Annotated in this window: 53 protein-coding genes, 1 tRNA gene and 1 riboswitch (2 of these 55 cut by a window edge); of the genes, 29 read left to right on the top strand and 25 right to left on the bottom strand. The window is 65.6% G+C overall.

The genetic code is table 11. The annotated features are described in order from the left end of the window. A protein-coding gene (gene ctaD / locus JF515_RS13530) for a cytochrome c oxidase subunit I (RefSeq protein WP_203104958.1) crosses the window boundary here: on the bottom strand, positions 1 to 1,234 show its 5' portion. The gene continues 368 nt to the left of window position 1, outside the view; only the first 1,234 of its 1,602 coding nucleotides appear in the window; the start codon lies at positions 1,232 to 1,234; its stop codon lies off the left edge, out of view. Positions 1,235 to 1,248: 14 nt separating this feature from the next. Continuing rightward, entirely contained in the window at positions 1,249 to 2,457 is a 1,209-nt protein-coding gene (coxB, locus tag JF515_RS13525; RefSeq protein WP_203104957.1) for a cytochrome c oxidase subunit II, read from the bottom strand. 405 nt (positions 2,458 to 2,862) lie between these two features. Between coxB and JF515_RS13520 the strand changes: the two genes are divergently transcribed. After that, entirely contained in the window at positions 2,863 to 3,192 is a 330-nt protein-coding gene (locus JF515_RS13520; protein ID WP_203104956.1) for a DUF1820 family protein, read from the top strand. A 436-nt stretch (positions 3,193 to 3,628) separates the two neighbouring features. Here the strand turns inward: JF515_RS13520 and JF515_RS13515 are convergent, their stop codons facing one another. Further along, positions 3,629 to 3,820, bottom strand: a complete 192-nt coding sequence (locus tag JF515_RS13515) for a hypothetical protein (RefSeq protein WP_203104955.1) — start codon at positions 3,818 to 3,820, stop codon at positions 3,629 to 3,631. A 92-nt stretch (positions 3,821 to 3,912) separates the two neighbouring features. Further along, complete coding sequence (locus JF515_RS13510; RefSeq protein ID WP_238401056.1) at positions 3,913 to 4,353, bottom strand: hypothetical protein; 441 nt, start codon at positions 4,351 to 4,353, stop codon at positions 3,913 to 3,915. A 135-nt stretch (positions 4,354 to 4,488) separates the two neighbouring features. Between JF515_RS13510 and JF515_RS13505 the strand changes: the two genes are divergently transcribed. Then, entirely contained in the window at positions 4,489 to 5,262 is a 774-nt protein-coding gene (locus tag JF515_RS13505; protein WP_203104954.1) for a dienelactone hydrolase family protein, read from the top strand. Here the strand turns inward: JF515_RS13505 and JF515_RS13500 are convergent. Together JF515_RS13500 and rapA are read right to left on the bottom strand one after the other, a co-directional pair. Beyond that, positions 5,214 to 5,873, bottom strand: a complete 660-nt coding sequence (locus tag JF515_RS13500; RefSeq protein WP_203104953.1) for an alpha/beta hydrolase — start codon at positions 5,871 to 5,873, stop codon at positions 5,214 to 5,216. The two genes, JF515_RS13505 and JF515_RS13500, sit on opposite strands and share 49 nt — an antisense overlap. A 13-nt stretch (positions 5,874 to 5,886) precedes the next feature. Next, on the bottom strand, positions 5,887 to 8,766 hold the full coding sequence (gene rapA / locus JF515_RS13495) for an RNA polymerase-associated protein RapA (protein ID WP_203104952.1): 2,880 nt from the start codon (positions 8,764 to 8,766) through the stop codon (positions 5,887 to 5,889). A gap of 173 nt (positions 8,767 to 8,939) precedes the next feature. Here rapA and JF515_RS13490 point away from each other — a divergent pair, with 173 nt between their 5' ends. The 4 genes from JF515_RS13490 to JF515_RS13475 all read left to right on the top strand — a co-directional run bounded on the left by JF515_RS13490 (position 8,940) and on the right by JF515_RS13475 (position 11,096). Beyond that, on the top strand, positions 8,940 to 9,119 hold the full coding sequence (locus tag JF515_RS13490) for a hypothetical protein (protein ID WP_203104951.1): 180 nt from the start codon (positions 8,940 to 8,942) through the stop codon (positions 9,117 to 9,119). A 1-nt stretch (position 9,120) separates the two neighbouring features. Then, on the top strand, positions 9,121 to 9,312 hold the full coding sequence (locus JF515_RS13485; RefSeq protein ID WP_203104950.1) for a DUF1272 domain-containing protein: 192 nt from the start codon (positions 9,121 to 9,123) through the stop codon (positions 9,310 to 9,312). A gap of 82 nt (positions 9,313 to 9,394) precedes the next feature. After that, positions 9,395 to 10,180: a glutamate racemase gene (murI, locus tag JF515_RS13480; RefSeq protein ID WP_203104949.1), complete on the top strand. Its 786-nt coding sequence runs from the start codon at positions 9,395 to 9,397 to the stop codon at positions 10,178 to 10,180. Between the two features lie 46 nt (positions 10,181 to 10,226). After that, on the top strand, positions 10,227 to 11,096 hold the full coding sequence (locus JF515_RS13475; RefSeq protein ID WP_203104948.1) for a glycine betaine ABC transporter substrate-binding protein: 870 nt from the start codon (positions 10,227 to 10,229) through the stop codon (positions 11,094 to 11,096). Here the strand turns inward: JF515_RS13475 and uca are convergent. From uca to JF515_RS13425, 10 genes are all read right to left on the bottom strand, one after another. After that, positions 11,074 to 14,685, bottom strand: coding sequence for an urea carboxylase (gene uca, locus JF515_RS13470; protein ID WP_203104947.1), 3,612 nt, complete (start codon positions 14,683 to 14,685; stop codon positions 11,074 to 11,076). The two genes, JF515_RS13475 and uca, sit on opposite strands and share 23 nt — an antisense overlap. Before the next feature lie 85 nt (positions 14,686 to 14,770). Beyond that, positions 14,771 to 15,409, bottom strand: a complete 639-nt coding sequence (locus JF515_RS13465; RefSeq protein ID WP_203104946.1) for an urea amidolyase associated protein UAAP2 — start codon at positions 15,407 to 15,409, stop codon at positions 14,771 to 14,773. Between the two features lie 11 nt (positions 15,410 to 15,420). Next, positions 15,421 to 16,137, bottom strand: a complete 717-nt coding sequence (locus JF515_RS13460; RefSeq protein ID WP_203104945.1) for an urea amidolyase associated protein UAAP1 — start codon at positions 16,135 to 16,137, stop codon at positions 15,421 to 15,423. Next, on the bottom strand, positions 16,134 to 16,928 hold the full coding sequence (locus JF515_RS13455; RefSeq protein ID WP_203104944.1) for an ABC transporter ATP-binding protein: 795 nt from the start codon (positions 16,926 to 16,928) through the stop codon (positions 16,134 to 16,136). The genes JF515_RS13460 and JF515_RS13455 overlap by 4 nt, the downstream gene beginning before the upstream one ends. 9 nt (positions 16,929 to 16,937) lie before the next feature. Then, positions 16,938 to 17,753: an ABC transporter permease gene (locus tag JF515_RS13450; protein WP_203104943.1), complete on the bottom strand. Its 816-nt coding sequence runs from the start codon at positions 17,751 to 17,753 to the stop codon at positions 16,938 to 16,940. 25 nt (positions 17,754 to 17,778) lie between these two features. After that, a complete protein-coding gene (locus JF515_RS13445; RefSeq protein ID WP_203104942.1) occupies positions 17,779 to 18,849 on the bottom strand; it encodes a putative urea ABC transporter substrate-binding protein in 1,071 nt (356 codons plus the stop codon). 56 nt (positions 18,850 to 18,905) lie between these two features. Next, positions 18,906 to 19,005, bottom strand: a riboswitch (guanidine-I (ykkC/yxkD leader). A 213-nt stretch (positions 19,006 to 19,218) separates the two neighbouring features. Then, positions 19,219 to 19,992: a dienelactone hydrolase family protein gene (locus JF515_RS13440; RefSeq protein WP_203104941.1), complete on the bottom strand. Its 774-nt coding sequence runs from the start codon at positions 19,990 to 19,992 to the stop codon at positions 19,219 to 19,221. Positions 19,993 to 20,029: 37 nt separating this feature from the next. After that, the gene (locus tag JF515_RS13435; protein WP_203104940.1) at positions 20,030 to 20,347 is read right to left on the bottom strand and encodes a hypothetical protein; all 318 of its coding nucleotides are present in this window, start codon (positions 20,345 to 20,347) and stop codon (positions 20,030 to 20,032) included. A 64-nt stretch (positions 20,348 to 20,411) separates the two neighbouring features. After that, positions 20,412 to 20,978, bottom strand: a complete 567-nt coding sequence (locus tag JF515_RS13430; protein ID WP_203104939.1) for a glutathione peroxidase — start codon at positions 20,976 to 20,978, stop codon at positions 20,412 to 20,414. Positions 20,979 to 21,048: 70 nt separating this feature from the next. After that, the gene (locus tag JF515_RS13425; RefSeq protein ID WP_203104938.1) at positions 21,049 to 21,459 is read right to left on the bottom strand and encodes a hypothetical protein; all 411 of its coding nucleotides are present in this window, start codon (positions 21,457 to 21,459) and stop codon (positions 21,049 to 21,051) included. 86 nt (positions 21,460 to 21,545) lie between these two features. Here JF515_RS13425 and JF515_RS13420 point away from each other — a divergent pair, with 86 nt between their 5' ends. Genes JF515_RS13420 through JF515_RS13405 form a run of 4 tightly spaced genes read left to right on the top strand, consistent with a single transcriptional unit; the run spans position 21,546 to position 23,841 of the window. Continuing rightward, positions 21,546 to 21,887, top strand: a complete 342-nt coding sequence (locus JF515_RS13420; RefSeq protein WP_338015224.1) for a GIY-YIG nuclease family protein — start codon at positions 21,546 to 21,548, stop codon at positions 21,885 to 21,887. After that, a complete protein-coding gene (locus JF515_RS13415; RefSeq protein WP_203104937.1) occupies positions 21,884 to 22,474 on the top strand; it encodes a LemA family protein in 591 nt (196 codons plus the stop codon). The genes JF515_RS13420 and JF515_RS13415 overlap by 4 nt, the downstream gene beginning before the upstream one ends. 3 nt (positions 22,475 to 22,477) lie before the next feature. Then, complete coding sequence (locus JF515_RS13410) at positions 22,478 to 23,230, top strand: TPM domain-containing protein (RefSeq protein WP_203104936.1); 753 nt, start codon at positions 22,478 to 22,480, stop codon at positions 23,228 to 23,230. After that, positions 23,230 to 23,841 carry a TPM domain-containing protein gene (locus tag JF515_RS13405; RefSeq protein ID WP_203104935.1) on the top strand — a complete coding sequence of 204 codons (612 nt, stop codon included), beginning with the start codon at positions 23,230 to 23,232 and terminating at the stop codon, positions 23,839 to 23,841. The genes JF515_RS13410 and JF515_RS13405 overlap by 1 nt, the downstream gene beginning before the upstream one ends. Before the next feature lie 499 nt (positions 23,842 to 24,340). Here the strand turns inward: JF515_RS13405 and JF515_RS13400 are convergent. Further along, positions 24,341 to 24,417, bottom strand: a tRNA-Met gene (locus JF515_RS13400). Positions 24,418 to 24,611: 194 nt separating this feature from the next. Here JF515_RS13400 and iscR point away from each other — a divergent pair. From iscR to JF515_RS13385, 3 genes are all read left to right on the top strand, one after another. After that, positions 24,612 to 25,076 carry a Fe-S cluster assembly transcriptional regulator IscR gene (gene iscR / locus JF515_RS13395; protein ID WP_203104934.1) on the top strand — a complete coding sequence of 155 codons (465 nt, stop codon included), beginning with the start codon at positions 24,612 to 24,614 and terminating at the stop codon, positions 25,074 to 25,076. Positions 25,077 to 25,098: 22 nt separating this feature from the next. Then, positions 25,099 to 26,259, top strand: a complete 1,161-nt coding sequence (locus JF515_RS13390) for an IscS subfamily cysteine desulfurase (RefSeq protein WP_203104933.1) — start codon at positions 25,099 to 25,101, stop codon at positions 26,257 to 26,259. 86 nt (positions 26,260 to 26,345) lie between these two features. Continuing rightward, complete coding sequence (locus JF515_RS13385; protein WP_203104932.1) at positions 26,346 to 26,918, top strand: heme NO-binding domain-containing protein; 573 nt, start codon at positions 26,346 to 26,348, stop codon at positions 26,916 to 26,918. A 15-nt stretch (positions 26,919 to 26,933) separates the two neighbouring features. Here JF515_RS13385 and JF515_RS13380 read toward each other — a convergent pair whose 3' ends face one another. From JF515_RS13380 to sufB, 7 genes are all read right to left on the bottom strand, one after another. Further along, positions 26,934 to 27,386, bottom strand: coding sequence for a SufE family protein (locus JF515_RS13380; RefSeq protein ID WP_203104931.1), 453 nt, complete (start codon positions 27,384 to 27,386; stop codon positions 26,934 to 26,936). An 84-nt stretch (positions 27,387 to 27,470) separates the two neighbouring features. Continuing rightward, positions 27,471 to 28,010, bottom strand: coding sequence for a putative Fe-S cluster assembly protein SufT (gene sufT / locus JF515_RS13375; RefSeq protein ID WP_203104930.1), 540 nt, complete (start codon positions 28,008 to 28,010; stop codon positions 27,471 to 27,473). A 22-nt stretch (positions 28,011 to 28,032) separates the two neighbouring features. Further along, on the bottom strand, positions 28,033 to 28,401 hold the full coding sequence (locus JF515_RS13370) for a HesB/IscA family protein (protein WP_203104929.1): 369 nt from the start codon (positions 28,399 to 28,401) through the stop codon (positions 28,033 to 28,035). Between the two features lie 52 nt (positions 28,402 to 28,453). Continuing rightward, positions 28,454 to 29,668 (bottom strand): aminotransferase class V-fold PLP-dependent enzyme, encoded by a 1,215-nt coding sequence (locus JF515_RS13365; protein ID WP_203104928.1) that lies wholly within the window; start codon positions 29,666 to 29,668, stop codon positions 28,454 to 28,456. Continuing rightward, positions 29,665 to 30,924, bottom strand: coding sequence for a Fe-S cluster assembly protein SufD (gene sufD / locus JF515_RS13360; protein ID WP_203104927.1), 1,260 nt, complete (start codon positions 30,922 to 30,924; stop codon positions 29,665 to 29,667). The genes JF515_RS13365 and sufD overlap by 4 nt, the downstream gene beginning before the upstream one ends. Continuing rightward, positions 30,921 to 31,700, bottom strand: a complete 780-nt coding sequence (sufC, locus tag JF515_RS13355; RefSeq protein WP_203104926.1) for a Fe-S cluster assembly ATPase SufC — start codon at positions 31,698 to 31,700, stop codon at positions 30,921 to 30,923. Before sufC ends, sufD begins: the two co-directional genes overlap by 4 nt. 55 nt (positions 31,701 to 31,755) lie before the next feature. Beyond that, a complete protein-coding gene (gene sufB / locus JF515_RS13350; RefSeq protein ID WP_203104925.1) occupies positions 31,756 to 33,213 on the bottom strand; it encodes a Fe-S cluster assembly protein SufB in 1,458 nt (485 codons plus the stop codon). 232 nt (positions 33,214 to 33,445) lie between these two features. Between sufB and ndk the strand changes: the two genes are divergently transcribed. From ndk to JF515_RS13290, 12 genes are all read left to right on the top strand, one after another. Next, on the top strand, positions 33,446 to 33,877 hold the full coding sequence (gene ndk, locus JF515_RS13345; protein WP_203104924.1) for a nucleoside-diphosphate kinase: 432 nt from the start codon (positions 33,446 to 33,448) through the stop codon (positions 33,875 to 33,877). A 22-nt stretch (positions 33,878 to 33,899) separates the two neighbouring features. Further along, positions 33,900 to 35,057 carry a 23S rRNA (adenine(2503)-C(2))-methyltransferase RlmN gene (gene rlmN, locus JF515_RS13340; protein WP_203104923.1) on the top strand — a complete coding sequence of 386 codons (1,158 nt, stop codon included), beginning with the start codon at positions 33,900 to 33,902 and terminating at the stop codon, positions 35,055 to 35,057. 26 nt (positions 35,058 to 35,083) lie between these two features. Then, positions 35,084 to 35,851 (top strand): type IV pilus biogenesis/stability protein PilW, encoded by a 768-nt coding sequence (gene pilW / locus JF515_RS13335; protein ID WP_238401055.1) that lies wholly within the window; start codon positions 35,084 to 35,086, stop codon positions 35,849 to 35,851. Next, a complete protein-coding gene (locus JF515_RS13330; protein WP_203104921.1) occupies positions 35,848 to 36,780 on the top strand; it encodes a helix-turn-helix domain-containing protein in 933 nt (310 codons plus the stop codon). The genes pilW and JF515_RS13330 overlap by 4 nt, the downstream gene beginning before the upstream one ends. Before the next feature lie 66 nt (positions 36,781 to 36,846). Beyond that, entirely contained in the window at positions 36,847 to 37,965 is a 1,119-nt protein-coding gene (gene ispG / locus JF515_RS13325) for a flavodoxin-dependent (E)-4-hydroxy-3-methylbut-2-enyl-diphosphate synthase (protein WP_203104920.1), read from the top strand. 131 nt (positions 37,966 to 38,096) lie between these two features. Next, complete coding sequence (gene hisS / locus JF515_RS13320) at positions 38,097 to 39,368, top strand: histidine--tRNA ligase (RefSeq protein WP_203104919.1); 1,272 nt, start codon at positions 38,097 to 38,099, stop codon at positions 39,366 to 39,368. Positions 39,369 to 39,379: 11 nt separating this feature from the next. Next, a complete protein-coding gene (locus JF515_RS13315) occupies positions 39,380 to 40,012 on the top strand; it encodes a tetratricopeptide repeat protein (RefSeq protein ID WP_203104918.1) in 633 nt (210 codons plus the stop codon). 16 nt (positions 40,013 to 40,028) lie between these two features. Next, complete coding sequence (gene bamB / locus JF515_RS13310) at positions 40,029 to 41,186, top strand: outer membrane protein assembly factor BamB (protein ID WP_338015223.1); 1,158 nt, start codon at positions 40,029 to 40,031, stop codon at positions 41,184 to 41,186. Positions 41,187 to 41,356: 170 nt separating this feature from the next. Beyond that, entirely contained in the window at positions 41,357 to 42,766 is a 1,410-nt protein-coding gene (der, locus tag JF515_RS13305; RefSeq protein WP_203104917.1) for a ribosome biogenesis GTPase Der, read from the top strand. A 105-nt stretch (positions 42,767 to 42,871) separates the two neighbouring features. Beyond that, on the top strand, positions 42,872 to 44,995 hold the full coding sequence (locus JF515_RS13300; protein WP_338015222.1) for a TonB-dependent receptor plug domain-containing protein: 2,124 nt from the start codon (positions 42,872 to 42,874) through the stop codon (positions 44,993 to 44,995). A gap of 14 nt (positions 44,996 to 45,009) precedes the next feature. After that, the gene (locus tag JF515_RS13295) at positions 45,010 to 45,897 is read left to right on the top strand and encodes a hypothetical protein (protein ID WP_203104916.1); all 888 of its coding nucleotides are present in this window, start codon (positions 45,010 to 45,012) and stop codon (positions 45,895 to 45,897) included. After that, positions 45,894 to 47,771 carry an ATP-binding protein gene (locus JF515_RS13290; RefSeq protein ID WP_203104915.1) on the top strand — a complete coding sequence of 626 codons (1,878 nt, stop codon included), beginning with the start codon at positions 45,894 to 45,896 and terminating at the stop codon, positions 47,769 to 47,771. Before JF515_RS13295 ends, JF515_RS13290 begins: the two co-directional genes overlap by 4 nt. A gap of 147 nt (positions 47,772 to 47,918) precedes the next feature. Here the strand turns inward: JF515_RS13290 and xseA are convergent, their stop codons facing one another. Beyond that, positions 47,919 to 49,265 carry an exodeoxyribonuclease VII large subunit gene (gene xseA / locus JF515_RS13285; protein WP_203105002.1) on the bottom strand — a complete coding sequence of 449 codons (1,347 nt, stop codon included), beginning with the start codon at positions 49,263 to 49,265 and terminating at the stop codon, positions 47,919 to 47,921. Positions 49,266 to 49,637: 372 nt separating this feature from the next. Between xseA and guaB the strand changes: the two genes are divergently transcribed. The 4 genes from guaB to JF515_RS13265 form a co-directional block, all read left to right on the top strand. Next, complete coding sequence (gene guaB, locus JF515_RS13280) at positions 49,638 to 51,107, top strand: IMP dehydrogenase (protein WP_203104914.1); 1,470 nt, start codon at positions 49,638 to 49,640, stop codon at positions 51,105 to 51,107. 222 nt (positions 51,108 to 51,329) lie between these two features. Then, on the top strand, positions 51,330 to 52,901 hold the full coding sequence (gene guaA, locus JF515_RS13275; RefSeq protein ID WP_203104913.1) for a glutamine-hydrolyzing GMP synthase: 1,572 nt from the start codon (positions 51,330 to 51,332) through the stop codon (positions 52,899 to 52,901). A gap of 486 nt (positions 52,902 to 53,387) precedes the next feature. Next, a complete protein-coding gene (locus JF515_RS13270; protein ID WP_203104912.1) occupies positions 53,388 to 55,196 on the top strand; it encodes an ATP-dependent nuclease in 1,809 nt (602 codons plus the stop codon). Beyond that, positions 55,189 to 55,584, top strand: partial view of a UvrD-helicase domain-containing protein gene (locus JF515_RS13265; RefSeq protein ID WP_203104911.1) — the start only. 1,392 nt of this gene lie beyond the right edge of the window; 396 of the gene's 1,788 nt are visible here — the first part of the coding sequence; it begins with the start codon at positions 55,189 to 55,191; its stop codon lies beyond the right edge, outside the window. Before JF515_RS13270 ends, JF515_RS13265 begins: the two co-directional genes overlap by 8 nt.

Raw genomic sequence — 55,584 nt, 5'->3', positions numbered from 1 at the left:
CGGCGGCGAACATGGTGAACACGGCGCCGGATACCAGCACGTAGTGGAAGTGCGCCACCACGAAGTAGGTATCGTGGTACTGGAAGTCCACCGGCGTGATCGCCAGCATCAGACCGGACAGGCCGCCACAGGTGAACAGGATCACGAAGGCGATGGCCCACTTCATGGGCAGCTCGAAGGTCAGTGAGCCGCGCCACATGGTGGCCACCCAGTTGAACACCTTCACGCCGGTGGGCACCGAGATCAGCATGGTCATGTACATGAAGAACAGAGTACCGGCCAGGGGCATGCCCACGGTGAACATATGGTGTGCCCAGACCACGAAACTGAGCAGCGCGATGGACGCGGTGGCGTAGACCATGGACGCGTAGCCGAACAGCTGCTTGCGCGCGAAGGTGGGGATGATCGCCGACACGATCCCGAACGCGGGCAGGATCATGATGTACACCTCGGGGTGCCCGAAGAACCAGAATACATGCTGGAACAGCACCGGGTCACCGCCGCCGGCGGCGCTGAAGAAGCTGGTGCCGAAGTGGCGGTCGGTGAGCATCATGGTCACCGCGCCGGCCAGTACCGGCATTACCGCGATCAGCAGGAAGGCGGTGATCAGCCAGGTCCATACGAACAGCGGCATTTTCATCAGGGTCATGCCCGGCGCGCGCAGGTTGAACACGGTCACGATCACGTTGATCGCGCCCATGATCGAGGAGATCCCCATCATGTGCACGGACAGGATGAACAGGTCGGTGGACGCCGGGCCGTACTCGGTGGAGAGCGGCGCGTAGAAGGTCCAGCCGAAGTTCGGCGCGCTCGGATGCCCGGCGCCGAAGGCGCTCATGAACATCGAGCTCATCAGGATCAGGAAGGCGAACGGCAGGATCCAGAACGACCAGTTGTTCATGCGCGGCAGCGCCATGTCCGGCGCGCCGATCATCAGCGGAATCATCCAGTTGGCCAGCCCGACGAAGCCGGGCATCACGGCGCCGAATACCATGGCGAGGCCGTGAACGGTGGTCAGCTGGTTGAAGAATTCCGGGTCCACGAACTGCATGCCCGGTTCCAGCAACTCGGTACGGATCACCATCGCCAGCAGACCACCGAGCATGAACATGGCGAAGCTGAACCACAGGTACAGGGTGCCGATGTCCTTGTGGTTGGTGCTGAACAGCCAGCGTTTCAGGCCGGTCGGGGCGTGGTGATGATGGTCATCGTGTGCGGTGGCAGCGGTACTCATCGATCTCCCCTCCCTTACTCTTGTTCGTAGACGTCTTCGGGTTGAATCAGGTCACCGGTCTCGTTACCCCAGGCGTTACGCTCGTAGGTAATGACGGAGGCGATCTGGCGCGGTGACAACTGGGCGGCGAAAGCGGGCATGGCGCCACGGCCTTCGATCAGCACATGGATGTGCTCTTCCAGATGTTCTTCCTGGGTGGCGAAGTCGCTGCCCGCGAACGGCAGGCCGACACCGCCTTCCCCATTGTTGCCATGACACACGGCGCAGTTGCCGGCGTAGGTCTGCTGGCCCAGCTCCATGGCCTCGCCGAGATCGGCGAACGGCGTCAGGTCCGGGGCGGCGGCGGCTTCTTCCTTCTTCTTGGCCAGCCAGTCCTGGAACTCGGCCTGGCTTACCACTTCCGCCTCGATGGGCATGAAAGCGTGGTTCTTGCCGCACAGCTCGGCGCACTGACCGTAATAGGTGCCTTCCTGACCTTCGGGAACCTTTGCCCAGGTTTCGTTGACAAAGCCGGGGATGGCGTCCTTCTTGCCGCCGAAGTCAGGCACCCAGAAGGAGTGAATGACGTCCGCGGAGGTGACCAGGAAGCGAACTTTCTGGCCGGAAGGGAGGACCAGCGGGTTGTCCACTTCCAGGTTGTAGTTCTTGTCTTTCTCGGGGAATTCCTTGCCCACCGCGTCCTGGGCGGTGCCGTACGGGAACAGGCCGCCCGCCAGCACCGGGTTGTTGATCTGTTCCGGCGGCGTGGCGATGTTGGACATGAAGGAGACGCCGATATTGTTGTCGTCGCCGTAGGTCAGGTACTCGTATTCCCACTTCCAGCGATGGCCGGTGACCTTCACGGTGAGTTCCGCGTCCGAGGAATCGTCCAGTTGAATCAGCACCCGGGTGGCGGGTACCGCCATGGCGATCAGAATCACGAACGGAATCACCGTCCACAGCACTTCCAGGAAAACGTTTTCATGGAAGGTTGCCGGGTTCGGGTTGCGGGAGCGGCGGTGGCGGATCATGGAGATCAGGATCAGGCCGAACACCAGCAAGCCGATGATGGTGACTATCCAGAGGATCGTGGTGTGAAGATCGTAGACCTCCTGGCTGACCGCGGTGACCCCGGGCCGCAGGTTATGGTCGGAACGTTCAGTCCAGTCGCTGGCCACGGCCATGCCGCTGATCATCAGCGACATAAGACCGACCGCCGCGCGGTGGAACAGAGTTGACTGCATGCGTAAGCTCCCTGTTTTCCCCAGCGAGTACCCCCCGGAACAAGGGGTCACGCCTGTTCTTTTGCCGTCACCGGCACCTGGAAAGCGAGTTTCAGGATATGATGCTGTGGAGCCCTGCCAGGTCCCTGTCTCCGGTAGGGCGGGGGCAGCCAAGGGGGTGGCCAATAACCCGCCTGGTAATGGGGAAAACCGTTCCCGGTCAAGCACTTACTTCTGGTAAGGGAAAGCCCGGCGGTTTTCCAGGGTGCGGCAAAACGCCCCACGGCATTGTGGCCGGTAACTCTAGTCATTCAAAGGGGTAAAGTCCAGCCGGAAAGCCGCGTGCGGGCTGCTTCGGCGGGGGATGCCGGGGCCCCGAATTGTGCTAGACTGCGCCCCCGTTTCAGGCCGTGTCGGACCCGCATCATGACGAAAAACCGCCAAATCTATCGGGTCATTTTCCTCAACCAGGGACAGATCTACGAGATCTACGCCGGGCAGATCTACACCAGCGATCTCTATGGGTTCATCGAGGTGGAGGAATTCCTGTTCGGCGAGCGCGCGCAGATGGTGGTGGACCCCTCCGAAGAGAAGCTCAAGAACCAGTTCGCCGGGGTGCAGCGCTCCTTCATTCCCATGCACGCGGTGATTCGCATCGACGAGGTGGAGAAGGAAGGGGTAGGAAAAATTACCGAGGCGGGCAGCAATGTCACCGCCTTCCCCCTGCCGTTCGGGCCCGGTGGCGGCAAGAAATAGCAGACTCACAAAATCGCCGGGAGCGAGTTTGGACGTCGCCGCCAGCGACGGTTCGCGGGATGACCGCCAGGGACGGTGGTCACAAAAAAGAAGGGCGCCAGCCTTACTGTACGCCCGGAGGGTTGCCTGATTGTATCAAAGGAGACTCATTCGTTTAGTGCGCATGGGAAGGGGGATAGTTCCCGGCGGCGCGCCAACTTTTTCCGAATTCGTCCCAATCTCGCTTCAACAACAGCATCAGCTTGCATATGTCCAGTGCCGGGCGGCGGCGGTGGAGCGGCGGCGTCCATGCTCCCTGGCCTTCCCTGTTCAGGCCCACTGCCCACCAACGTCATCGCCGTCGGCACTCAATAAGAGTGTGCCCGGGGCACGGCGTTCCTGTACCGGCGTGCAATTGTGAACCGGCGCACGCGGGTTTTTCCGATTTAACAAACCATCAATCGTTGCCGTCGACCGGCGTCGCCGGACGAATCAGCGCCGGGCTGTTTTCCGCTGCGTCATCGGCGTTCAGACGGGTTTCCGTGGTGGGATCGCCGGACCAGGCCGAGCGGGAACTGGTATCGGCCTGGCCTGGTAGCCAGATGGCGGTGGTGATCGCGAGCAACCCCTGAATGGCCAGTTTCGACATGGCGAGCCCTCCTGTTGTGGGAATGATTTCCATTTTGGAGAGGGTCTCGGCCGGTTCGGTTCCGTGAAATCGTGGTGGTGGGACGTCGGAAATCAGCGGTTGAGTCTGAAAACGTCCATGATGGTCTGGGTGGCGTCCAGAATGCGCACGACTTCATTGTCGATCACCACGTCCGAGTAGCCGTCCGGGGTATGGTAAACCGACTCTGGCAGGCGGTAGCCCTGATAGTAGAGATCGTCGGGCAGGCGCCGGCCTTCGCGCAGCTTGTCCCGCCAGCCCGGCGGCAGATCGCCGCCCCGGGCCACCTTCTTGCGCAGCCCCGGGGGCAGCTCATCTCCACGGTAGCGGTCACCAAAGCGGCGCAGGGCCTCCCGTTCCTGGTCGCTGAACAGGCGCGCGTCGCGCTGCGTGGCTTCCGCCCGCCCGGAGCCAGGCTTCCCCTTGCCGGCCCAGGACGGCGGGTCCGCCTGGGCCCCCAGGGTGAGACCGGCCAGGCCGGCGGCAAGCAGAACCCGAGGGAATGCATTTTTCATGGTTGGCCTCCTGTTATTGGCTCGTGCCCCATGAAAGCCCCATGGAGGTGAAGGCGCCATGATGCGGTTCCGGTTGATTGCGGGTGGAAGGTAACGAAGTGTTTAATGGCGGGCGTTTTGATCGGGAGACAAGCAATGAGCGATATCGTCAATCAAGCCATCGACTATGAAGTGGACGGCCGCGCCTTCCGGGGCCACCTTCTGTATTTGCGCGGCGCCACCCCCAGCCGCGCGCTGTTGATGGCCCCCAATTTCTTCGGTGTCAGTGACGCCGCCATCGCCCAGGCCGAGCGCTGTCTGGATAACACCCGGGCCATTTTCGTGCTCGACCCGTTCGGCAGGGGCGTGCGTCCGGCCAATCCGGACGAGGCGATGGCCGCCATGGGGGAAGCGCGTGCCGATAACACCGTCCTGCGGGCGCGGCTGCGCGCCGCCCTGGCGGTGCTGGAGCAACAGGCCGGTGAGCTGGGCATCGCCCGGGACCGGCTGGCCATGTTCGGGTTCTGTTTCGGTGGCGCCTGTGCCCTGGAGCTGGCCCGGGACGGCGCCGATCTGCGCGCCTTCGTCAGTTTCCATGGCCTGCTGGATACCCCGGCGCCGGCCACCGGCGCGGTGAAGGGCAGCGTGCTGGTGCTTAACGGTGCCGACGACCCCATGGTCAGTGAGGACTCACTGAGGGCCTTCAAGCAGGAGATGGACGGCGCCGGCGCGGACTGGCAGCTCACCCACTTCGGTGGGGCGGTGCATTCGTTTACCGACCCGGGGGCGAATATCCCGGGCCGTTCGGTCTACGACCCGAAGGTGGCGCGCCGTGCCTTCGCGGCCATGGACGATTTGTTTAACGAGGTGTTCGGCGCCGGTCATTCACCGTCATCAAACACCCGTCCCAGGAAGCCGGCGATGTCCTGAATCTCTTCCAGGCACACCGCGTGCTCCATGGGGTAGGTTTTGTACTCGGTGGGGTAGCCCTTGGCGCTCAGGGTGTCCGCCGCCTGGCGGCCGCCCTGTTCCGGCACCATGGGGTCGAAGGTGCCATGGGCGATGAAAATCGGCAGGCCGGCGTTGGCGTCGCTGAAAGTGATGCTGTCGGCGGTGGCGAAGTAGGTGGACAACGCCATCAGGCCGGCCAGTTTTTTCGGATGCCGCAGGGCCGCTTCATAGGCCACCGCGCCGCCCTGGGAAAAACCGGCCACGACAATGCGTTCGGCGGGCACGCCGCGCTCGATCTCGCGCTCGATCAGAGCATCCACCTGGGCGGCGGACCGGCGGATGCCGTCCTCGTCCACCGGGCTGGTGCCGCCCAGGCCGGCGATGTCGTACCAGGCCGGCATCACCATGCCGCCGTTCACCGTCACCGGGATTCGAGGGGCATGGGGAAACACGAAGCGGGTGCGTTTGCGACCCAGTTCCGGCACCACCGGCTCGAAGTCGTGGCCGCTGGCGCCCAGGCCGTGCAGCCAGATGACGCTGGAATCGGCGGGCTGTTGCGGCTCCATTTCCACGCAGGGCAGATAATCCATCACTGTTGTCCTCTTAATTGCCGGCAACGATTACGCGCACCGCTTCCAGGCGGAAGCGGGCGTCCGCAAGCCGGGCTTCCAGGGCTTCGGTTTGCTGTTCCAGGAAAGTGATTTCCTCGTCACGGACCAGCGGATTCTTGTCGCGCAGGGCGCGCAGGCGTCGCAGATCCCGGTCCTGGCTCTCGCGCATTCGCGCCAGGGCCTCGTCGATTACCGTGCGGGCCTGATCCACCGCTTTCTTTTCATCCTCCTTGAGGCGCTCTTCCAGCAGCGCTTTCTGGCTGCCGACGATCTTGCGCGCCAGGGGCTTCTCCAACTTGTGACACTGCTTGCACAGGGCCTCGTGGGTGATCGCCGAGGACAGATCGCGGCCGTTGGCGTCCAGCAGCCGGCGTACCGTGGTCACGGGCAGGAAGCGGTCCGCCTGCAGGTGGCGTGGCGCTTCCGGCTCCACCGTGTAGATCAGCTCCAGCAGCAGGGTGCCGGCCTTGATCTTGGGGTTCTTGAGCAAGCTCACCGAGGCCTTGCCCCGGTGCTCGTCGAGAATCAGATCCAGGGCGCCTTCCACCATGGGATGCTCCCAGGTCAGGAACTGCATGTCGTCCCGGGCCAGGGCGGTGCCACGCTGGTCGGTGACGGTGACGCCGTCCTCGGGAAGATGGGGGAAGGGCTCGCGCATATGGCTGCCGGGTTTGAGAATCCAGGCATCATCGGAATGCTCTTCCTGATCCACGCCATAGTGGTCCAGAACCCGTGTCATGAACGGCCAGGGACTGTCCGCGTCCGCCGCCGCCAGATGCTGCTTGAGTACCTCCGCCTGGCGCGGATCGAAGGACGCCAGCTCAAGCAGCCGGTCGCGGCCTTCTTCCAGGCGTTGGCGCAGCGCCTCCGCTTCCGTGCGGGTGATGGTCACCAGGGTGTCGCGGGCCTCGGCGGCCTGCGGATCGGCGAGTGCCTTTTCCAGGGCGTCGGCGGTGCGCTGGCGTATCTCATGGCCGGCCGGATTGGTGTGCTCGAAGGCGTTCATGCCCTGGTGATACCAGTGGAACAACACCTCCTGGGCGTGGCCCTGGAAATAGGGCACGTGGATTTGCACGTCCTCGCTCTGCCCGATCCGGTCCAGGCGGCCAATGCGCTGCTCCAGCAGATCCGGGTCCAGGGGCAGGTCCAGCAGCACCAGGTGGTGGGCGAACTGGAAGTTGCGGCCCTCGGAGCCGATTTCCGAACAGATCAGGGCCTGGGCGCCGTCCTCATGATCGGCGAAATAGGCGGCGGCCCGGTCCCGCTCGATCAGGTCCATGCCTTCATGGAACACCGCCAGATTCATGCCCAGCTTGTAGCCGCAATGAGCGTGCAGGTCGATGGCGGTGTCGCGGCGCGCGCAGATCACCAGCACCTTCTCGCCGCGGTGCTCCTTGAGGAAACGTTCCAGCCAGCTCACCCGGGGATCGTCGGCGCACCAGCGATCATCGGCGAAGCCCGCCTCCGGGTAGAGCCGCAGGGCCAGCTCTTCGTCCGCGTCCACCCGGTACGCATCGGGCAGCGGCAACGGCTCGCCGTGAACCCGCCGGGCCGGGAAACCGGCCACGTTGTGCCGGGTGTTGCGGAACATCACCCGGCCCGGGCCGAAGCGGTCCAGCAACTCAGCGAGCACCGCGTCGCGGTGGGCTTCGTCCACGGTTTCGTCGGGCAGCAGCGCGGCGGCCCGTTGCTTGAGATCCGCCGGCCAGCTTTCCTGATCATGCAGCTCTCCGACCAGGTCCGCCACTTCCCGGTAGTGCGTCTGCTCATCGATGAAGGCTTCCAGGTCCGGGTAGCGATCCGGGTCCAGCAGGCGCAGCCGCGCGAAGTGGCTTTCCAGTCCCAGTTGCTCCGGCGTGGCGGTAAGCAGCAGCAGGCCACGGCTGGCCTCCGCCAGGCGCTCCACTCGCTGGTAGGCTTCGGAGGGCGCGTCCGGGGACCAGTGCAGGTGGTGGGCTTCGTCGACCACCACCAGGTCCCAGTCAGCCTGTGCCAGGCTGTCGATGTCGCAGCCTTCCAGGAAGGCGGTGCTGCATAGCACCAACTGCTCGGAAAGGAACGGATTGTCGTCCATCTCCGGGGCGTCGCCTTCGCCTTCCGCTTCGGCGAAGAGGTCCGCCAGCATTTCCTTGACGTCGTCCACGCTGGGGCGTGACAGGGCGTTGAGGCGCTCCTCGTCGAAGATGGAAAAACGCAGATTGAAGCGCCGTGCCATTTCCACGAACCACTGGTGAACCAGGGCGTCCGGCACCACGATCAGCACGCGCCGGGCGCGGCCGGTCTGCAACTGCTGGTGGAGAATCAGGCCGGCCTCGATGGTCTTGCCCAGACCCACTTCATCGGCCAGCAGCACCCGGGGCGCGTAGCGACGCGCCACCTGGTCGGCGATGTGCAGCTGGTGGCCGATCAGATCGATGCGCGGGCCACGCAGACCCTGAATCGGCGAGCCCTCGCGGTGGGCGCGGGCCTCCAGGGCGGCCACCCGCAGTTCAAACCAGCGGTTCGAGGAAAGCTGATTGGTAAGCAGCCGCTCCTGGGCGCCGCTGAGCCGCAGGCGGTGGCCGAGCAGCGATTCCGGCACCGGCTGCACATTGTCCGGCTCGCCGGCCGGGTGGGCGTGGTAGACCATCAGGCCGTTGTGGTCCTCGGCGCTGCGCACCACCAGATCCAGGCCGTCACCGGTGGTCAGGGTGTCACCCACGTCGAAGGTGATGCGCGACAGCGGCGCATTGTTCTTGGCGTAGGTGCGTTCCTCTTCCACGGCCGGGTAGCTCACCGTCACCAGGCGGTAGTCCACCTCCTTGATCAGGCCGAGCCCCAGTTCGGTCTCGGATTCACTGAGCCAGCGCTGGCCGGGGGTAAAGTCGGTCATGGCAATCCTGTGGCCGGTGGATTTCGGGAGCGGGATTATACGGGTTCGGCCGCGTCGGCGCGATGAAAGCCGGGGTTTTCGAGGAAATCCCGGTCGTGCCCAAGGGGGGCGGCCCGAGGACGGCCCCGCCGCATTGCGTTATTCTGGCGGCGATGTTGGTTGAAGGTGATGCCATGGGTGAGATCGTCCCGTTCAAGAAACCGGCCCGCAAAAAGCCCAAAAAAGGGCTGTGCCAGCACGGTTTCCATAAATGGAAGGTGGTGAAGAGTACCCGCTTCGACAGCCAGAAGGGCAAGCTGGTGACCCGCTATCAGTGCGAGCGGTGCGGCAAGCGGAAAGTGGAGGCCCACTGATATGTTGGAAATGAAGACCCACTGCCAGCACTGTGGGGATGAGCTGCGCGCCCAGGGCGAAGTGTACATCTGCTCCTATGAGTGCACTTTCTGTGTGGATTGCTGTACGGCCCTGGGCACGGTCTGTCCCAATTGTGGCGGTGAGCTGGTGCGCCGCCCCCGGCGGCCCGACCATCCCGCCCCGGCCCCTTAGGCGTCGCGTTTGATGGGCCTTTATTCCCCCTCGGGCTGGCGCTACGCTTGGCCGCCTGTGCGATCCGTTCGAGACCCCGTCCATGGTTCCACCCCTTAACGGCCCGGTGCTGATCTTCGATTCCGGCGTTGGCGGCCTGTCCGTGGTGCGCGCCCTGCGTGAGCGGCTGCCGGACGCGCCGCTGGCCTACGCCTGCGACAACGCCGCCTTGCCCTACGGCACCAAGGAGGATGGCTGGCTGGTGGCGCGTATCGTGATGGTGTGCCGGGCGGCGGTGGCGGCCAGTGGCGCCGAGGTGCTGGTGGTGGCCTGCAACACCGCCAGTACCCTGGCCCTGGATGCTCTGCGCGCGGCACTGCCTGTTCCGGTGGTGGGTACCGTGCCGGCCATCAAGCCGGCGGCGGCGCTTACCGCCAGCGGCGTGATCGGCCTGCTGGCCACCTCCGCCACGGTATGCCGGCCCTATACCGACCGCCTGATCGAGGACTTCGCCACCCACCGTACCGTGGTGCGGGTGGCCGGCGATGCCCTGGTGGGTCAGGCCGAGCAGCTACTCGCCACCGGCTCGGTGGACGCGACGGTGATCGAGGCGGCGCTGGCGCCGCTTTGGCAACAGCCGGAACTGGACACCGTGGTGCTGGGCTGCACCCATTTCCCGTTGCTGCGCGACCATTTCCGTCCCCCCCGGGCGATCACCTGGGTGGACTCCGGTGCCGCCATCGCCCGCCGCGTGGATCAGGTGCTGGGGACGCCCCATTGGGCGCTCACGCCGCCCGCCATGGCCTGGGCCACCGACGCGGAGCGGGCCGGCCTGGTGGCCGCCTGCCGAACCTTTGGTTTCCCGCCGCCGCTTTCTCTACTAACGTAGAGACGCCTGCAAACACTCAGACCTGCAAACACTCAGAAGAGAAGCCATGCCCCCTTCAATGCCACGTTTCGTGAAACTGCTCGTCCTGGCCCTCGTCCTTGCTCTGAGCACGGGCATGGCCCGGGCGGCGGACAAGACCCTGACCTTCGGCTGGACCGCCTGGTCCGACGCCGAGTTCGTCACCAAGCTGGCGAAGCGGGTCATCGAGGAGCATTACGACTACGACGTGAAGCTGCAGCTCTCTTCCATTGGCGTGCAATATCAGGGCGTCGCCAACGGCGACCTGGACGCCATGTTGATGGCCTGGTTGCCCTCCACCCATGAAAATTACTGGAATAAGGTGAGCGACAAGGTGGTGGATCTGGGGCCGCTGTATGAGGGCGCCCGGCTGGGTTGGGCGGTGCCGGACTACATCCCCAAGGCCGAGTTGTCCTCCATCGAGGATCTGAAAAAGCCCGAGGTGAAGGCGAAGCTGCGCGGCAGCATCCAGGGCATCGACCCCGGGGCCGGCCTGATGCAGCTTTCCGAGAAGGCCATCGACGACTACGGGCTGGATTACCACCTGCGCTCCGCCAGCGGCGCCGCCATGACCGCCGCCCTGACCCGGGCCATGCGCGACAAGGAATGGGTAGTGGTCACCGCCTGGACACCGCACTGGATGTTCGGCCACTGGAATCTGCGCTTCCTGGATGATCCCAAGGGCAGCCTGGGCGAAGCCGAGCACATCGACGTGCTGGTGCGCAGGGGCTTCAAGGAAGACCACCCGGAGGTGGCCGGTTTCCTGACCCGCATGCGGTTGCCGCTGGATGAGTTGCAGGAGGCCATGGACGAGGCTCAGGAAACCAGCTACGAAGAGGCCATCGATCACTACCTCGCCGATCACCAGGATCGCATCAACGAGTGGCTCGGCCAGTAGTTACCACCATCACCGCCTGGCCGGCATTGATCTGCTGGCCTTCCTGGCGGGCGACGTGGATCACCTTGCCGGCCTCCGGCGCGGCGATCTCGATTTCCATTTTCATCGATTCCAGAATCGCCACGGTCTGGCCCTCTTCCACGGTGTCGCCCTGGGCCACCAGCAGCTTCCAGATATTGCCCGCGGTGGGTGCTTCCACCGGGGTGCCCTCCGGCAGGCTGTCGCCTTCGTCGGCGTTCAGATCCTGCTGGCTCTCGAAGTGCATCTGGCCGTTTGCTTCCCAGCGCCGAAGCTCCTCGTCGAAGGCGGCGTTGCGGGCCTCGGTGAACGCCTCGATGGAGGTCGCGTTGTGCTCCAGGAAGCGCTGGTACTCGCCCAGGTTGAAGGTGGTTTCCTCCACCTTGAACGGGTAGCGACCCTTGGGGAAATCCCGGCGAATGCGCTTGAGCTCCTCGGCGCTCACCTCGTAGAACCGTATCTGATCGAAGAAACGCAGTAGCCAGGGCCGGGTGAACGCCTCGGTGCGCTGGTAGCGGTTCCACATCTGGAAGGTGCGGCCCACGAACTGGTAGCCGCCGGGGCCTTCCATGCCGTACACGCACAGATAGGAACCGCCGATGCCCACCGAGTTTTCCGCCGTCCAGGTGCGCGCCGGATTGTACTTGGTGGTCACCAGCCGGTGTCGGGGGTCATAAGGGGTGGCCACCGGCGCGCCCAGATAGACATCGCCCAGGCCCATGACCACATAGCTGGCCTCGAACAGGATGCGCTTTACCTCGTCGATGCTGTCCAGGCCGTTGATACGGCGGATGAACTCGATGTTGCTGGGGCACCAGGGGGCGTCCTTGCGTACCGACTGCATGTACTTCTCGATGGCCAGCCGGCAGGCCTCGTCGTCCCAGCTCAGAGGCAGGTGGACGACGCGCGAGGGCACTTCCAGGTCGTCCTGCTTGTCCAGGGTCAACTCGGCGCTCTTCAGCAGCGCAAGCAGATCGCCCCGGGGCAGCACCGTCGGATCGAAGTGCACCTGCAGGGAACGGATGCCCGGGGTCAGCTCCAGGATGCCGTCCGGGGCCTTGTCCTCCAGCCATAGCATCAGGGCGTGGGCGCGCAGCCGCAGCCGCAGGTCCAGCTCCAGGGGGCCGTATTCCACCAGCACATAGCGGTCGCCGGCGGCCCGGTAGACCACCTCCGGCCCGTCCGCCTGCTCCTCCAGGCGGTCCAGAATCGGTGAGCCCAATGGCGCCGGGGGCACGCTCAGCGTCGGCGCTTTCGGCGTCGCCAGGCAGGCGTCCTGCTCGGCGGCCAGCCGGTCAGCGTCCTCCAGGCTCACCGGTACAAAGCGCAGCCGGTCGCCGGCCTTGAGCTGGCCCAGCTTCCAGCGGTCCGCGGCGATCACCGTGGCCGGGCACACGAAGCCGCCCAGGGAGGGGCCGTCCGGGCCCAGGATCACCGGCATGTCGCCGGTGAAGTCCACGGTGCCCACCGCGTAGGCGTTATCGTGGATGTTGGACGGGTGCATGCCCGCCTCGCCGCCGTCCCGGCGCGCCCATTCCGGCTTCGGGCCCACCAGGCGGATGCCGGTGCGGCTGGAGTTGTAATGCACCTGCCAGTCGGCGCTGAAGAAGGTCTCGATGTCGTGGTCGGTGAAGAAGTCCGGCGCGCCGTGGGGGCCGTAGATCACGCGCAGTTCCCAGTGCTCGCCCAGGGTCGGCGCCAGACCCTCGGGCAGGGCCATGTCCCCGGCTGGCGCCGGCTCGGCGTCGCTCAGGTGCAGCACGTCGCCGGTGCGCAGGGCGCGGCCGCCATGGCCGCCGAACTGGCCCAGGGTGAAGGTGGCGCGGGAGCCCAGGTAGGGCTGGCACTGGATGCCGCCGGCCACCGCCAGGTAGGCGCGGGCGCCGCGACCGTCGGCCTTGCCGAGCTTCAGGGTCTGGCCGGCCGCCACCGGGATCGCCCGGTGCGTGGGCACCGGCTCATTGTCCAGGGTGGCGCCCATGTCGGCGCCGGTAAGGGCGACGCGGGTGTCGCTGTTGAAGCGCAGGGTGGGGCCGTTGAGGGTGAACTCCAGGCCGGCGGCGTCCTCGTCGTTACCCAGCAGCCGGTTGCCAAGGCGGAAACTGAGCGCGTCGAACGGGCCGGACGGCGGCACGCCCACCGGCCAGTAGCCCTGTCGGCCGGGGTAATCCTGCACCGTGGTCAGGGTGCCGCCGGCCAGCACGTCCAGGGTGCGCGGCTGGTAACGGAAGTCGTTCAGGTAGCGGGTGGTCATGGCCCCGTCGGCGAACACCGGATCGGCAAGTACCGCGCGCAGGTAGCCCCGGTTGGTCTCGATGCCTTCCACCAGGGTGTCGGCCAGGGCGTCTTCCAAGGCCCGCAGGGCGGCGTCGCGGTCCGCCCGGTGGACGATGATCTTGGCGAGCATGGGGTCATAGTAGGGCGATACCGTCAGTCCGGTCTCGATCCAGTGATCGATGCGCAGGGCGTCGCCGTCCGCCTCGGGAAAATCCACGGTGGTGAGCAGGCCGGCGCTGGGTTGGAAGTCCTTGTTCGGGTCTTCCGCGTACAGGCGCGCCTGGATGGCGTGTCCGCGCGGGCTCAGGTTGCCGCCCAGCTCCGCCAGGGCGGGCAGCTCGCCGGCGGCCAGCCGCACCATCCAGTCCACCAGGTCGACGCCGTAGACCTGCTCGGTGACGCCGTGCTCCACCTGCAGTCGGGTGTTCACCTCCAGGAAGTAAAAGCGGTGGCTGTCCTGATCGAGGATGAATTCCACGGTGCCGGCGTTGCGGTAGCGCACCGCCGCCATCAACCGGCGGGCGGTGTCGTGCAGGGTGGCGCGCACGTCTTCCGGCAGATTCGGCGCCGGGGTTTCCTCGAGGACCTTCTGGTGGCGGCGCTGGGCGGAGCAGTCCCGTTCGCCCAGGGCCAAAGCCTCGCCCTGGCCGTCGCCGAACACCTGCACCTCGATGTGACGGGCGCGCTGGATGTATTTCTCCAGGAACACGCCGTCGTTGGAAAAGTTGTTAGCGCTGAGCCGGCGCACCGTGTCCCAGGCTTTTTCCAGGGTCGCCGGGTCGGCGCAGATCTGCATGCCGATGCCGCCACCGCCGGCGGTGCTCTTGAGCATTACCGGGTAGCCGATGTCGGCGGCGGCGCGGCGGGCGTCCGCCAGGTCTTCAAGCAAGCCGGTGCCGGGCAGCAGCGGCACCTGGCTGTCCTCGGCCAGTTGCCGGGCGGTGTGCTTGAGGCCGAAGTCGCGCATTTGCGCGGCGGTGGGGCCGATAAAGGCGATGCCGTTGGCCTCGCAGCGTTCCACGAAGTCCGGGTTCTCGCTGAGAAAGCCGTAGCCGGGGTGCACGGCATCGATGCCGTGTTCCGCCATCAGCGCGAACAGTTTGTCCTGGTCCAGATAGGTTTGCGCGGCGTTGCCGTCGCCCAGGCTCAGGGCTTCATCGGCCAGGGCCACATGGCGGGAGTCGGCGTCCGCTTCCGCGTAGACGGCCACGCTGGTCACGCCCAGCGCGCGCAGGGTGCGAATAATGCGGGTGGCGATGGCGCCCCGGTTGGCGATCAGTACCTTGTTGAACATGGCTTGGCACTCGTCCGGTTGGCGGGCCGTCCCGCCGTGGTTGCGATTCACCGGGGTCGTCCCCGGCGCGGCGCGGGAGCGCCGTTCAGTGCCAGATCAGCACTTCGATGGGCGTCGGGTCGTAGCCGTTGCACGGGTTGTTGAGCTGCGGGCAGTTGGAAATCAGCACGGTGATGTTCATCAAGGCCTTCATTTCCACGTACTTGCCCGGCGCCGAGATGCCGTCCTCGAAGGTCAGGCCGCCCTTGGCGGTGACCGGCACGTTCATGAAGAAATTGATGTTGTGGGCAATGTCGCGCTTGCTCAGCCCGTATTCTTCATTCTCGTTGATCGCCAGCATCCAGCTGTCCCGGCAAGCGTGCATGCAGCGCTTTTTCAGGTCGTAGCGCACCGTATTGCTTTCCGTGGCGCAGGCGCCGCCCAGGGTATCGTGGCGGCCGCAGGTGTCGGCGGTGATTTCCAGCATCGGGTTGTTGCGGTTGGAGCGCAGCACGCTGCCGGCGGTGAGGTAGACGTTGCCCTGTTCGCGCACCGTGTCCATGGCGCTGTAGCGCTCGGCGGGATCGTCGGCGTTGTAGAACAGGGTATCCGCGGCCTGGTTGCCCTCCAGGTCGAGAATGCGCAGGGTCTCGCCGGCGCGCAGCACTTTCAGGAAGTAGTCGCCGGCGGGCACCACTTCACGGAACGCGGCCTGTTCGGGTTGCAGTTGGCTCTCTTTGATCATGGGGCTCTCCGTCAGGCGCCGAGGTAGTACAGGCGGTTGTTCTCGAAGGCGCGGGCGTTTTCCGGACGGAAGTTGAGGCAGTAGTCGTCCTCGGTGACCGGGTCCGCCTTGAACATTTCGATGCGCACCTTCTTTTTCGGGTACTCCGGCGCCGGGTTCAGCGGGTGCGGGCAGGTGTGCATCAGCACCAGGGTGTCCATCTCGAAGCGCAGGGTGACGGTGGCGCCGGCTTTCGCCGCGCTGGGGTCGAAGCACAGCGCGCCGTCGTCGCCGCTGGCCACCTTGCTGAACAGGTTCAGGTTGGCGGCCAGGTCTCGCTCGGTGAGGCCGTATTTGGCCATCTCCACGAGAAAACTGTCGTGGCCGCTCAGGTACCAGCCGTTGCGGTATTGCTGGTAGCCGTGCTCGCCGTATTTCTGCTTCAGGGTGTCCGGGTGCAGGTTGCCGCACACGGTGTCGTGCCAGCCGAAATCGTCCTCGACGATGGAGGCGAATACCCGGCCCATGTCGGAATACAGGCAATGGCCCCGGGTCAGCTTGAAGGTGTGCTGGCCCTTGAGGGTGTCCGGCGCGTTGTAGCGCTCCAGTTTCTCTTCCGGGTTATAGAACAGCATGCCCACGTTGGCGCCGCCGTCCACGTCGGTGAGGCGCAGGGCGGTGCCGCGCCGCATCCGGAAGGACCAGTGCGCGCCGCCGGGCATGGTGTACTCGTACAGCGGTTCGGTCATCGGGGTGCTCCTTCGAGTAAGCGGGACGTGTTATTCACGTTTTGCGAAATGGATTGCAGGGTGCCCTTGTCGCTGTCGCCCACGGGCAGGTCGTAGGTGATGCGCGCGCCATAGCTTTCCGGGGTTTGCGGGTCCAGGCGGTCCTTGTCGAACACCCACAGCCGGGTGCCCAGATAGAAGCCCTCGGCCAGGTCATGGGTGATCATGAACACGGTCAGTGCCTGTTCCCGCCACAGCTTCAGGACCAGTTGGTGCATGTCCCTGCGGATGCCCGGGTCCAGGGCGCCGAACGGTTCGTCCAGCAGCAGGATGCGCGGCTTCTTGATCAGCGCCTGGGCCAGGGCCAGACGCTGCTGCATGCCGCCGGACAACTCGTGGGGGTATTTGTCCAGGGCGGCGCCCAGGCCCACGGATTCCAGCATCGCCACGGCCTGCTCGCGCAGCCGCTTGCGGGTGGCGCCGAAGGCGCGGCCCAGCCAGCGGCTGGTTTCCAGCTCACCGCACAGCATCACGTTGGCGAGGGCGTTCAGGTGCGGCAGCACCGAGTAGCGCTGGAACACGATGCCACGGCTTTCGTCCGGCTCGTCCGGGATCGGCTTGCCGTCCAGCAGCAGCTGGCCCCGGGTCGGGGTCTCGGTGCCCAGCAGCAGCTTCAGGAAGGTGGTCTTGCCGCAGCCGGAGGCGCCGACGACGGTGACGAACTCGCCTTCCTCCACTTCGGCGTTGAGGCGCTCCAGCACCACCTGGTCGCCGTATTCCTTCCACAGATTCTTCAGTTCAATGGTGGCCATGGTTCCTCCTTACCCCGCCTGGTGGAACCAGGGGTAGCGCCAGCGTGAGTAGCGGGCCAGCGCGAAATCGATGGCGAACGCCAGGAAGGTGATCCAGACCACGTAGGGCAGGATCACGTCCATGGCCAGATAGCGCCGTACCAGGAAGATGCGGTAGCCCAGCCCCTCGGTGGCGGCGATCGCTTCGGCGGCGATCAGGAACAGCCAGGCGGAGCCCAGCGACAGGCGCACCGCGCCGATCAGACGCGGCATCACCTGGGGCCACACCAGGCGCAGGATGATCTGCCAGGTGTTGGCGCCCAGGGTCTGCATCTTGATCAACTGCTCGGTGGGGATCTCCTCGGCCCGCTGTTGTAAATCGCGGATCAGGAACGGGGTGATGCCGATGATGATGAGCATCACCTTGGCCAGCTCGCCCAGGCCGAACACGATGAACAGGATCGGCAGGATCGCCAGCGGCGGCACCAGGGAGAGGCCGGTGACCAGCGGCGAGATGCCGGCCCGGAACAGGGGCAGGGCACCGGTGACGATGCCGAACACCAGCCCCAGGGTGGCGCTGATCACCACGCCGATGCCGAGCCTTTCCAGGCTCGCCAGGGTGTCCACCCAGAGCAGGTATTCACCGCTGCGTTTGCTGGGCTCGAAGGCCATGCGCTGAATGGCGTCCACGAAGCTGGCCAGATCCGGCAGCAGCTTGTCGTTGGGGTTGGCCGCCAGGCGCGCGTCCGAGGCCACCAGGTAGAGCACCACCAGCACCACGAAGGGCAGCAGGCCCAGGGCCCAGCGGCCCACCGGGCCGGCTTGACGGTTGATCAGCTTCTTCATGACGGCTCCCGGCCGGCGTTATGGATCAAAGCGCGCCGTCGGCGGCCATCTTCATGTAGGTGGGGTCGAAGCGCAGCTTCACGTTGCCTTCGCTGCCGAACACGCCGGAGGGTGTTTCCACGCCCACGAAGCCGGCGTCCGGGGCGCCTTCGCCCAGCAGGCCATGCTCGAAGGAGAACTCCGCCACCCGTTGCATGGTGGTTTTCACGTCCGGGCTGTTGACGAATTCCACCGCGTCGGCGGGTTCATAGAACATGCGGGTGGCTTTCAGTTGGGCTTCGAAACCGGCCTGGTCGGTGCCGGCGATCTCGCCCATGGCGGTGCGCGCCTGCTTGCCGGTTTCCCCCTGGTCGCGCATGTTTTCCATGATCTCGTACCAGGCACCGGCCAGGGCCTTGCCCAGTTTCGGGTTGGCTTTGAGGGTGTCGGTGTTGACCACCATCAGGTCGATGATTTCACCGGGGATTTGCGAGGAGTCGAACACCAGGTGGGCATCGGGCTGTTCGGTGATGGCACTCAGCAAGGGGTTCCAGGTGACCACGGCGCTCACGTCATCGGTCTGGTAGGCGGCGACCAGATCGGCGTCGGACGTATTGACCACGTCCACGTCGCGCTCGCTCAGGCCCACGGTTTCCAGGGCACGGGCCAGCAGATAGTGGGAAACGGAAAGCTCCACCAGATTGACATTCTGGCCTTTGATGTCCGCCAGTTTGCTTTTGTCCTTGAGGATGATGCCGTCGTTGCCGTCGGAGAAGTCACCGACGATCAGGGCGGTGGTATCCACGCCGCCGGCGGCGGGAATGGTCAGCGCATCCATGTTGGTCATGGTGCAGCCGTCGTACTGGCCGGCGGTGTACTGGTTGATGGATTCGATGTAGTCGTTGATTTGCACCACGTCGATGCTGATGTCGTACTTGTCCGCCCATTTGTCGACGATGCCCTGGGCGTCGCCGTACTCCCAGGGAATCCAGCCCACATAGATGGACCAGCAGACTTTGAAGTCGTCGCGTTCAGCGGCGGCCAGGGCCGGTTTGGGGAGGGCGGAGAGCGCCAGCAGCGCGGCCGCGGAGAGGCAAGCAGTCAGAATACGGGTCATGTCGACCTCCTTCAGGCTATGACGGTGAGGAATCCAATGACACGGTCGTCATGGTGTCCTCCCGGGCTTTTGTCCCGCCGTGTAACCTTGCTAGAAGGTCGATCGCTCTCGGACCAGTCGTGGGCGAAGCCCACCGGAACCCTAGCGATCCATTTTTCCGAATTGTCCGGGTCGTGATGGCGACAGTGCCATTCGATTCCTGTGATTTAGCGGAGCAAGTCCGGTGCCAGGATCGGCAAGTGGCTGTTTTGCAAGGGATCGCCCCGGTCGGGGCAGGGGAGGAAGGGCTAAAACGGGGCGCCGGGTGGTGCCATTGTGGTGCGCGGCGCCCCTTTTTGGGGCGCGGCCGGTGGGGCAGGGTTGTGCCATTCAGGGTTGTTCAATGAAGTCCATCAGCGCTTGCCAGCTGATCAGGTCGGCTTGCCGGTCGTAGGCCAGCGGCAGCTCGAAACGCTGGCCCAGCTGGTCGGCCCGCGGGTTGGTGAAGCCATGTTGGGCGCCGGGAAAACTGAGCAGTTGAAAGTCCACGCCGGCGTCGGTCATTTCCTTCACCAGGGCGGTCACCTGATCGGCGGGCACCATGGGGTCGGCCTGGCCGGTGGCCACCAGAACCCGCGCCTGGACATCGCCGGCGGTGGCGCGCTTCTCGGTGCCCAGCGTGCCGTGGAAGCTGGCCACGCCGGCCAGATCGTTGCCGCGCCGGGCCTGTTCCAGCACCACGCCGCCACCGAAGCAGTAACCCACCGCGAAGATGCGATCATTGTCCACGTATTGCTGGTCGCGCAGCAGTTTCTTGGCGGCGTTGAAGCGGGCGGTGGTCTTTTCCGGGTTGGCCAGCGCCTCCTGCATGAAGGTCTTGGCGTCGTTCGGGTGGCCGGCCACCTTGCCCTTGTCATAGAGGTTCACGGCAATCGCCACATAGCCCTCATCGGCCAGCAGCCGGGCCCGGTTACGGGCATAGTCATTCAGGCCCCACCACTCATGCACCACGATCACGCCGGCGGTGGTCCGGTCCAGGTCGTCGTCCATGTAGAGCACGCCGTCGCCGACGCCGCCGGGCAGGGTGACCGCCTGTTCCAACACCTCGGCGGTGGCGCTGCCGGCCCACAACAGCAAACAGATCAAAGCGCTCAAGCGTTTCATGAGGGGTTCCTTCTACTCGGAATGGAGTTGTCTTGAATCAGTCGTCCCAGACCCAGCGCAGCGGCTCACCGAAATCGTCGTAGATCAGGCGGCGGCGCGGGCCGGCCTGCCGGGACGGGCGGCGCTTGCCGTGCTTCTTGCGCGCATCGATGGCCGCCGCCAACTGCGACAGGTCCGTGCGCGTGGCACGCGGTGTCTGGGCGAAGGGGAAGGCACGCCGTTGCCGGGGCTGGTCCGGGTTGTCGCCGGACGTGCCGCTGGGCACTTCCTCGATGCGTCCACCCCGGGAAAGGAACCGCTCCATATCCCGCCGCAGGCGCTGGCGTTGCTGTTCCTTACTGTTGCGGACTTTCATCGGACTGGCGATTACCGGTATTGAACCTGACACCATAGCAGCGCCGGCACGGCGCCGCCAGATGTCAGCGCAGCGCCGCCTGGACCGCCGCCTCCAGCTCGCCGCCCCGGGGCTTGGCGGAGGACGGGAAGTGGCGAAGCACCTCGCCGTCCCGGTTTACCAGGTATTTGTTGAAATTCCATTCCGGCTCGCCGGCGGCGCGATTGAGTGCCTGGAACACCGGATTGGCGTCCGGCCCGCGCACCGGGGAAGTGGCCATCATGGGGAAGGTCACGCCGTAGTTCACGTAGCAGACCTTGGCGGTGGCGCCTTCATCGTCCAGTTCCTGGCGAAAAGCGTCGGAGGGGAAACCCAGCACCACCAGTCCCTGATCCCGATACGTCTTGTAGAGCGCTTCCAGGCCCTTGAACTGGGGCGTGAACCCGCACTGGCTGGCGGTATTCACCACCAGCACCACCTTGCCGGCGGTCAGGGCGCAGAGATCCACGTCCTCCTTGCTGTGCAGCTTGCGCGCTTCATGCTGAAACAGGGCGGGGCAGGCGGCTTCGCCGTCGGCGGCGCGGGCCGGGCCGCCGAGCAGCAGACTGCCCAGGCCCAGGGCGCAGGCAAGGATGAAACGTAGCGGGCTCATCGGCTGTTCCTCTGATGGATCACGGGAGCATCACTATCGGACGCCGCCGGTCAAGGCGGCGCCAAGGGGGTCACAGCGGGGTGCGCGGGCCCTCGGGGATGGCGGCCTTGCCCTCACCGCCGCCGGCGCGCAGCGGGTTGCAGTCCTTGAGCACCACCTGGCCTTCCAGCATGTTGCCCCGGGAGTATTCGCGGAAGATGCAGCGGTTGGTCTCCGGATCGTAATTCTCGATCCAGAGGTTGTCGCCTTTCCAGGTGGCGGCGATGTGCTGCTGGCCCGCCGGAATGGTCAGGGTCATGGTGCCCCCCAGGCGCTTGACGAAAATCTGCTCCAGCCAGAAATAGTAGAGCAGGGTGCCCGCCAGCCACAGGATCGCGGCGATGATCAGCGCCGGCTTCCATTTGCCCATGCGCACGCCGACGCCGAACAGCACCAGGAAAATGGCCACCGCCACCAGGAACCAGTACAAATAGGTGATCATGCGAAACTCCCTGTTTCAGGCTATTGTTGTGTCGCTTCAGTACCGCCGATGATGATAGCAACTTGAACGCAAGAGGATGTAAAACCGTGAAACAGGGCAGCGACTGGTGGGTGTATATGCTGCGCTGCGCGGATGGCTCCCTATATACCGGCGTCACCACCGACGTGCTGCGGCGCTGGAACGAACACAACGACGGCCCGCGCGGCGCCCGCTACACTCGCGCCCGGCGGCCGGTAGCCCTGGTGCTGTGCGTGGAGGTCCCGGACCGGGCCCGCGCCGGTCGCCTGGAGGCGCGCCTCAAGGCGTTGCCCCGGGCCCGCAAGGAACGTTTGATCCGTGCCGTTACCGCCGGCGCATCCAGGCCGGTTGCCAACGGCGCCGGGAATTGCTTGACTGCCGACACTTCCAAACAGGAGACCCTTACATGAAGCTTTGGCGTGCCTTCGTGCTGATGTGGCTGGCCATGACCCTGGCCGGCTGTGGTATCAACACCATTCCCACCTACGACGAGCAGGTCAAGGCGGCCTGGGCGCAGGTGCAGAACCAGTATCAGCGCCGCGCCGATCTGGTGCCCAACCTGGTCAACACCGTGCAGGGGTTCGCCGATCAGGAGCGCGAGGTACTGGTGGCGGTCACCGAGGCCCGCGCCAAGGTGGGCTCGATCCAGGCCGGCGAGGACATCCTCGACAACCCGGAGAAGTTCAAGCAGTTCGAGCAAGCCCAGAGCCAGCTTGGCTCCGCCCTGCAGCGGCTGATGGTGGTGGTGGAACGCTACCCGGAGCTGAAATCCAACCAGAATTTCCTGGCCCTGCAATCGCAGCTGGAAGGCACCGAAAACCGCATCGCGGTGGCTCGCCGGGATTACATCGAGGCGGTGCGTAAGTACAACACCGAAATTCGCACCTTCCCCGGTCGCATCTGGCACAGCCTGCTGTACAGCGAGCTGGAGCAGCGCGAGAACTTTGAAGCCACCACGGAAAACGCCGAGCAGGCGCCGACCGTCAACTTCGAGTAAATCATGACCCTGATACGACACGGCGGTCTGGCCGCCCTGCTGTGGCTGATGGCGGCCAGCGTCTGGGCCGCCCCGCAGTTTCCCGAGCTCACCGGTCGGGTGGTGGACAACGCCAACCTGCTCAACCCCACCGAGGAGCAGGCCCTGGCCGACAAGCTCGCCACCGAGGAGCAGCAAAGCTCCAACCAGGTGGTGGTGGTCACCATCCCCGACCTGCAGGGCTATCCCATTGAGGAGTACGGCTACCAGCTTGGTCGGGAATGGGGTATTGGCCAGGAAGGCAAGGACAACGGCGTGCTGCTGATCGTCGCCCCCAATGAGCGCCGCCTGCGCATCGAAGTGGGCTATGGCCTGGAAGGCGCCCTCACCGACGCCCTTTCCGCCACCATCATTCAGAATGAGATCCGCCCCGCCTTCCGTCGCGGTGACTTCGCCGGCGGCATCAGCGCCGGCGTCGACGCCATCCTCGCCGCCATCCAGGGCGAGTACCAGGCGCCACCGCCGGCCAAACGCATTCATGTCAGTGGCGGGCTCACCACGCTGCTCTATCTGATTGGCCTGGTGGTGATCACCATCTTGTTCACCTTCGGCGCCATGGGCGGCGGCGGTGGCCGTGGCCGGGGTGGCGGCGCCATGTTCCTGCCCATGGGCACCGGTGGCTTCGGTGGCGGCGGTGGGGGTGGATTCAGCGGTGGCGGCGGCTTCGGTGGAGGCGGCGGCGGTTTTGGGGGCGGCGGCGCCTCGGGAGGCTGGTAATGCTATTGAATGAAGAGAACCAAAAGCGGGTGGCCCGCGCCATCGCGGCCATTGAGAAGGACACCGACGCCGAGCTGGTCACCGTGCTGGCCCGGCAGGCCGACGACTACCGCTACATCCCCCTGATGTGGGCGGCGCTGCTCTCCCTGCTGGTGCCCCTGGTGCTGGCGTTCCTGCCGATCTGGCTCAGCGCCCTGGAAACCCTGCTCGCCCAATGGACCGTGCTGGTGGCGCTGGCGCTGCTGTTCCGCTGGCCGCCGCTGATGATGGCCCTGGTGCCGCGCCGGGTGAAGCAATGGCGCGCCGCCAACCTGGCCCGCCGCACCTTCCTCGACCAGGGCCTGCACCACACCAAGGATGGCACCGGGCTGCTGATCTTCGTCAGCGAGGCGGAGCACTACGTGGAAATCCTCGCCGACCGGGGCATCGCCGCCCGGGTGCCGGACGAACGCTGGAAATCCATCGTCGACACCTTCACCGGCCACGTGAAGCAAGGCGAGGTGCTCAACGGCTTCCTGGAATGCATCGCCTCCTGCGGCGACGAACTGATCACCAAACTCCCCGCCACCGAACAGAAGAACGAACTGCCCAATCACCTGGTTATGCTCTGACGCGGTGCCTTCGGCATCGCGACTGAAGTCGCTCCTACCGCGGAAACCCACGGAGATAACCCCCATCGGTTGGTTCTACTCCGTAGGAGCGGCTTCAGTCGCGATCAAAAGCTTGAACGGGCAGGCCGCCCTGCGCCGGCCCCAGCAAAAAAAAGCGGGGTCGGCCAACGGAACGGGAACGCGGCTCCGCAAACGAAAAAGGCCGCCCGAGGGCGGCCTTCCTGAAGAGTGGTAGGAAGGGGCGGACTTGAACGGGCAGGCCACCCTGCGCCGACCCCAGCACATAAAAAGCGGGGTCGGCCAACGGAACGGGAACGCGGCTCCGCAAACGAAAAAGGCCGCCGGAGGGCGGCCTTCCTGAAGAGTGGTAGCAAGGGGCGGACTTGAACGGGCAGGCCACCCTGCGCCGATCCCAGCAAAAAAAGCGGGGTCGGCCAACGGAACGGGAACGCGGCTCCGCAAACGAAAAAGGCCGCCCGAGGGCGGCCTTCCTGAAGAGTGGTAGCAAGGGGCGGACTTGAACCGCCGACCCCAGCATTATGAGTGCTGTGCTCTAACCAGCTGAGCTACCTTGCCACAGAGGCCGCGAATTGTCCGCGAGCGCCCCGCGCCTGTCAAGGCGGGGAACCCACACCGGGGATTGAGCGTCCATTTCTTGCACACTGGGAATTTACTTGATAATGATTATCAATTATTGTTCCGGTAATACTTGACCGATTTAGTTGGTTTTCACTAGTCTATCACCGTAATCACGTACCAAAGGTGTGGGTATGCGTCTGACCACCAAGGGCCGCTATGCGGTGACCGCGATGCTGGATCTGGCTTTGCACGCGGACACCGGCCCCGTCTCCCTGGCTGACATTTCCGACCGTCAGGGAATCTCCATCTCCTATCTGGAGCAGTTGTTCGCCAAGCTGCGTCGCCGCCATCTGGTCACCAGTGTGCGCGGCCCCGGCGGCGGTTACCGGCTGAGCCGTTCCGGTGACGATATCGACGTGGCCGCGGTGATCGCGGCGGTGGACGAGTCCGTGGACGCCACCCGCTGTGGCGGCCAGGGCGACTGCCAGGAGGGCGACATCTGCCTGACCCATCACCTGTGGTGCGACCTCTCCGATCAGATCCAGGATTTTCTGTCCGGCATCACCCTGGGTGAGCTGGTGGCCCGCCATGAGGTGCGGTCCGTGGCTCAGCGTCAGGACGCACGGCAGAACCGGGTTCCGGTGAGCACCCTTTAACCCGTAACCGAATCTTCCCATCATGTCCCAAGCGGTTTATCTGGATTACGCCGCCACCACCCCGGTGGACCCCCGGGTGGTGAAGGCAATGACGGCCTGTCTGGGGCCGGACGACAACTTCGGCAACCCGGCCTCGCGCAGCCACCTGTACGGCTGGCTTGCCGAGGAGGCGGTGGAAAACGCCCGCCGCCAGGTGGCCGACGCCATCAACGCCGACCCCCGCGAGATCGTCTGGACCAGCGGTGCCACCGAGGCCGACAACCTGGCCCTCAAAGGCGTGCTGGAGCAGCGTGGCGGTGGCCATGTGATCACCGCCACCTCCGAGCACAAGGCGGTACTCGATCCCTGCGCCTGGCTGGAGCGCCGGGGCCACCCGGTGACCTGGATCGCCCCGGAGGCGGACGGTCGCGTGGACCCGGCCAAGGTCAAGGCGGCGCTGCGCGAGGACACCGTGCTGGTGTCCATCATGCATGCCAACAACGAGACCGGGGTGATCAACGACATCGCCACTATCGGCGCCCTGTGCCGCGAGCACGGCGCCCTGTTCCACACCGACGCGGCGCAGAGCGCCGGCAAGCTGCCTCTGGACGTGCGCGAGCTGCCCGTGGATCTGGTGTCACTGTGCGCCCACAAGATTTATGGCCCCAAGGGCATCGGCGCGCTTTATGTGCGGCGTCACCCGGATGTCCGGGTGGCGGCCCAGATTCACGGCGGTGGCCACGAGCGCAACATGCGCTCCGGCACCCTGGCCACGCACCAGATCGTGGGCATGGGCGAGGCGCTGGCCCTGGCAATGGCGGAGCGGGACAACGAGCAGGCGCGCCTCGCCGCCCTGCGCGATCGTCTCTATGCGAAGATCGCGGAACTGCCCGGCGTTCATCTCAACGGGCGAGACGCACCTCGCCTGGCCGGTCATCTGAACCTGGCCTTCGAAGGGGTTGATGGCGAGATGCTGCTCACTGCGCTTACCGAGGCGGCGGTGTCCACCGGTTCCGCCTGCACCTCCGCCACCCTGGAGCCCTCCTATGTGCTCAAGGCCATGGGCTTGGCCGACGACCTGGCGCGCAGCGCTCTGCGTTTTTCCGTGGGCCGCTTCACCTCCGAGGCGGACATTGACCGCGTCGGGCAGAACGTGACGGAGGTCGTCACCCGGCTCCGCGAGGCCAGCCGGCACCGCGCCTGAAACCCGCGTCAGCGTCGGGCCGGGCGGTTCCGGCGATTGGCCCGCGCCTTGCTTCCCGCTTCTTGAAACGACAAGGGGAGCGGCGCATGCATGGCGTGATTCTGTATCAGTTCCGGCATTTCGTGACGGACCGTTTCGGCCCTGGTGTTTGGGAGGGAGCGCGCCGTGCCGCGGGGCTGGCGGACCAGGCCCATGCCCCGGTGCGGCTTTATCCGGATGCTCATCTGGAGCGTTTGCTGGTGGCCCTCGAGGATGAAGTGGGCCTGTGCCGGAACGATCTTCTGGAGAGTTTCGGGGCCTGGACCATTCCACCTTTGATCAAGATGTACCGGTCTTTGATTCCCGCCCACTGGGACGCCCGGGATTTCCTGCTCAATCTGGAAGAGCATATCCACGAGAAGCTGGTGAGGCTCAAGGATCCCCAGGCCCAGCCGCCGCGCATCCAGGTGCGGGAGACCGCTCCCGGGGTGCTGGAGCTGTATTATCACTCGCACCGGGATTTGAGCGCTCTGGCGGTGGGGGCGGTGTACGGCGTGGCCGGGTATTTCGGGGAAAAGGCGGAACTGATGGAAAACGAGCCCGTGCGCGGCGGCCACCGGCGGTTCGTGTTCCGGCTGACGCGCGCGGAGAGCCGGCGGCCCTCGCTGACCGCCGTCTAGCAGGCTGCCAGGAGGTCAGGCGGACAGGGCGGCGGCTTCCTGCTTGATGCGGCCGACCATGGACAGCAGACCGTTGCCCCGGGTGGGGCTCAGGTGGCGCAGCAGGTCGATGCGTTCGAAGAAGGCGTCCATGTCGTAGGCGGCCACCTCTTGCGGCGCCTTGCCATTGAGGGCGGTGAGGATGATCGCCGCCAGGCCGCGCACGATCAGGGCATCGGATTCCACCGCCAGATAGAGGATGCCGGCGTCCGCGTCATAGTCGGTGACCAGCCATACCTGGCTCTGGCAACCGCGCACGAAGCGCTCCTCGGTGCGCAGTTCCTCCGGCATGGGCGGCAGTTGCTTGCCCAGGTCGATGATGTAGCGGTAGCGCTCTTCCCAGTCGTCCAGGAATTCCAGGTCCTCGCAAATGTCCTCGGCGGTGACGTCGCGGCCCAGCTTGATGTCGCGGATATTAAACTCGCTCAAAACCCAATGTCTCCGCTTGCACGCAACACGCTCCACGCTCACACGCCGCGTGCTGGCGTGTTGCGTGCAAGCGTGTCGGCGTTTTCAAAACAAGCCCAGTTCGAGCTGGGCTTCCTCGGTCATCATGTCGCGGCTCCAGGGCGGATCGAAGATCAACGCCACTTCCACCGCGTCCACGTTCGGCACCTTGGCCAGTCGGTCCTCCACGTCGCCCACCAGCACCGGGCCCATGCCGCAGTTGGGGGCGGTGAGGGTCATGCGCACCTGCACCACGTTTTTTTCGTCACGGCGGATCACGTCGCAGCCGTACACCAGGCCCAGGTCGACGATGTTCACCGGGATTTCCGGGTCGTAGATGGTGCCCAGCACCTGCTGCAGGTCCTCGTCGCGCACCGAGCCGTCTTCTTCCGGCGCCTCGAAATCCAGCTCCAGCGGAGTCTGGCCGATGGCGTCGGCGTCGGTGCCGTCGATGCGCGCCATGTTGCCGTTGATCGTCACCGTGTAGGTGCCGCCCAAAGCCTGGCGCAGGTTCACGAAACTGTTCTTGTGGATGGTGATGCGGGTGCCGTCCGGCACCAGCCGCGCCGGTACGTCCCGGCTCACCACCACGGTGCGCTGTTCCAAGGTAGAGGGTCCGGTGGCCAAATCAGATCTCGTCCATATCCTCGACGGTGAAGCTCTCGCCGCAGCCGCATTCGCCGGTGGCGTTGGGGTTGCGGAACTTGAACAGGCTGTTGACGCCTTCCTTCACATAGTCGATTTGCAGGCCATTGAGCATGGCCAGCCATTTTTCCGGCACATACAGCACCACGCCGTCCACCTCGAAGCGGCGGTCGCCGTCCTGCGGTCGCTCGACGAAGTTGAGCTCGTACATGTAGCCGGAGCAGCCCGACTCATCCAGGTCCAGGCGGATGCCGCCGGCGTTGGCGCGGGCGATTTCGCGACGGGCCTGATCGCGGGCGGCGTCGGTCATGTGAATCTCGGCCTGGCCGGGTACGAATGTCTGTACGGTCATAGCGTCACCTTGCTGAGTGGCAAGTTGCGGGCGGCCACATAAGGCCGCTGGTTCAAAGAAAAGTCTGAACCTTCTTCAGCGCCTGGAACAAGCTGTCCACCTCTTCCAGGGTATTGTAGATCGAAAACGACGCACGCACCGTGCCGGGAATGCCCAGGCTGTCCATCAGTGGCATGCAGCAATGGTGGCCGGTGCGTACCGCCACGCCCTGCTGGTCGAGCAGGGTGCCCACGTCCGCCGGGTGGGCGCCGTCCAGCAAGAAGGACAGCACGCCCACCTTGGTGGCGGCGTTACCGATGATTTTCAAGCCGTCGAAGGCCCCGGCCTGCTCGGTGGCGGAAGCCAGCAGCGCGTCTTCGTGGGCGCTCAGCGCGGCGCGGTCCTGCTGGCCGAGCCAGCGCACCGCCGCGCCCAGGCCGATTACCCCGGCGATGTTGGGGGTGCCCGGCTCGAACTTGTAGGGCAGCTTGTTCCAGGTGCTTTTCTCGAAGCTCACCGTCTCGATCATCTCGCCGCCGGTTTGGTAGGGCGGCATGGCGTCGAGCAGCTCGCGGCGGCCGTACAGCGCGCCGATGCCGGTGGGGCCGAACAGCTTGTGGCCGGAGCAGGCGTAGAAATCACAGCCCAGCTCACGCACGTCCACCGGGAAATGGGCCACCGCCTGGGCGCCATCCACCAGGGTCACGGCGCCGACGTCGCGGGCCGCTTTCAGCCAGCGTTTCAGCGGGTTCACGGTGCCCAGGCTGTTGGACACATGGGACAGGGCGACAATGCGCGTGCGCTCGTTGAGCAGGTCAAGATAGGCCTGCTCGTCGACGCTGCCGTCCTCGTTGAGCGGCACCACTTTCAGTAGCGCGCCGGTGCGTTCGCAGGCCTGCTGCCAGGGCACGATGTTGGCGTGGTGTTCCAGGGCGGTGATCAGCACTTCATCGCCGGGCTGGAGCTGTTCGCGGCCATGGCTCTGGGCCACTAGGTTGATGCCCTCGGTGGTGCCCTTGGTCCAGATGATTTCCTCGCGGTCGGCGTTGAGGAAATCCGCCACGGTGGCCCGGGCCGCCTCGAACTCGGCGGTGGCCTTGTCGCTCAGGTAGTGGGCGCCACGGTGCACATTGCTGTTGACGCCCTCGTAGTAGGCGGTCACCGCGTCGATCACCGCCCGGGGCTTCTGGGTGGTGGCGGCGTTGTCGAGATACACCAGCGGTTTGCCGTTCACCGTCTGTTCAAGGATCGGGAACTGCGCGCGCAGGGCCTGCACATCGAAGCTCATGCGGCCTCCTCGTCAGCGCCCGGGCGCTGGCCGAGCTCGGCGGCCAGCCAGGGTTGGGCCCAGTCCGCCACGGTCTGGTCCGGCAGGCTCATGATCAGCTCGTTGACGAAGCCCAGGCTGAGCATGCGCTTGGCCTCGGCCAGCGGGATGCCCCGCGACTGCAGGTAGAACTGCTGCAGGGCGTCGAGCTGGCCGACGGTGGCGCCGTGGGCGCATTTGACGTCGTCGTTGTAGATTTCCAGCTCCGGTTTGGTGTCGATCTCCGCGCCGGGGTTGAGCAGCAGGTTCTTGTTGCTCAGTTCCGCCAGGGTGCCCTTGGCGCCCGGGTGGATGTGGATGCGGCCGTTGAGCACGGCGCGGCCCTTCTCTCCGGCCAGCCCCCGGTACACCTGATTGGAGGTGCACTCCGGCACGCGGTGCTCCACGCACAGCTGGTTGTCGATGTGGCTGCGGTCGCGGGCCACGAAGATGCCGTGCATATTCAGCTCGGCGCCGCTCTTGTCCAGGAAGGCGCGCACGTCGTTGCGGCGCAGCCGGTTGCCGGCCATCAACTGGTAGCTGTCGATGCGGCTGACGCCGGTTTGCTGGAACAACAGGGTGCCGATGTGCAGGCTGTCGCCGGCGTCGGCCTGCAGCCGGTAATGGGTCAGCCGGGCGTTGTCGGCGGCCTGGATGGCGGTGACCGCGTTGGTCAGCACCGGCCCGGCGCCCAGGTATTGCTCGATCAGGGTCAGGCGGCTGCCGGCGGCCAGGTTCACTTCCAGCCGGGTATTGCAGTGCGAGGGCGCGTCGCCGGCGCTCACGTGCAGCACCTGGATCGGGGCGGACACATCGGTGTTGGCGGCCACGTCCAGGGTCACCGCGTCTTCCAGGGCGGCGCCGTTGTAAAGGGCGAACGGCGTGGTCAGCCCCTCCAGACGGCTTGCCCGGCGGCCCAGGGAGACGCCCTCGGGCAGGGTGGTGTGGCGTTCATCCAGGCGACCGTTGACCAGCACCAGCCGGTAATCGCTCAGGCGCGGCAGATCCTCCGGCGCGGCGCCTTCGGCGCGGGCCGCCAGGTGGCCGTCGGTGAGCGCGTACAAGGAGGTGTACTTCCAGGCCTCGGTCTTGCGCCCGGGGAAGGCGGCGCCTTCCAGGGCCGCCAGGGCTTCCTGGCGCAGCGGCGCCAGCGCTTCCACCGGCGTTGCCTGGCGGGCGTTTTCCAGAGCCCGGGTCTTAAGGTCCTCGGGCAGGTTCAGGGCGTTGTCGCCACTCATGCCGTCCGGTCCTCTTTATCGTTGCCGCCGTTCTGGTCGTCGGTCAGCCAGCCGTAGCCGTGCTGCTCCAGTTCCAGGGCCAGTTCCTTGCCGCCGGATTTGATGATCCGGCCGCCGGACAGCACATGCACGTGGTCCGGCACGATGTAGTCCAGCAGGCGCTGGTAGTGGGTCACCAGCACGATGCCACGCTCCGGCCCGCGCAGGGAGTTGACCCCCTTGGCCACGGTCTGCAGGGCGTCGATGTCCAGGCCGGAGTCGGTTTCGTCGAGCAGCGCCAGCTTCGGCTCCATCAGCAGCATCTGCATGATTTCGTTGCGCTTTTTCTCGCCGCCGGAAAAGCCCTCGTTGACGCCGCGCTTGAGGAACTGCGGGTCCAGGTCCACCTGCTTGCAGGCCTCGCGGGCCTTGCGCAGCAGGGTCACCGAATCCCACTCTTCCTTGCCCTGGGCGGCGCGGGTGGCTTCCAGGGCCGCCTTCAGGAATTCCATGTTGGAGACGCCGGGGATTTCCACCGGGTACTGGAACGCCAGGAACAGACCCAGCTGCGCTCGCTCTTCGGGCTCCAGCTCCGCCAGGCTTTTCCCTTCGAACAGGGCTTCGCCGCCGGTGATCTCGTAGTTGTCGCGCCCGGCCAGCACATTGGCCAGGGTGGACTTGCCGGAGCCGTTGGGGCCCATGATGGCGTGCACCTCGCCGGGCTTCACGGTGAGGTTCAGGCCCTTGAGGATCGGTTGGCCGGCCACGGAGGCGTGCAGATCGCGAATTTCCAGCATTAATCGACTTCCAGACAATTCATTCAGATTCGTTCAACGGAGGTGGGCCGTTGGCTCAGCCCACCGCTCCTTCCAGGCTCACTTCCAGCAGCTTGCCGGCTTCCACCGCGAACTCCATGGGCAGTTCCTTGAACACTTCCTTGCAGAAGCCGTTCACGATCATGGAAATCGCTTTCTCCGGATCGATGCCGCGCTGCCGGCACAGGAACAGCTGGTCGTCACTCACCTTGGAGGTGGTGGCCTCGTGTTCCACGGTGGCACTGGGGTGCTTGGTCTCGATATAGGGGAAGGTGTGCGCGCCACAGGTATCGCCCAGCAGCAGCGAGTCGCACTGGGTGAAGTTGCGCGCGTTCTCCGCCCGCGGGCCCATGCGCACCAGACCCCGGTAGGCGTTGGAGCTCTTGCCCGCCGAAATGCCCTTGGAAACGATGGTGCTCTTGGTGTTGCGGCCCAGGTGGATCATCTTGGTGCCGGTGTCGGCCTGTTGGGCGTGGCGGGTCAGCGCCACCGAGTAGAACTCGCCCACGGAATGGTCGCCGCGCAGCACCACGGACGGGTACTTCCAGGTGATCGCGGAGCCGGTTTCCACCTGGGTCCAGCTGATCTTGGCGTGGTCGTGGGCGACGCCGCGCTTGGTCACGAAGTTGTAGATGCCGCCCTTGCCGTCCTCGTCGCCGGGGTACCAGTTCTGCACCGTGGAATACTTGATCTCGGCGCCGGGCAGGGCCACCAGCTCCACCACCGCCGCGTGCAGCTGGTTCTCGTCGCGCTGCGGCGCGGTGCAGCCTTCCAGGTAGCTCACGTAGCTGCCCTCGTCGGCGACGATCAGGGTGCGCTCGAACTGGCCGGTGTTGGCCTCGTTGATGCGGAAGTAGGTGGACAGCTCCATGGGGCAGCGCACCCCCTTGGGGATGTAGACAAAGGAGCCATCGGTGAATACCGCGGAGTTGAGGCCGGCGAAGTAGTTGTCGCCTTTGGGGACCACGGAGCCCAGGTACTTCCTGACCAGCTCCGGGTGCTCGCGCACCGCCTCTGAGATCGAGCAGAAGATCACCCCGGCCTCGGCCAGCTTGCTCTTGAAGGTGGTGGCCACGGACACCGAGTCGAACACCGCGTCCACGGCCACGCCGGCGAGCATTTCCTGTTCGTGCAGGGGGATGCCCAGCTTCTTGTAGGTCTCAAGCAGCTCCGGGTCCACCTCATCCAGGCTCTTTGGCCGACCTTCCATGCTTTTCGGCGCGGAATAGTAGGAGATCGCGTTCAAGTCCACCGGCGGGTATTCCACGTGGGCCCAGTTCGGCTCCTGCATGGTCTGCCAGTGGCGGTAGGCTTCCAGGCGCCATTCCAGCAGCCATTCGGGCTCTTCCTTCTTGGCGGAAATAACGCGGATGACGTCCTCGTTGAGGCCCGGGGGCAGGGTGTCGGATTCCACCAGGGTGGTGAAGCCCGCCTCGTACTCGGAGCGGATGACGCGATCCAGTTCGGAATTGTCGAGTTCGGCTTGGCTGCTCATAGTTCGTGGCTCATCGTTGCAAAGTGCCGGTTGCTGCTTAGGTACCGGTCTTCGCGGAATACCATAGTAAATTACTCAGGTATTATAGAGGATAAGGCGGCGAGGGGGAATCCGGTCAGGCACGGCGGTCCGTTAGCGGCGGCCAACGGTATCATATTCGGCCCTTGATGCGTATAATCCGCCGGTTTCAGCGACCCCCAAAGACTTATGCAATTCTGGAGTGATCAGACAGATGGCTGTTGAGCGTACCCTCTCTATTATCAAGCCCGATGCCGTGGCCAAGAACGCGATCGGCGAGATCCTGGGCCGTTTCGAGAAAGCGGGCCTGAAGGTGGTGGCGATGAAAATGCTGCACCTGAGCCGTGAGCAGGCCGAAGGCTTCTACGCCGAGCACAAAGAGCGTCCGTTCTTCGGCGACCTGGTGGCTTTCATGACCAGCGGCCCGGTGACCGTGCAGGTGCTGGAAGGCGAGGACGCGGTGAAGAAAAACCGCGATCTGATGGGCGCCACCAACCCCAAGGATGCCGACGCCGGCACCATTCGCGCGGATTTCGCGGAAACCATCGACGAAAACGCTGTCCATGGTTCTGATTCCACCGAATCCGCCGCCCGCGAAGTGGACTACTTCTTCGCCGACGAGGAAATCTGCCCGCGCACCCGCTAATACGGGTGCCTGGAGGAGACGCATGACCGCCCACGAGGTCCAGACCGACAAGGTGAATCTGCTCGGACTCACACGCCCCGCCATGGAGGAGTTCTTCCTGGCCATGGGCGAGAAGAAGTTCCGTGCCCAGCAGGTACTCAAGTGGATCCACCACCACCAGGTGGACGACTTCGAGCACATGACCGACGTGGGCAAGGCCCTGCGCGAAAAACTCGCCCGCGTGGCCGAGATTCGCGGTCCCGAGGTGCTCCACGAGGGCATCTCCCGGGACGGCACCCGCAAATGGGTGTTCGAGGCCGACAACGGTGGCGCCGTGGAGACCGTGTTCATTCCCGACGGTCGCCGCGGCACCCTGTGCGTGTCCTCCCAGGTGGGCTGCGCCGTGGACTGCAGTTTCTGCTCCACCGGCAAGCAGGGCTTCCAGCGCGACCTGACCAGCGCCGAGATCATCGGCCAGGTATGGCAGGCCAGCCGCTCCTTCGGGCCGCGCAAGAACCTGGGCGAACATCCCATCACCAACGTGGTGATGATGGGCATGGGCGAACCGTTGCTGAACTACGGGCCGGTTCTGGACGCCATGCGCATCATGCGTGACGACCTGGGCTACGGCATCAGCAAACGCCGTATCACCCTGTCCACCTCCGGGGTGATCCCCAAGATTGATCAGCTTAGCGCCGACCTGGATGTGTCCCTGGCGCTGAGTCTGCACGCCCCCAACGACGAGTTGCGCAATGAACTGGTGCCGCTCAACCGCAAGTATCCGCTCAAGGAGCTGATGGCGGCGTGCAAGCGTTACAGCGACAACATCACCCATCGCCACAACACCATCACCATGGAATACGTGATGTTGCGCGATGTGAACGACAAACCGGAGCACGCCCGCCAGCTGGTCAAGCTGCTCAAGGGCATCCCGGTGAAGGTGAACCTGATTCCCTTCAACCCGTTCCCCCATGCCGGCTACGAACGTTCCCGCAAGGCGGACATCCTGGCATTCCACAAATTCCTGAATGACAATGGCGTTCTTACCACGGTGCGCACCACCCGCGGCGACGATATCGACGCGGCCTGCGGCCAGCTGGTGGGCGAGGTGAAGGACCGCACCCGCCGCAGCGAGCGGTGGAAGGCTTCCATTTTCCACCGCGCCGAACAACCGGACAGCAATACAGCGCCCGCGCAATGAGCCCTACGCTTCGACAGTTCGTCCTCATGCTTGTCCTCGCCGCCACCCTGGGCGCTTTGGGCGGGTGCATGACCGTCACCGAAGGGGGCGACCCGAACGAGGTCAACGTGGAGGACGCGGTGGCCACCCGGGTGGCCGCCGGCATGAAGTACCTGCAAATGGGCAACCCCTCCGAGGCGCGGCGTCACTTCTCCCGCGCCCTGTCGCTCGATGGCAACAGCGCCCAGGCACAAAACGCCATGGCCCTTCTGTACAACTACGAGCGCGACCCGGTGCAGGAGGAGTATCACTATAGGCAGGCGCTGCGCGCCGACCGTAATTATTCCCCGGCGCTCAACAACTACGGCACGCTGTTGTTTTCCCAGGGGCGCTATCAGGAAGCCCTGGACAAGTTCAAGCGCGCCGCCCACGACCCGGGCTATGAAGGCCGCGCCAGTGCTTTCAGCAACATGGGCGCCGCCTACAAGGCACTCGGCAAGCCGGAGCAGGCCCGCGAAGCCTATGTCCGTGCCCTGCGCCTGAATCCCCGTGCCAGCGCCGTGCTGCTGGAGCTGGCCCGCCTCTATTACGACGATGGCCGGCCCCGGTTGGGCTGGGACTACTATCGCGACTACGAGCGCCGCGTGCGCCCGCAGAGCGCCGAGGCGTTGTGGGTGGGCATTCGCCTGGCCGCGGCCCTCGGCAAGCGTGATCAGCAATCCAGCTATGAGCTGGCGTTGCAGAATCTCTACCCGGGCAGCCGGGAGTACCGGCTTTGGCAGGATTGGCGTAACGGGCAGGAGGGAGCTCAATGAGCGTGGACGAAGAGGCCATGTTACCCGGCGAGCGTTTGCGCCGGGCCAGGGAAGAGCAGGGTCTGAGTCAGGACGAGGTCTCCAAGCACCTGAGGCTGTCGCTGTCCTACCTGCGGGCCCTGGAGGAAGACGACTACGACCGGCTCCCGGAGCCGCCATTCATCAAGGGCTATTTGCGTAACTATGCCCGCTTTCTGGGGCTCCCCGCCGAGGAACTGGCGCGCCGCTTCCAGCAGGAGGTCGACGCTCTAAGCAGCGCCGAGGACGAGCGCCACCAGGAAGCCCAGGAAGACACGCCGCGCGGTCGGGAGTGGCGCCTGCCGATATTGCTGATCCTGGTGGTGGCGCTGGTGGTGGCTCTGGGCTGGTGGCTGTGGCCCCGGGACGGCGCGGTGCCCGGGGCCTCGGCTCCGGCCGGGGAAGCCGGCGCGCCGGCGTCGGAAAGCGCCCCGGCGGAGGGCGGCACCCCGGAGCCCGCGCTGCCCGAGAACACCGACCCGGTGGCCCCCGCCGACGAGACCCTGGAGCCGCTGCCCGACAACGGCGGCGCCAGCCCGGACGGTGGCGGCCCGGCGCCCTCGCGGCTGCCGGGCTCCATGTCCGACGAGTCCGAACTGGCCGACGCCGGCGCGCCGGATGCCGGTGTCGCCGACACCACCGACGCCGCGCCGCGCCCGGCGGAGGACGGCGTGGACCGCCTGCGCCTCTCTTTCTCCCGGGTCTGCTGGATCAAGGTGGTGGACGCCAGCGGCGCCACCCTCAGCCAGGGGCAGCGCCAGGCCGGTGACAGCGTTACCCTGGAAGGCGAGGCCCCGTTCCGGCTCACCGTGGGTGACGCCGCCGCGGTCTCCTCGGTAAGCGTCAACGGCGAATCCCTCGCCCTGCCCAGCCAGCGCTCCGGCGATGTGGTACGCGTGACCTTGCCCTGAGCGCCCTTGCGCTCGCCACGAGCGCGCCCACATTCCTCACAGCTCGAACGTTTCAGGAAGCAGGTTATGGAACCGGAACTGTCCATTCAGCGTCGCAAATCGCGCCAGATCCACGTCGGCAAGGTGCCGGTGGGCGGTGATGCGCCGATCTCGGTGCAGAGCATGACCAACACCGACACCTGTGACGTGGACGCCACCGTGGGCCAGATCCGCCGGCTCGAGGACGTGGGCGCGGACATCGTGCGGGTCTCGGTGCCGACCATGGAGGCCGCCGAGGCCTTCGGCAGGATTAAACGCCAGGTGTCGGTGCCGCTGGTGGCCGATATCCATTACGACTACAAGATCGCCCTCAAGGTGGCCGACGAAGGCGCCGACTGCCTGCGCATCAACCCCGGCAACATCGGCCGCGAGGACCGGGTGCGCGCGGTGATCGAATCCGCCCGCGACCACGGCGTGCCGATCCGCATCGGCGTCAACGCCGGCTCCCTGGAAAAGGAGCTGCAGCGCAAATACGGCGAGCCCACCAGCGACGCCCTGGTGGAATCCGCCCTGCGCCACGCCGAGATCCTGGACCGCTACGATTTCCAGGACTTCAAGATCAGCGTCAAGGCCTCCAACGTCTTCATGACTCTGCAGGCCTACCGCAAGCTGGCCAGCCAGATCGAACAGCCCCTGCACCTGGGCGTCACCGAGGCCGGCACCTTCCGCTCCGGCACGGTGAAGTCCGCGGTGGCCCTGGGCGGCCTGCTGATGGAAGGCATCGGCGACACCATCCGCATTTCCCTGGCCACCGACCCGGTGGAGGAAATCCGCGTCGGCTTCGACATCCTCAAGAGCCTCAATCTGCGCAAGAAGGGCGTCAACATCATCGCCTGCCCGAGCTGCTCCCGGCAGAACTTCAACGTGATCGATACGGTCAACGAGCTGGAAGCGCGCCTGGAGGACATCAACGAGTCCGTGGACCTGGCGGTGATCGGCTGTCTGGTGAACGGCCCCGGCGAAGCCCGCGAGGCGGACATCGGCCTGACCGGCGGCACCCCCAACAACCTGTCCTATCTGGATGGGGAAAAGAGCCACCACATCAAACAGGAAGCGCTGGTGGACGAGTTGGAACGCATGGTGCGCGCCAAGGTGGAAAAAATGCGCGAGGACGAGGCCAACGGCATCATCGCGCGCAGCGAGTAATAACGCCGGACGCTTGACGCCGGAGGCCGGACGCTGAACAACACCGGCTTCCGGCGGTCATTGTCGGGCGACGGATTAAACTGCGTCGGGCGTCCAGCGTCCGGCGTCGAGCGTTTTTTTAAGGAGCACCGGTGAGTAAGAAGATCGCGTCGGTACGCGGCATGAACGATGTATTGCCCGAGCAGACCCCGCTCTGGCAGTGGCTGGAGCAGCGTGCCCGCACGGTGCTGGCCGCCTACGGGTACCGGGAAATCCGCATGCCCATCGTGGAGCGCACCGAGCTGTTCGCCCGTGGCATCGGCGAGGTCACCGACATCGTCGAGAAGGAGATGTACACCTTCGAGGATCGCAGCGGCGACAGCCTGACCCTGCGCCCGGAAGGCACCGCCGGTTGCGTGCGTGCCGCCGAGGAACACGGCCTGCTATACAACCAGACCCAGCGGCTCTGGTACACCGGCCCCATGTTCCGCCACGAGCGCCCCCAGGCCGGCCGCTACCGTCAGTTCCACCAGATCGGCGTGGAAACCTTCGGTATGGAAGGCCCGGACATCGATGCCGAGGTGATCCTGCTCACCGCCCGCCTGTGGAAGGATCTGGGGCTGGCGGACCAGGTCACCCTGGAACTGAACACCCTGGGCGACCCGGACGACCGGGCCCGCTACCGGGACGCCCTGGTGGCGTTTCTGCGCGAGCACCGCGAGCGCCTGGACGAGGACTCCAAGAACCGCCTGGAGCGCAACCCGCTGCGGGTGCTGGACAGCAAGGACCCGGGCACCCGCGAGGTATTGCAGGACGCGCCACGGCTGGCCGATCACCTGGGCGACGCCGCCCGCGATCACTTCGAGCAACTCAAGGCGCTGCTGGAAGCCGCCGGCGTCGACTACGTGATCAACCCCAACCTGGTGCGCGGGCTGGATTACTACGGGCGAACCGTGTTTGAGTGGACCACCGACGCGCTGGGCGCCCAGGGCACGGTGTGCGCCGGCGGTCGCTACGACGGCCTGGTACAGCAACTGGGCGGCAAACCCACCCCGGCGGTGGGCTTCGGCATGGGGCTGGAACGGCTGGTGCTGCTGCTGGAGAAAAAGGGTCAGGAACTGCAGGGCCCGGTGGCGATCTATATTACCGCCATGGGTAATGTGCAGGCCCAGGCACTGGCCCTGGCCGAGCGTCTGCGCGATGCCCTGCCGGGCGTCGGCATCCAATGCCACTGCGGCGGCGGTGGCTTCAAGAGCCAGATGAAGAAAGCGGATCGCAGCGGCGCCCGCTACGCCCTGATTCTGGGTGAGGACGAAGTGGCCGCCAGGCAGGTGGCCGTGAAGCCGCTGCGTGAACAAGACGAGCAACAGCAACTGAACGAGGACGAGGTGGCCGACTGGTTGGCCACCCGCCTGGCCGACTAAGGAGAACTGGGGTGGTCGACTACATCCGCGACGAAGAAGAACAGGCCGAACGGCTCAAGGAATGGTGGCAGAAGAATGGCACCGCCACGATCATCGTGATCGTGCTCGCCATCGGCGCGCTGCTCGGCTGGCGCCAGTGGCAGGACCACAGCGCCGGCCAGGCCGGCGAGGCGTCGCAACATTACGAAGCGATGATGACCGCGCTCGGCCAGCAAGGCGACGCGGACCTGGTACGCAACGCCGCCAACACCCTGATCGAGGATTTCGGTGGCAGCGCCTACGCTGGCTACGCGCATCTCGCCCTGGCCAGACTGGCCGTCAATGACGGCGACCTGGGCGCCGCCGCCGAGCAGCTCACCACCGTGGCCGAGGACCCGGCCACCCGCGAGCTTGAATACACCGCGCGCCTGCGGTTGGCCCGTGTTCTGATCGCCCAGGGTGACCTGGACGCCGCCGACAAGCAGATCTCGCGCACCTTCCCGGAGGCCTGGCAAGGCCAGGCGCTGGAGCTGAAGGGGGACATCGCCAGCGCCCGGGACAACCAGGACGCGGCCCGCGCCGCCTACGGCGACGCCCTGGAGGCGCTGGACGAAGGCGCCGCCCGGGACCGCGTGCAAATGAAACTCGACGACCTGAAGTCCTAATCGTGAGCCTTTATTCGTGAAACATTCGTTTTCCGCCCCCGCGGCCGCTGTACTGCTTTGCGTGATGGCGCTGGCCGGTTGCTCCAGCAACCCCAACGCCATTGAACCCAACCCGCTGCCGGACTTCGACAAGCGCTTCGACGTGGATCGCCTGTGGCGTTCCGGTGCCGGAGATGGCGTCGAGGAAAGCGCCGTCACCCTGCGCCCGGCGGTCACCGCCCAGCGCGTGTTCGCCGCCGACGTTCAAGGTCGCGTTTACGGTTTCGACCGTGAAAAAGGCAAGCGCCAGTGGCGCGCCAAGACCGGTGATCGTATCTCCGGCGGCCTGTACGCCGGCTATGGCCAGGTGCTGTACGGCACCCGCGAAGGTGACGCCGTGGCCCTGGACGCGGAGACCGGCGAGGAACTCTGGCGTACCCCGGTGAGCAGTGAGGTAATGGCCGAGCCCACCAGCAACGGTTTGCTGGCCATCTTCCAGACCATCGACGGCCACGTGCAGGCTCTGGACGCGGAAACCGGCGAGCAGGTCTGGGACTACGAAACCACGGTGCCCAACCTGACCCTGCTGGGCGCCGCCCAGCCGGTGATCGAAAGCGGTCGCGTCTACGCCGGCTTCGCCAGCGGCAAGGTGGCCGCCATCGAGCTGGAAACCGGCGCCCCGATCTGGGAGCGGCGCGTGGCCGAGCCGACCGGTCGCTCCGAGCTGGATCGTCTGGTGGACGTGGATTCCAGCCTGCTGGTGGAAAATGGCGGCGTGTTTACGGCCACCTTCCAGGGCAAGCTGGCCGTGCTCGACTGGGAAAACGGTCGCCCGTACTGGAACAAGGACCTTTCCAGCCATCAGGAACTGAGTTCCTACCTGGGCTCCCTGTTCGTCGCCGACAGCGACGGCCTGGTGCGCGCCGCCGAGCAGCGCAGCGGCAGCTTCCTGTGGCAGCAGGACAAACTCTACGGTCGCCGTCTCACCGGCACCGTGGTGCAGGGTGGCCTGGTGGTGGTCGGTGATTTCGAAGGCTATCTGCACTGGATGGACGCGGACACCGGCGAACTGGTGGCCCGTTATCATCATGACGGCGACCCGTTCGCCGGCACCCCGGTGGTCTACGACGACGTGCTCTACGCCCTTAGCGCCGACGGCCGGCTGGCCGCCTATCGCATCGAAGAGCGCGACTGACCCGCCCGCCCCGGGGCTCGGTAGGAGCGGCTGAAGCCGCTCCTACGGTTCCGTTCAGGCGGCCCGCTTTCCGGGCCGCCGGCCTCGGCGGCGCGCCATGTGTGGCGTCCGCCGCCCTATCCGGTATCATGGCGGCCTGACAGCCATCTCTTCCGACCCTTGAGCACTTAATGAAGCCCGTAATCGCCCTGGTGGGGCGCCCGAACGTGGGCAAATCCACCCTGTTCAATCGCCTCACGCGCACCCGCGACGCCATCGTGGCGGACTTCCCCGGCCTCACCCGGGACCGTCAATACGGTGACGGCAAACTCGGCGAGCGCCCCTATACGGTGGTGGACACCGGCGGCATCGGCGAGAGCGAGGAGGGCATCGACCGGCCAATGACCGACCAGGCCCGTCAGGCCGTGGGCGAAGCCGACGCGGTACTGTTCCTGGTGGATGGCCGCGCCGGCCTTACCGCCGCCGACGAGCAGGTGGCCATGGAGCTGCGCAAGCTGCCCAAGCCGGTGTTCCTGGTGGTCAACAAGACCGACGGCCTGGACCCGGAAACCGCCATGGCGGACTTCTACGCCCTGGGCCTCAGCGACCTGTTTCCGATCGCCGCCGCCCACGGTCGCGGCGTGCGCGCCATGGTCAACACCGTGCTGGATGCCTTCCCGGACGCCGAGGACGAAGAGGCCGTCCCCGAGGACCCGGACACCGTGCGCGTGGCGGTACTGGGGCGGCCCAACGTGGGCAAATCCACGCTCATCAACCGTATCCTCGGCGAGGAGCGGGTGATCGTCTACGACCACGCCGGCACCACCCGTGACAGCATCGAGGTGCCCTTCACCCGCCAGCCCAAGGACGGCGGCGAACCCCGCGACTACGTGTTGATCGACACCGCCGGCATCCGCCGTCGCGGCAAGGTCCACGAAGCGGTGGAAAAATTCTCCGTGATCAAGGCCCTGCAGGCGGTGGACGCGGCCCAGGTGGTGGTGCTGGTGGTGGATGCCCGCGACGGCATCACCGACCAGGATCTGCACCTGCTTGGCTATGTGCTGGAAGCGGGTCGCGCCCTGGTGGTAGCGGTGAACAAATGGGACGGCCTGGAGCCGGACCACCGGCAATGGGTGAAAACCGAACTGGAGCGGCGCCTGCATTTCGTGCCCTGGGTGAAGGTGCACTTCATCTCGGCCCTGCACGGCACCGGCGTGGGGGATCTGTTCGGCTATGTGGAGCGGGCCTGGGAATCCGCCTTCCTCAAGCTCGGCAGCAACGCGCTGACGCGCATGTTGCAGGACATCACCGTTTCCCACCCGCCGCCGCGCAACGGCCGCTTCCGCGCCAAGCTGCGCTACGCGCACCTGGGCGGCTCCAACCCGCCCACGGTGGTGATCCACGGCAACCGCACCGAGTCGCTGCCGAACAGCTACCAGCGCTATCTGGAAAACCGCTTCCGGGAGCTGCTCAAGATCGAGGGTTCGCCGATCCGGCTGGAACTGAAATCCGGTGACAACCCCTATGAGGGGCGCAAGAATCAGCTCACCGAACGGCAGATCAAGCGCAAGAGGCGCATGATGAAACACGTTAAGAAATAGCATGTTGCCCCAGTAGGAGCGGCTTCGGTCGCGATAACGGCCGGGCCGGGATGCCTCGGTGATCGCGGCTGATGCCGCACCTGCGGTGGGGCCGGGGGAAGAATCGTGAGACGCATTGGGGGATGCGCGCTGCTGGCACTGGGGCTGGCGGCGCCGGCCTGGGGCCAGTTCGACGACGCGGACGCCGAGGTGCCGCGCGTGCTGACGCCGGCGCGCCTGGACCAGCCGGTCTCGGAGGTGCCCGCCAGCGTCACCGTGATCGATCGCGAACTGATTCTCGCCAGCGGCGCCCGGGAACTCCATGAAGTAATGCGCCTGGTGCCCGGCATGAGCGTGGCCAAGGCCGACGGCAATCTGCCCTCGGTGAGCTACCACGGTACCCAGGCCCGCGATCAGCGCCGCATGCTGGTGCTGGTGGATGGCCGCAGCGTCTACCAGCCCGGTTTCGCCCGCGTGGACTGGAACGCCATCCCGGTGGGCCTGGAGGACGTGGAGCGCATCGAGGTGACCCGCGGCCCGGCCTCCGCCGCCTACGGCGCCAACGCCTTTACCGGCGTGATCAACATCATCACCCGTGATCCCCGCGACGTGGACGGCCAGCAGGCACGGCTGCGGCTTGGCAACAATGGCATCCTCGACACACGCGTGGCCGCCGCCCACCAGTTCGGCAACGGCGCCTGGCGGCTGAGCCTCAATGATCGCCGCGACGACGGCTACGACGCCGGGGTACCCCCCCTGGACACCGGTGACGCCAAGCGCGTCACCACCCTTAATGGCCGCTCGGTGTGGGAGCTGGGGCCCCGTGACACCCTTACCGTCCATGCCGGCGGCAGCCGCACCCGGCTCGACCGCCCCAACGAAAGTGGGCTGGACGCCATCGCCACCTACCGTGACGACAGCCAGGAACGGACCGAACGAGCCTTTCTCGGCCTGGAATGGCAGCGCCAGGTGTCACCTCGCCACGGGTTCAAGGCGAGCTTCTATGGCCAGTACAACAACGACGACATCAACCTGGACCTGTGCTACCAGGACCCGCTCACCGGCGCTTTGGGGCCCGGCGGCGGCCTTTATTTTTCCCGGGAGCTGCGTGAGCACTTCCTGGCCAACGGCGGAGACATCGGCCAGACCCTGGCCACCGCCGCCGCCAACCCGGCCATCCAGAGCCGCTACGCGACTCTGCTGGCCAGCGGCGGCGGGCCCTTCTGCGGCACCGGTTATCTGGATGTGCGCGAGGACCGCTACGATCTGGAACTGCAGGACACCCTGCAACTGCGCCCCTGGGCGCGCTTGGTCACGGGCCTCAACCTGCGCCAGGACCGGGCCCGCTCCCAGGCGTTTCTGTCCGGCACCGCCGAGAATCTGAGCCACCGCCTGTTCACCAGCCTGGCGCTCAAGCCGCTGCCGCCGGTGACCGTCAACCTGGCCGGTTTTTGGGAGCACGACGAGATCAGCGGCCCCCACTTCAGCCCCCGCGCCGGCGTCAACTGGGAACTGATACCAGGCCACACCCTGCGCGCCGTGTACGCCCGCGCCCTGCGCACCCCGGACATCTACGAGGATCAGGCGCGCATCAACCTGCCGATCAGCGGCCTGTCCGGCCCCTACGGCGACCGCCAGGGCCTGCTTGGCTGGGACCCGGCCTATTTCTTCATCACCCAGAACAGCCCAGGCACCCTGAACCCGGAGCGCATCCGCTCCCGGGAACTGGGTTACTACGGCCGCTTCGCCGTGGAGGGCGTCGGCGGGTTCGAGGTGGATGTACGCTACTTCCGGGAGGAGCTCTGGGACCTGGTCAGCGGCGCCCTTAACCCGTTCAACTTCGAACCCGACAACGACGGTGAGGTAGCCCACCGGGGCACCGAGGCACAGCTGAGCTGGCGCCCCTCCGGCCGTCATCTGTTGCGGCTCACCGGCGCCCATATACACACCCGCGCCGCCGATGCCACCGAAACCCGTTTCGCCGCCCGCGACAGCGCCAGTGCCCTGTGGCTGTGGCGGTTCCACCGCGATTGGTGGTGGTCCACCGCCTGGTACCTGGCCCGGGACTACAATGATCACCCCTTTGAACGCCTGGATGCCCAACTCGGCTGGCGGCAAAGGCTGGCCGGCGCGGAATGGGAATGGCGCCTGCAGGTGCAGCAGCCGCTCAATAACCAGCCGGTGGTGTACTCCGAAAACCTCTATCAGGACGATCAACGCTACTGGCTCACGGTCTCCGTGAACTTCTAGCGGGCGAGGGAACCATGATGGACGCCACCGGCAGCACAGGACGGAGCCTCGGAGTCACCCGCTTAGGGTGGGCCGCGAGCCTGCTGCTGGCCGCGGCCCTGTGGGCGGGCCCGGTCTGGGCCGAGCCGTTGACGGTGCGCCTGCGCGCGCCGGACGCGACCGTGGCGCAACGGTTCGCCAGCCTGTTGGAGAGCGCCGGTGGTGGCCGGGTCGCGGTGGTGGAGCAGGGTGCCGCCGTGACCCTGGCCCTGGGAGAAGCCGCCTTCCGCGCCGAACTCGCCGACCCGGGCCACGGCCCGCTGCTGGGGCTGGCGGTGCCGCGCGCCGCCGCCGGCCTGGTCAGGCCGGGCTGCCACTGCAGTGCCATCTGGCGTGGCGTGCCCCTGGCCACGCAACTGGCGCTGATCGAGGCCCTGATGCCCGAGGCCGGTCGCATCGGCGTGCTGTTCGGCCCGAGCAGCGCCTGGGCCCCACCGCTGACCGCGCCCCGTGGGCGCCTTCTGGAAGCCGTGCTGGTGCCCGGGCCTGCCCGGCTGGCGCCCCTGCTGCGCCGTCACCTGCCGGACTGGGACGCGCTGTTGCTGCCCGAGGACGACGTCCTGTTTGGCCCGGGCGCCGCCAAGCTGGTGCTGCTCACCAGCTACCGGCAGCGGGTGCCGGTGTTCGGCCCCGGCGCCGATTTCGTGCACGCCGGCAGCGTCGCCAGCGCCTACCTGGATCCGCGCGACCTGGCACGCGGCGCCCTGGACTGGCTGGAGGCGCGGCGCCGCCACGGGGCATGGCCGGCCCAGGGCTTCGCCGGCCATTATTCCCTGGCGGTGAACGACCACGTGGCCCGCGCCTACGGCCTGAGCATCGTCGAGCGTGCGCGGCTGGAGCGCATCCTGGAGACTTCGCCATGAGACTGACCGGCGGCATCCGCCGACAACTGCAATGGCTCGGGGTGATCCCCGCCTTGATCATGCTGGTTCTGGTGCTGGTGGCGCTGACCTGGCAGCGCTTCGAGGACGTGGACAAGGAAGTGCGCCAGTTGGGTGGCTTCCTGGCCCAGCAAATGGCCGCCGGCGCCGAGTACGGCGTGCTTTCCGGCAACATCGACGATCTCCGCCGCCAGGCTCGCATGGTGCTGGAGCGACCGGACGTGCGCTACGTGGCCTTCCTGGACGAGCAGGGCGAGCCGCTGCTGCGTGCCGGCGAATCCCGCGATGACACCGGCGCCGTGCTCGCTTTCCACGCCGGTATCTACCGCCAGCCGGCGCTGGTGGACGGCGGCCTGGACGTGGTCAGGGACCAGCCGGATCGCATTGGCGAAGTGGTGCTGGGGCTGTCCCGGGGGCGCATCCTGGCGCGCCAGAAGGAGATCCTGGTGGCCAGCCTGCTGCCCGCCCTGCTGGCGGTGGTGGTGGGCCTGCTGATCGCCCGCTACCTGGCGCGCCGCATCGCCGAGCCGGTGACTCACCTGTCCCGGCTGGTGCGGGTGATCCGTGGTGGCGATTACCAGGCCCGCGGTACCCGGCTCCTGGAAGGGGAGCTGGCGGCCCTGCAGACCAACATCAACGACCTGGCCGCCGGCCTGGAGCAGGCCCGGGAAGACCAGCAACGGGCCATCGCCGACCTGCGCGACGCCCACCGGCAGGCCCAGCAAGCCAGCCAGGCGAAAAGTGAATTCCTGGCGATGATGAGCCACGAGTTGCGCACCCCCATGAATGGCGTGCTCGGCATGCTGCAACTGCTGGAAACCACCCGCCAGGACGACGAGCAGCGCGAATACACCCAGGCCGCCCTGGAATCCACCGGCCACCTGCTGGAAGTGATCAACGATATCCTCGATTTTTCCCGCATCGAGGCTGGCCGCATGGAGGTGGAGCAGACCTTCTTCGCGCCGGTGCCGCTGCTCAACAACTGCGTCGGCACCTTCCGCTACCTGGCCCGGGAAAAAGGGCTGTACCTGCGCCTGGAGGGCGCCGGCTGCCTGGCGGACCTGGAAATCCGCTCCGACCCCACCCGCCTGCGCCAGATTCTGAGCAACCTGATCTCCAACGCGGTGAAGTTCACCGAGGCCGGCGGCATCCGTGTGCAGGTGAGCATTTGCGACCAGCACCAGGACATCATCGACCTGGCCATCGACGTGCGCGACACCGGCATCGGCATCCGCCCCGAGCAGCGCGAGAAACTGTTCCGCGCCTTCTCCCAGGTGGATTCCTCCGCCTCCCGGCGCTTCGGCGGCACCGGCCTGGGCCTGGTCATCGCCCGCCGCCTGGCGCGCATCCTGGGCGGCGACCTGACGCTGATCAGCGAGCCGGGTGAGGGCAGTTGCTTCACCCTCACCCTGCGCCTGCACACCCGCCCGGCGGTACTCACCGAGCTCGACCACCGCGAGCGCCGCCCGGAACGGCTCAGCGGCCGAGTGCTGCTGGTGGAAGACAATGAGGTGAACCGGCTGGTGGCGCGGCGCATGCTTGAGCACCTGGGCCTGGAAGTGGTCACCGCCGGTGATGGCGCCAGCGCCCTGGCCCTGGCCGGTGAGCAGCGCTTCAACTGCATCCTTATGGACGTGCAGATGCCGATCATGGACGGCCTGGAAGCCACCCGCGCCCTGCGCCGCCGGGAACGGGAAAGTGGCCGCGACCCGGTGCCGATCGTGGCGCTCACCGCCAACGCCATGTTCGAGGAGCGCCAACGCTGCCTGGCCGCCGGCATGGACGCCCACCTGGCCAAGCCGTTCCGCCGCAACCTGCTCGCCAACCTGCTCAGCCGCTTCCTCCCCGCTGCCTGAGGCGGGGCCCTTGGGGTAGGCCCCCACCGTGGTTATCGCGACACGTCTTTGTAGGAGCGGCTTTAGCCGCGATCCGGCGCTTGGGCAAGCTTCCGGCGTGGCAATCGCGACTGAAGTCGCTCCTACAGTGGGGGGGGCTCCGCCGGCTTACTTCGGCGGGTTAACGCGGGTGACGGTGGCTTCGAAGGAGCCCTTCGCCAGCCGCGTCTCCACGGTCTGGCCTTCCTGGAGGCTCTCCACCGAGCGCAGCGGCTCGCCATCCACCAGCGTTAGGGAATAGCCCCGGTCCAGGGTGGCCAGCGGGCTGGCGGTATTCAGCCGGTGGCCCAGACCGCTCAGCCGCTGGGCCAGATGGCGCTGTTGATGGGTGAGCGGCACCGGCAGCCGCCGCCGCAACTCCGCCAGCCGCTGGGCCTGCCGCGTCACCTGCTGGGCCGGGGACTGCTGGCGCAGGCGCACGTCGAGGGGCCGCCAGCGGCTCTGCAGCAACGCCAGCCGCTGGCGCAGGGCCCGGGCCAGCCGCGCCTGCTGCTCGTCCACCAACTGCCGGGTCTGCTCCAACTGCCGCTCCGGATGGCGCACCTGCAGCCGCCGGGTCAGGCCCTCCAGCCGCTGGCGCTGGCCGCGCAGGGCCAGCCCCATGAATTGCCGCTGACGCCGCGCCAGCACCGACAGCCGCTGCAGCAAGGCCTCGCCGTCCGGGCTGATCAGCTCCGCCGCCGCCGACGGCGTGGGCGCGCGCACGTCCGCCGCGAAATCGGTGAGCGCCACGTCCACCTCGTGGCCCACGGCGCTCACCACGGGCACCGGACTGGCCGCCACCGCCCGCACCAGGGCCTCGTCGTTGAACGCCCACAGATCCTCCAGGCTGCCGCCGCCCCGGCCGATCACCAGCACATCGCAATCGCCCCGGGCGGTGGCCCGTTCCAAAGCCGCGCGGATTTGCCCCGGCGCCTCGGCGCCCTGCACCGGGGTGGGGAAAATCAGCACTGGAATCGACGGCGCGCGCCGCTTGAGCACATGCAGAATGTCACGGATCGCCGCCCCGCTGGGGCTGGTGATCACCCCGATCTGCCTGGGCCAGGCGGGAAGTGGGCGCTTACGTTCCTGGGCGAACAAACCCTCGGACTCGAGCTTCGCCTTGAGCGCGTCGAACTGTGCCCGCAGGGCGCCTTCACCCGCCTCTTCCATGTGCTCGACGATGATCTGGAAACCACCCCGGGGCACGTACAACGTGATGCGCGCCCGCACCAGCACCTGCTGCCCGTCCCGGGGCTGGAACCGCAGCAGGCTGTTACGATTCCGAAACATGGCCCCGCTAACCTGGGCCCGGTCGTCCTTGAGGCTGAAATACAGATGCCCGGAACGGGGCCGCGCCAGATTGGACAGCTCCCCCTGAAGCCAGATCAAGGGGAAGCTGCCCTCCAGCAGGCCCTGGGCCTCCAGGTTCAAGCGGCTGACGGAATACGGTTGACTGCGCGATGATGGGTCCATGGCGCGCAATGTAGCGATTTCCGCGCGCCCTTGCACCCCTTCAAGGCGCGCCGGTACCCGCGCCCGTGCCTTTGTAGGAGCGGCTTCAGCCGCGATGGGGCCTCGGGCGGAAGGAGGCCCCCTTGCCGGGCGGATCGCGACTGAAGCCGCTCCTACGGGCATGGGCGCGGGGCCAGGAAGGCCACGCTTCACAGCGTTTTTGGATTGCCTGAAAGACGGTTTTTCCGGTAGACTATTCGGCTTAATTTAACGGAGCCCCTGGTTCGCCCTCGCGCCGGCTCCTCCCCGCCCGACCCGGCTTCCCGGCCGGCGACAGCCCGGCGCTCCGGGGTCCAGACTCCCCCAGTTTCTCTCTGTGCCTAGGGGTGCAAAATGCTCAGAATCGCGCAAGAAGCACTGACGTTCGACGACGTTCTGCTCCTGCCCGCCCACTCCGATGTGCTGCCCAACGAGGTCTCGCTCAAGACGCGCCTGACGCGCAATATCGAGCTGAACATCCCCCTGATCTCGGCGGCCATGGACACCGTCACCGAACACCGCCTGGCCATCACCATGGCCCAGGAAGGCGGCATTGGCATCCTGCACAAGAGCATGCCGGTGGAAGACCAGGCCCGGCAGGTACGCGCGGTCAAGAAATTCGAATCCGGCGTGGTCAAGGACCCGATCACCATCAGCCCCAACGCCACCGTCCGTGAGCTGATCAACCTCACCGACGCCAACAACATCTCCGGCGTGCCGGTGGTGGAAGGCGAGCAGGTGGTGGGCATCGTCACCAGCCGTGACACCCGCTTCATCACCGACTACGACCAGCACGTGGCCGACATCATGACCGGCCGCGAGCGCCTGGTGACGGTGGGCGAGGGCGCCGACGCCAGCGAAGTGCAGGCGCTGCTGCACAAGCACCGCATCGAGAAAATCCTGGTGGTCAATGAATCCGGCGCCCTGCGCGGCATGATCACCGTCAAGGACATCGAAAAAGCCACCCGTTACCCCAACGCCTGCAAGGACGCCCAGGGTCGCCTGCGTGTCGGCGCGGCGGTGGGCACCGGCGGCGGCACCGAGGAGCGCGTGGCCGCCCTGGTGGAAGCCGGCGTGGACGTGATCGTGGTGGACACCGCCCACGGCCACTCCCAGGGCGTGCTGAATCGCGTCGCCTGGGTCAAGAAACACTTCCCCGAGGTGGACGTGATCGGCGGCAACATCGCCACCGCCGAAGCCGCCAAGGCGCTCGTTGAAGCCGGCGCCGACGGCGTGAAAGTGGGCATCGGCCCCGGCTCCATCTGCACCACCCGCATCGTCGCCGGCATCGGCGTGCCGCAGATCACCGCCGTCTCCGAAGTGGCCGCCGCCCTCAAGGGCACCGACGTGCCGCTGATCTCCGACGGCGGCATCCGCTTCTCCGGCGACATCGCCAAGGCCGTCGCCGCCGGCGCCCACGCCATCATGATCGGCTCGCTGCTGGCCGGCACCGAGGAAGCCCCCGGCGAAGTGGAACTGTTCCAGGGCGGCTACTACAAAGCCTACCGGGGCATGGGCTCCCTGGGCGCCATGTCCGGCAAGACCGGCTCCTCCGACCGCTACTTCCAGGACGCCGCCGCCGGCATCGAGAAGCTGGTGCCGGAAGGCATCGAAGGCCGGGTGCCCTACAAGGGCCCCATGAGCGCCATCGTCCACCAACTGATGGGCGGCCTGCGCGCCTCCATGGGCTACACCGGCTGCGCCGGCATTGACGAAATGCGCACCAAACCGCAATTCGTCAAGGTCACCAACGCGGGCATGAAGGAATCTCATGTGCACGACGTGACCATCACCAAGGAAGCGCCGAACTACCCGGTGGGGTGATTACGGCGCCGGGACATTATCATTCGTGACAATCAACTCACCGATGATAATGGCCACGATGTAGGAGCGACTTCAGTCGCGATCAACCGGGGCAACGATCGCGGCTCCAATGGCGGCTAGAGCCGCTCCTACATCAAAACCGAAAAACCAAAACGGCCGGCTCACCCGCCGGCCTTTGCATTTAAACCGGCCCGCAACCGCCGGCCTAACCGGAAACGGACCATGCAAGACATCCACGCCCAGCGCATCCTGATCCTCGACTTCGGCTCCCAGTACACCCAGCTGATCGCCCGCCGCGTGCGCGAAATCGGCGTCTACTGCGAAATCCGCGCCTTCGACGCCACCGCCGAGGACATCGCCGAATTCGACCCCAAAGGCATCATCCTCTCCGGCGGCCCGGAATCCGTCACCGCCGCCGAGACCCCCCGCGCCCCGCAAGCGGTGTTCGAACAGGGTGTGCCGGTGCTGGGCATCTGCTACGGCATGCAAACCATGGCCGAGCAACTGGGCGGCGCCGTCATCGCCGGTGAAAAACACGAATTCGGCTACGCCCGCGTCGCCAAAGCCGACGGCAGCGAACTGCTCAACGGCATCATCGACCACGAAGAAGCCGGCACTGAATACCTGGACGTCTGGATGAGCCACGGCGACCGCGTCGGCGAAGTCCCCGAAGGCTTCGTCGTCACCGCCACCACCGACAGCTGCCCCATCGCCGGCATGGCCAACGACGAAAAACGCTTCTACGGCGTCCAGTTCCACCCGGAAGTCACCCACACCCTCCAAGGCGGCCGCATCCTCGAACGCTTTATCCGCGAAATCTGCGCCTGTGACGCCCTCTGGACCCCGGCCAAGATCATCGACGACGCCATCGCTACCATCCAGGAACAGGTCGGCACCGACCACGTCATCCTCGGCCTCTCCGGCGGCGTCGACTCCTCCGTGGTCGCCGCGCTACTCCATAAAGCCATCGGCGACCAGCTCACCTGCGTCTTCGTCGACAACGGTCTCCTCCGCCACGGCGAAGGCGACCAGGTCATGGAAATGTTCGCCGACCACATGGGCGTCCGCGTCATCCGCGTCGACGCCGAAGACCACTTCCTCTCCCGCCTGGCCGGCGAGGCCGACCCGGAGAAGAAGCGCAAAATCATCGGCAACACCTTCATCGACATCTTCGACGCCGAAGCCGCCAAACTGAAAAACGCCAACTGGCTCGCCCAGGGCACCATTTACCCCGACGTAATCGAATCCGCCGCCTCCAAAACCGGCGGCGCCCACGTCATCAAATCCCACCACAACGTGGGCGGCCTCCCCGAGCACATGAAGCTCAAACTGGTCGAACCCCTGCGCGAACTCTTCAAAGACGAAGTCCGCAAAATCGGCCTCGAACTCGGCCTCCCCTACGACATGGTCTACCGCCACCCCTTCCCCGGCCCCGGCCTGGGCGTGCGCATCCTCGGCGAAGTAAAGAAAGAATACGCCGACACCCTCCGCCTCGCGGACCATATCTTCATCGAAGAACTCAAAGCCGACGGCCTCTACCACAAAACCAGCCAGGCCTTCGCCGTCTTCCTCCCGGTCAAATCCGTCGGCGTCGTCGGCGACGCCCGCCGCTACGAATACGTCGTCGCCCTCCGCGCCGTCGAAACCATCGACTTCATGACCGCCCGCTGGGCGCACCTGCCCTATGAGTTCTTGGAGAAGGTTTCCAGTCGGATCATTAACGAGATTCCGGGGATCAGCCGGGTGACCTATGACATCTCCTCCAAGCCGCCGGCTACGATTGAGTGGGAGTGATCTGATCTAGCCTGGCCTGGTAGTAAGGGCTTACTTAAAAGGCCGCCGGCGCGGGAGCGTCGGCGGTCTTTTTTGCATTGGGGGAACAGGGTAGGCCAAGATATCAAAATACTGCTCGCGGCGGGATTTGTAAGTGGTTGAGTTTTCTGTTTTATTTCGCTTTAAGAGGGTAAAGAAAACAGATATGGCAGCACCGGTTCTTTAGATATTCGGTCTGGCGTCCTGATTCTTATTAGATGAAAAAGCAGGAATCCACTATGACTGAAAAGAGAGAATATTAGGGTTACGCTGGAGCCAAAAAAATCAAAATGGCACATGGGTTTACGGTTAAATCATCGAACAAGCAAAGGCAGCATTGCCCCCTCGGGCTGGACGCGCTAACGCGCCGCTACTTTGGGCGGTGGACGGCAAAGCTTCGAACCAAGGCTATCGAACGCAGGCGGCCGGTCGTACTTATATCGAATACTAGGAAAGATTGGGCGCCCAATGTATTTGTCACGAATAAAAATCGAGAACTTCAGGAATTTCTCTAGCCTTAATGTCGCGCTTGAAGGCAACATTGTTGTGGTCGGCGAAAACCGGGTCGGCAAAAGCAACCTTCTCTACGCGCTCCGCCTGATATTCGATCCAACACTCCCTGACAGTGCCCGCCAACTCGGTCTGGACGACTTCTGGGACGGGTTAGAAGAACCGGGCGAAGACGACAAGATCGTTGTGGCCGTCGAGATCAAGGACTTTGAGGACGACTTGGACGTCCTGGCGCAATTGACCGATTTCCGTCTTGATGACGACCCGGAGACGGTACGCCTCACATACGAGTTCCGGCCCAGAGGTGATCTGCAAGGCCCGCCAGCGTCAGAGGATGACTATGAGTTCGTCTGCTATGGGGGAGAGAGCGACACGAAGGCGTTCCGGTATGCGCGGCGACGTCGGATTATGATGGAGGTGCTTCCCGCGCTCCGGGATGCGGAGAGCGATCTTGCTATCTGGCGCCGGTCGCCGTTGCGACCGCTAATCGAAAGCGCGTTCAGTGGCGTCGAGCGGGACGACCTTGAGGAGATAAAGGACGCAGTTCAGGCGGCGACGGCCCGACTTGGCGACTTTGGGGCAGTGAAGGAGTTGGAGGAGAAGCTCGGTACGCGATTCGCGGAGATGAGCGGCCCTAAACAAGATATCAAACCCCGCCTCGGGTTCAGTGCTACAGAGGCCACGCGGCTCTACCGCAACATAAGATTACTGATTGATGATGGCCAAAGAGCGATCAACGAGGCCAGTCTTGGTTCTGCAAACATTGTTTTCCTCACTCTGAAAAGCCTCGAACTGCAACGCCAGATGAATGAGAACTTGCGGGATCACACACTCCTGGCGATCGAAGAGCCAGAAGCCCATTTGCATCCGCATTTGCAGCGGTCTGTCTACCGAGATCTTTTCAAGGATATTGGTGAGGATGACGAGAATAATCCTCTCTCGATCTTGCTGACCACGCACTCGCCGCACATTGCGAGCGTTGCGCCGCTGCGCTCCCTCGTGCTGCTTAAGGAGACTGTAAGCAATGGGACAGTCGGACATTCCACAGCAGGCATCTCCCTTTCTGATGCCGATGAAGAGGATCTTGCCCGTTACCTCGATGTCACAAGGGCGGAGATTATGTTCGCCCGCGGCATCATCCTGGTCGAAGGTGATGCCGAGAAGTTTCTGCTCCCGGTGCTTGCTGAAACAATAGGCCATCCACTCGATCACGCCGGCATTACGGTTTGCTCCGTTGCTGGCACGAACTTTGAGCCCTACGCGAGGTTCCTGACCGCGCTTGATGTGCCATTCTCGATTGTCACTGACTGGGACCCCGTTCAAGGTAAAAATCCTCTCGGTATGAACCGTGCTTTGAAACTAATCGCGGCCATTGAGCATGAGAGGACGGGTGAGGACCCCGCCGAGGTGGTGGATAAGCTCAAAAAACTCGCGAAGGAGGCGGATGAGGACGATTTTGGCGACAGATGCGAGGACTTTGGCGTGTTCACAAACACGCATACCCTTGAAGTCGATCTTTTCAGGAAAGAGGGCTTCAAAGCCGAAATTATTGCGGTACTGAGGGAACATAAATGGAGTCAGGAACGGCGAAGCTGGATCGATGGCTGGGAGGCCGACCCGGATACTCTGAATGTCGAGAACTATCTCAAGCTGATCGAAGCCGTTGGCAAGGGGCGCTTCGCGCAGCGCCTTGCTTCTCGTATAGAGGGCATTGAGCCGCCCGCCTATATAATGGGCGCCATTGAGTTCGTAGCAGATCGTGTCTGAGCGAGCGCTTTATCTACAGGCAGCGGAATCGCTGTATCGGAATCCCGGACAGTGGGCGGCTTACGATTCCCACGGCCATTGCGTTGTCCTGGCAGGCCCGGGCAGTGGTAAGACAAAGACCCTTACGGTAAAGCTCGCACGCCTCCTGGCCGAGGATGTCCAGGAACCGCGCGGTGTCGCGTGCATCACCTACAACAATGAGTGCGCGCGGGAGCTGGAGAGCCGATTGGCGGCCCTCGGAATCGAACCTGGCGGCCGTGTCTTCATCGGCACAGTCCATTCGTTCTCGCTGACTCAGATCGTACTGCCATACGCAAAGGTGGCGGGGCTTGGCCTTCCCGACGAGTTCAGCGTTGCGACGCAAAGTGAGCGGGCCCGCGCGCTTGAA

This window comes from Alloalcanivorax marinus (assembly GCF_016785095.1).
In the GTDB taxonomy this organism is placed as follows: Bacteria; Pseudomonadota; Gammaproteobacteria; order Pseudomonadales; family Alcanivoracaceae; genus Alloalcanivorax; species Alloalcanivorax marinus_A.
Note: the sequence above shows the minus strand (reverse complement) of the source record. Positions and strands in the feature narration are given on the sequence as shown.

What these genes read in the sequence shown, in the direction of transcription:
- coxB (WP_203104957.1), bottom strand. Translation starts at nt 2,457, where the DNA reads ATGCAGTCAACTCTGTTCCACCGCGCGGCGGTCGGTCTTATGTCGCTG.
- JF515_RS13520 (WP_203104956.1), top strand. Translation starts at nt 2,863, where the DNA reads ATGACGAAAAACCGCCAAATCTATCGGGTCATTTTCCTCAACCAGGGA.
- JF515_RS13515 (WP_203104955.1), bottom strand. Translation starts at nt 3,820, where the DNA reads ATGTCGAAACTGGCCATTCAGGGGTTGCTCGCGATCACCACCGCCATC.
- JF515_RS13510 (WP_238401056.1), bottom strand. Translation starts at nt 4,353, where the DNA reads ATGAAAAATGCATTCCCTCGGGTTCTGCTTGCCGCCGGCCTGGCCGGT.
- JF515_RS13505 (WP_203104954.1), top strand. Translation starts at nt 4,489, where the DNA reads ATGAGCGATATCGTCAATCAAGCCATCGACTATGAAGTGGACGGCCGC.
- JF515_RS13500 (WP_203104953.1), bottom strand. Translation starts at nt 5,873, where the DNA reads ATGGATTATCTGCCCTGCGTGGAAATGGAGCCGCAACAGCCCGCCGAT.
- rapA (WP_203104952.1), bottom strand. Translation starts at nt 8,766, where the DNA reads ATGACCGACTTTACCCCCGGCCAGCGCTGGCTCAGTGAATCCGAGACC.
- JF515_RS13490 (WP_203104951.1), top strand. Translation starts at nt 8,940, where the DNA reads ATGGGTGAGATCGTCCCGTTCAAGAAACCGGCCCGCAAAAAGCCCAAA.
- JF515_RS13485 (WP_203104950.1), top strand. Translation starts at nt 9,121, where the DNA reads ATGTTGGAAATGAAGACCCACTGCCAGCACTGTGGGGATGAGCTGCGC.
- murI (WP_203104949.1), top strand. Translation starts at nt 9,395, where the DNA reads ATGGTTCCACCCCTTAACGGCCCGGTGCTGATCTTCGATTCCGGCGTT.
- JF515_RS13475 (WP_203104948.1), top strand. Translation starts at nt 10,227, where the DNA reads ATGCCCCCTTCAATGCCACGTTTCGTGAAACTGCTCGTCCTGGCCCTC.
- uca (WP_203104947.1), bottom strand. Translation starts at nt 14,685, where the DNA reads ATGTTCAACAAGGTACTGATCGCCAACCGGGGCGCCATCGCCACCCGC.
- JF515_RS13465 (WP_203104946.1), bottom strand. Translation starts at nt 15,409, where the DNA reads ATGATCAAAGAGAGCCAACTGCAACCCGAACAGGCCGCGTTCCGTGAA.
- JF515_RS13460 (WP_203104945.1), bottom strand. Translation starts at nt 16,137, where the DNA reads ATGACCGAACCGCTGTACGAGTACACCATGCCCGGCGGCGCGCACTGG.
- JF515_RS13455 (WP_203104944.1), bottom strand. Translation starts at nt 16,928, where the DNA reads ATGGCCACCATTGAACTGAAGAATCTGTGGAAGGAATACGGCGACCAG.
- JF515_RS13450 (WP_203104943.1), bottom strand. Translation starts at nt 17,753, where the DNA reads ATGAAGAAGCTGATCAACCGTCAAGCCGGCCCGGTGGGCCGCTGGGCC.
- JF515_RS13445 (WP_203104942.1), bottom strand. Translation starts at nt 18,849, where the DNA reads ATGACCCGTATTCTGACTGCTTGCCTCTCCGCGGCCGCGCTGCTGGCG.
- JF515_RS13440 (WP_203104941.1), bottom strand. Translation starts at nt 19,992, where the DNA reads ATGAAACGCTTGAGCGCTTTGATCTGTTTGCTGTTGTGGGCCGGCAGC.
- JF515_RS13435 (WP_203104940.1), bottom strand. Translation starts at nt 20,347, where the DNA reads ATGAAAGTCCGCAACAGTAAGGAACAGCAACGCCAGCGCCTGCGGCGG.
- JF515_RS13430 (WP_203104939.1), bottom strand. Translation starts at nt 20,978, where the DNA reads ATGAGCCCGCTACGTTTCATCCTTGCCTGCGCCCTGGGCCTGGGCAGT.
- JF515_RS13425 (WP_203104938.1), bottom strand. Translation starts at nt 21,459, where the DNA reads ATGATCACCTATTTGTACTGGTTCCTGGTGGCGGTGGCCATTTTCCTG.
- JF515_RS13415 (WP_203104937.1), top strand. Translation starts at nt 21,884, where the DNA reads ATGAAGCTTTGGCGTGCCTTCGTGCTGATGTGGCTGGCCATGACCCTG.
- JF515_RS13410 (WP_203104936.1), top strand. Translation starts at nt 22,478, where the DNA reads ATGACCCTGATACGACACGGCGGTCTGGCCGCCCTGCTGTGGCTGATG.
- JF515_RS13405 (WP_203104935.1), top strand. Translation starts at nt 23,230, where the DNA reads ATGCTATTGAATGAAGAGAACCAAAAGCGGGTGGCCCGCGCCATCGCG.
- iscR (WP_203104934.1), top strand. Translation starts at nt 24,612, where the DNA reads ATGCGTCTGACCACCAAGGGCCGCTATGCGGTGACCGCGATGCTGGAT.
- JF515_RS13390 (WP_203104933.1), top strand. Translation starts at nt 25,099, where the DNA reads ATGTCCCAAGCGGTTTATCTGGATTACGCCGCCACCACCCCGGTGGAC.
- JF515_RS13385 (WP_203104932.1), top strand. Translation starts at nt 26,346, where the DNA reads ATGCATGGCGTGATTCTGTATCAGTTCCGGCATTTCGTGACGGACCGT.
- JF515_RS13370 (WP_203104929.1), bottom strand. Translation starts at nt 28,401, where the DNA reads ATGACCGTACAGACATTCGTACCCGGCCAGGCCGAGATTCACATGACC.
- JF515_RS13365 (WP_203104928.1), bottom strand. Translation starts at nt 29,668, where the DNA reads ATGAGCTTCGATGTGCAGGCCCTGCGCGCGCAGTTCCCGATCCTTGAA.
- sufD (WP_203104927.1), bottom strand. Translation starts at nt 30,924, where the DNA reads ATGAGTGGCGACAACGCCCTGAACCTGCCCGAGGACCTTAAGACCCGG.
- sufC (WP_203104926.1), bottom strand. Translation starts at nt 31,700, where the DNA reads ATGCTGGAAATTCGCGATCTGCACGCCTCCGTGGCCGGCCAACCGATC.
- sufB (WP_203104925.1), bottom strand. Translation starts at nt 33,213, where the DNA reads ATGAGCAGCCAAGCCGAACTCGACAATTCCGAACTGGATCGCGTCATC.
- ndk (WP_203104924.1), top strand. Translation starts at nt 33,446, where the DNA reads ATGGCTGTTGAGCGTACCCTCTCTATTATCAAGCCCGATGCCGTGGCC.
- rlmN (WP_203104923.1), top strand. Translation starts at nt 33,900, where the DNA reads ATGACCGCCCACGAGGTCCAGACCGACAAGGTGAATCTGCTCGGACTC.
- pilW (WP_238401055.1), top strand. Translation starts at nt 35,084, where the DNA reads ATGCTTGTCCTCGCCGCCACCCTGGGCGCTTTGGGCGGGTGCATGACC.
- JF515_RS13330 (WP_203104921.1), top strand. Translation starts at nt 35,848, where the DNA reads ATGAGCGTGGACGAAGAGGCCATGTTACCCGGCGAGCGTTTGCGCCGG.
- ispG (WP_203104920.1), top strand. Translation starts at nt 36,847, where the DNA reads ATGGAACCGGAACTGTCCATTCAGCGTCGCAAATCGCGCCAGATCCAC.
- der (WP_203104917.1), top strand. Translation starts at nt 41,357, where the DNA reads ATGAAGCCCGTAATCGCCCTGGTGGGGCGCCCGAACGTGGGCAAATCC.
- JF515_RS13295 (WP_203104916.1), top strand. Translation starts at nt 45,010, where the DNA reads ATGATGGACGCCACCGGCAGCACAGGACGGAGCCTCGGAGTCACCCGC.
- JF515_RS13290 (WP_203104915.1), top strand. Translation starts at nt 45,894, where the DNA reads ATGAGACTGACCGGCGGCATCCGCCGACAACTGCAATGGCTCGGGGTG.
- xseA (WP_203105002.1), bottom strand. Translation starts at nt 49,265, where the DNA reads ATGGACCCATCATCGCGCAGTCAACCGTATTCCGTCAGCCGCTTGAAC.
- guaB (WP_203104914.1), top strand. Translation starts at nt 49,638, where the DNA reads ATGCTCAGAATCGCGCAAGAAGCACTGACGTTCGACGACGTTCTGCTC.
- guaA (WP_203104913.1), top strand. Translation starts at nt 51,330, where the DNA reads ATGCAAGACATCCACGCCCAGCGCATCCTGATCCTCGACTTCGGCTCC.
- JF515_RS13270 (WP_203104912.1), top strand. Translation starts at nt 53,388, where the DNA reads ATGTATTTGTCACGAATAAAAATCGAGAACTTCAGGAATTTCTCTAGC.